The 57,671-nt window shown below is 56.1% G+C and carries 46 protein-coding genes and 1 tRNA gene (2 of these 47 cut by a window edge); 30 read left to right on the top strand and 17 right to left on the bottom strand.

Annotation, left to right across the window (positions count from 1 at the left end):
• The 8 genes from nuoG to nuoN form a co-directional block, all read left to right on the top strand.
• Window positions 1-2,135, top strand: partial view of an NADH-quinone oxidoreductase subunit NuoG gene (gene nuoG / locus ABIE11_RS06945; RefSeq protein ID WP_429184191.1) — the 3' portion only. 592 nt of this gene lie to the left of the window's left edge; the window shows 2,135 of its 2,727 coding nt (coding positions 593-2,727); its start codon lies beyond the left edge, outside the window; its stop codon occupies window positions 2,133-2,135.
• Window positions 2,132-3,109 (top strand): NADH-quinone oxidoreductase subunit NuoH, encoded by a 978-nt coding sequence (gene nuoH, locus ABIE11_RS06940; RefSeq protein WP_095282746.1) that lies wholly within the window; start codon window positions 2,132-2,134, stop codon window positions 3,107-3,109. Before nuoG ends, nuoH begins: the two co-directional genes overlap by 4 nt.
• A 13-nt stretch (window positions 3,110-3,122) precedes the next feature.
• The gene (gene nuoI / locus ABIE11_RS06935) at window positions 3,123-3,665 is read left to right on the top strand and encodes an NADH-quinone oxidoreductase subunit NuoI (RefSeq protein ID WP_000172742.1); all 543 of its coding nucleotides are present in this window, start codon (window positions 3,123-3,125) and stop codon (window positions 3,663-3,665) included.
• 10 nt (window positions 3,666-3,675) lie between these two features.
• On the top strand, window positions 3,676-4,230 hold the full coding sequence (nuoJ, locus tag ABIE11_RS06930; protein ID WP_100779454.1) for an NADH-quinone oxidoreductase subunit J: 555 nt from the start codon (window positions 3,676-3,678) through the stop codon (window positions 4,228-4,230).
• On the top strand, window positions 4,227-4,529 hold the full coding sequence (nuoK, locus tag ABIE11_RS06925; protein ID WP_003861496.1) for an NADH-quinone oxidoreductase subunit NuoK: 303 nt from the start codon (window positions 4,227-4,229) through the stop codon (window positions 4,527-4,529). The genes nuoJ and nuoK overlap by 4 nt, the downstream gene beginning before the upstream one ends.
• Window positions 4,526-6,367: an NADH-quinone oxidoreductase subunit L gene (gene nuoL / locus ABIE11_RS06920; RefSeq protein WP_123427202.1), complete on the top strand. Its 1,842-nt coding sequence runs from the start codon at window positions 4,526-4,528 to the stop codon at window positions 6,365-6,367. Before nuoK ends, nuoL begins: the two co-directional genes overlap by 4 nt.
• A 165-nt stretch (window positions 6,368-6,532) precedes the next feature.
• Window positions 6,533-8,062 (top strand): NADH-quinone oxidoreductase subunit M, encoded by a 1,530-nt coding sequence (nuoM, locus tag ABIE11_RS06915; RefSeq protein ID WP_100779456.1) that lies wholly within the window; start codon window positions 6,533-6,535, stop codon window positions 8,060-8,062.
• 6 nt (window positions 8,063-8,068) lie between these two features.
• Entirely contained in the window at window positions 8,069-9,526 is a 1,458-nt protein-coding gene (gene nuoN / locus ABIE11_RS06910; RefSeq protein ID WP_100779457.1) for an NADH-quinone oxidoreductase subunit NuoN, read from the top strand.
• A gap of 81 nt (window positions 9,527-9,607) precedes the next feature.
• Here the strand turns inward: nuoN and ABIE11_RS06905 are convergent, their stop codons facing one another.
• Window positions 9,608-10,612: a chemotaxis protein gene (locus ABIE11_RS06905; protein WP_100779458.1), complete on the bottom strand. Its 1,005-nt coding sequence runs from the start codon at window positions 10,610-10,612 to the stop codon at window positions 9,608-9,610.
• A 64-nt stretch (window positions 10,613-10,676) separates the two neighbouring features.
• The gene (gene rnz, locus ABIE11_RS06900) at window positions 10,677-11,594 is read right to left on the bottom strand and encodes a ribonuclease Z (protein WP_429184190.1); all 918 of its coding nucleotides are present in this window, start codon (window positions 11,592-11,594) and stop codon (window positions 10,677-10,679) included.
• A gap of 71 nt (window positions 11,595-11,665) precedes the next feature.
• On the opposite strand from rnz, the gene ABIE11_RS06895 reads away from it, so the two are divergent.
• The 10 genes from ABIE11_RS06895 (at window position 11,666) to ABIE11_RS06850 (ending at window position 21,581) form a co-directional block, all read left to right on the top strand.
• Entirely contained in the window at window positions 11,666-12,127 is a 462-nt protein-coding gene (locus ABIE11_RS06895; RefSeq protein WP_100779460.1) for a GNAT family N-acetyltransferase, read from the top strand.
• Between the two features lie 52 nt (window positions 12,128-12,179).
• Window positions 12,180-12,485, top strand: coding sequence for a stress response protein ElaB (elaB, locus tag ABIE11_RS06890; protein ID WP_100780844.1), 306 nt, complete (start codon window positions 12,180-12,182; stop codon window positions 12,483-12,485).
• Window positions 12,486-12,581: 96 nt separating this feature from the next.
• Window positions 12,582-13,877: an isochorismate synthase MenF gene (gene menF, locus ABIE11_RS06885; protein WP_100779461.1), complete on the top strand. Its 1,296-nt coding sequence runs from the start codon at window positions 12,582-12,584 to the stop codon at window positions 13,875-13,877.
• A gap of 88 nt (window positions 13,878-13,965) precedes the next feature.
• Window positions 13,966-15,636 carry a 2-succinyl-5-enolpyruvyl-6-hydroxy-3-cyclohexene-1-carboxylic-acid synthase gene (gene menD / locus ABIE11_RS06880; RefSeq protein WP_142503413.1) on the top strand — a complete coding sequence of 557 codons (1,671 nt, stop codon included), beginning with the start codon at window positions 13,966-13,968 and terminating at the stop codon, window positions 15,634-15,636.
• On the top strand, window positions 15,633-16,409 hold the full coding sequence (gene menH, locus ABIE11_RS06875) for a 2-succinyl-6-hydroxy-2,4-cyclohexadiene-1-carboxylate synthase (protein WP_429184189.1): 777 nt from the start codon (window positions 15,633-15,635) through the stop codon (window positions 16,407-16,409). The genes menD and menH overlap by 4 nt, the downstream gene beginning before the upstream one ends.
• The gene (menB, locus tag ABIE11_RS06870) at window positions 16,406-17,263 is read left to right on the top strand and encodes a 1,4-dihydroxy-2-naphthoyl-CoA synthase (protein WP_100779464.1); all 858 of its coding nucleotides are present in this window, start codon (window positions 16,406-16,408) and stop codon (window positions 17,261-17,263) included. The genes menH and menB overlap by 4 nt, the downstream gene beginning before the upstream one ends.
• Window positions 17,263-18,228 carry an o-succinylbenzoate synthase gene (menC, locus tag ABIE11_RS06865; protein WP_429184188.1) on the top strand — a complete coding sequence of 322 codons (966 nt, stop codon included), beginning with the start codon at window positions 17,263-17,265 and terminating at the stop codon, window positions 18,226-18,228. Before menB ends, menC begins: the two co-directional genes overlap by 1 nt.
• Window positions 18,225-19,586, top strand: a complete 1,362-nt coding sequence (gene menE, locus ABIE11_RS06860) for an o-succinylbenzoate--CoA ligase (protein ID WP_429184187.1) — start codon at window positions 18,225-18,227, stop codon at window positions 19,584-19,586. The genes menC and menE overlap by 4 nt, the downstream gene beginning before the upstream one ends.
• A gap of 159 nt (window positions 19,587-19,745) precedes the next feature.
• Window positions 19,746-20,288 (top strand): YfaZ family outer membrane protein, encoded by a 543-nt coding sequence (locus tag ABIE11_RS06855; RefSeq protein WP_100779467.1) that lies wholly within the window; start codon window positions 19,746-19,748, stop codon window positions 20,286-20,288.
• A gap of 93 nt (window positions 20,289-20,381) precedes the next feature.
• Window positions 20,382-21,581, top strand: a complete 1,200-nt coding sequence (locus ABIE11_RS06850; RefSeq protein ID WP_429184186.1) for a nicotinamide mononucleotide deamidase-related protein YfaY — start codon at window positions 20,382-20,384, stop codon at window positions 21,579-21,581.
• Between the two features lie 29 nt (window positions 21,582-21,610).
• Here the strand turns inward: ABIE11_RS06850 and glpC are convergent, their stop codons facing one another.
• The 3 genes from glpC to glpA are packed head-to-tail and all read right to left on the bottom strand — an operon-like array spanning window position 21,611 to window position 25,675.
• Complete coding sequence (glpC, locus tag ABIE11_RS06845) at window positions 21,611-22,801, bottom strand: anaerobic glycerol-3-phosphate dehydrogenase subunit GlpC (protein WP_409255381.1); 1,191 nt, start codon at window positions 22,799-22,801, stop codon at window positions 21,611-21,613.
• A complete protein-coding gene (glpB, locus tag ABIE11_RS06840) occupies window positions 22,798-24,057 on the bottom strand; it encodes a glycerol-3-phosphate dehydrogenase subunit GlpB (protein ID WP_429184185.1) in 1,260 nt (419 codons plus the stop codon). The genes glpC and glpB overlap by 4 nt, the downstream gene beginning before the upstream one ends.
• Entirely contained in the window at window positions 24,047-25,675 is a 1,629-nt protein-coding gene (gene glpA / locus ABIE11_RS06835; RefSeq protein WP_312068759.1) for an anaerobic glycerol-3-phosphate dehydrogenase subunit A, read from the bottom strand. The genes glpB and glpA overlap by 11 nt, the downstream gene beginning before the upstream one ends.
• Window positions 25,676-25,931: 256 nt before the next feature.
• Between glpA and glpT the strand changes: the two genes are divergently transcribed.
• A complete protein-coding gene (gene glpT, locus ABIE11_RS06830; RefSeq protein WP_429184184.1) occupies window positions 25,932-27,284 on the top strand; it encodes a glycerol-3-phosphate transporter in 1,353 nt (450 codons plus the stop codon).
• Between the two features lie 40 nt (window positions 27,285-27,324).
• Here the strand turns inward: glpT and yfaE are convergent, their stop codons facing one another.
• The 4 genes from yfaE to ubiG all read right to left on the bottom strand — a co-directional run bounded on the left by yfaE (window position 27,325) and on the right by ubiG (window position 32,199).
• The gene (yfaE, locus tag ABIE11_RS06825) at window positions 27,325-27,579 is read right to left on the bottom strand and encodes a class I ribonucleotide reductase maintenance protein YfaE (protein ID WP_015959801.1); all 255 of its coding nucleotides are present in this window, start codon (window positions 27,577-27,579) and stop codon (window positions 27,325-27,327) included.
• Entirely contained in the window at window positions 27,579-28,709 is a 1,131-nt protein-coding gene (nrdB, locus tag ABIE11_RS06820) for a class Ia ribonucleoside-diphosphate reductase subunit beta (protein WP_100779473.1), read from the bottom strand. Before nrdB ends, yfaE begins: the two co-directional genes overlap by 1 nt.
• Before the next feature lie 118 nt (window positions 28,710-28,827).
• The gene (gene nrdA / locus ABIE11_RS06815) at window positions 28,828-31,113 is read right to left on the bottom strand and encodes a class 1a ribonucleoside-diphosphate reductase subunit alpha (RefSeq protein ID WP_100779474.1); all 2,286 of its coding nucleotides are present in this window, start codon (window positions 31,111-31,113) and stop codon (window positions 28,828-28,830) included.
• Between the two features lie 357 nt (window positions 31,114-31,470).
• Window positions 31,471-32,199, bottom strand: coding sequence for a bifunctional 2-polyprenyl-6-hydroxyphenol methylase/3-demethylubiquinol 3-O-methyltransferase UbiG (gene ubiG / locus ABIE11_RS06810; RefSeq protein WP_100779475.1), 729 nt, complete (start codon window positions 32,197-32,199; stop codon window positions 31,471-31,473).
• 146 nt (window positions 32,200-32,345) lie between these two features.
• On the opposite strand from ubiG, the gene gyrA reads away from it, so the two are divergent.
• Together gyrA and rcsC are read left to right on the top strand one after the other, a co-directional pair.
• A complete protein-coding gene (gene gyrA, locus ABIE11_RS06805; protein ID WP_102104891.1) occupies window positions 32,346-34,982 on the top strand; it encodes a DNA topoisomerase (ATP-hydrolyzing) subunit A in 2,637 nt (878 codons plus the stop codon).
• A gap of 131 nt (window positions 34,983-35,113) precedes the next feature.
• Window positions 35,114-37,960: a two-component system sensor histidine kinase RcsC gene (rcsC, locus tag ABIE11_RS06800; protein ID WP_100779477.1), complete on the top strand. Its 2,847-nt coding sequence runs from the start codon at window positions 35,114-35,116 to the stop codon at window positions 37,958-37,960.
• Between the two features lie 49 nt (window positions 37,961-38,009).
• Here the strand turns inward: rcsC and rcsB are convergent, their stop codons facing one another.
• Complete coding sequence (rcsB, locus tag ABIE11_RS06795; RefSeq protein ID WP_015959795.1) at window positions 38,010-38,660, bottom strand: response regulator transcription factor RcsB; 651 nt, start codon at window positions 38,658-38,660, stop codon at window positions 38,010-38,012.
• Between the two features lie 16 nt (window positions 38,661-38,676).
• A complete protein-coding gene (rcsD, locus tag ABIE11_RS06790) occupies window positions 38,677-41,349 on the bottom strand; it encodes a phosphotransferase RcsD (protein WP_102104889.1) in 2,673 nt (890 codons plus the stop codon).
• Between the two features lie 753 nt (window positions 41,350-42,102).
• Here rcsD and ABIE11_RS06785 point away from each other — a divergent pair.
• The 6 genes from ABIE11_RS06785 to mgtE all read left to right on the top strand — a co-directional run bounded on the left by ABIE11_RS06785 (window position 42,103) and on the right by mgtE (window position 49,495).
• Window positions 42,103-43,221 carry a porin OmpC gene (locus ABIE11_RS06785; RefSeq protein ID WP_429184183.1) on the top strand — a complete coding sequence of 373 codons (1,119 nt, stop codon included), beginning with the start codon at window positions 42,103-42,105 and terminating at the stop codon, window positions 43,219-43,221.
• Window positions 43,222-43,337: 116 nt separating this feature from the next.
• Entirely contained in the window at window positions 43,338-44,393 is a 1,056-nt protein-coding gene (gene apbE, locus ABIE11_RS06780; protein ID WP_129036037.1) for an FAD:protein FMN transferase ApbE, read from the top strand.
• Between the two features lie 72 nt (window positions 44,394-44,465).
• Entirely contained in the window at window positions 44,466-45,530 is a 1,065-nt protein-coding gene (gene ada, locus ABIE11_RS06775; protein ID WP_429184182.1) for a bifunctional DNA-binding transcriptional regulator/O6-methylguanine-DNA methyltransferase Ada, read from the top strand.
• Window positions 45,530-46,180, top strand: coding sequence for a DNA oxidative demethylase AlkB (gene alkB, locus ABIE11_RS06770; RefSeq protein ID WP_429184181.1), 651 nt, complete (start codon window positions 45,530-45,532; stop codon window positions 46,178-46,180). Before ada ends, alkB begins: the two co-directional genes overlap by 1 nt.
• A 75-nt stretch (window positions 46,181-46,255) precedes the next feature.
• Window positions 46,256-47,899 (top strand): multidrug ABC transporter permease/ATP-binding protein, encoded by a 1,644-nt coding sequence (locus tag ABIE11_RS06765; RefSeq protein ID WP_429184180.1) that lies wholly within the window; start codon window positions 46,256-46,258, stop codon window positions 47,897-47,899.
• Window positions 47,900-48,058: 159 nt separating this feature from the next.
• Window positions 48,059-49,495 (top strand): magnesium transporter, encoded by a 1,437-nt coding sequence (gene mgtE, locus ABIE11_RS06760; protein ID WP_102104884.1) that lies wholly within the window; start codon window positions 48,059-48,061, stop codon window positions 49,493-49,495.
• On the opposite strand, the gene ABIE11_RS06755 is transcribed toward mgtE, so the two are convergent.
• Window positions 49,458-50,759: a SulP family inorganic anion transporter gene (locus tag ABIE11_RS06755; RefSeq protein WP_429184281.1), complete on the bottom strand. Its 1,302-nt coding sequence runs from the start codon at window positions 50,757-50,759 to the stop codon at window positions 49,458-49,460. The genes mgtE and ABIE11_RS06755 overlap by 38 nt on opposite strands.
• A gap of 190 nt (window positions 50,760-50,949) precedes the next feature.
• Between ABIE11_RS06755 and mqo the strand changes: the two genes are divergently transcribed.
• Complete coding sequence (gene mqo, locus ABIE11_RS06750) at window positions 50,950-52,605, top strand: malate dehydrogenase (quinone) (RefSeq protein ID WP_102104882.1); 1,656 nt, start codon at window positions 50,950-50,952, stop codon at window positions 52,603-52,605.
• Window positions 52,606-52,651: 46 nt separating this feature from the next.
• Here the strand turns inward: mqo and eco are convergent, their stop codons facing one another.
• Complete coding sequence (gene eco, locus ABIE11_RS06745; RefSeq protein WP_429184179.1) at window positions 52,652-53,161, bottom strand: serine protease inhibitor ecotin; 510 nt, start codon at window positions 53,159-53,161, stop codon at window positions 52,652-52,654.
• Window positions 53,162-53,365: 204 nt separating this feature from the next.
• Between eco and ABIE11_RS06740 the strand changes: the two genes are divergently transcribed.
• Window positions 53,366-53,626, top strand: coding sequence for a DUF2534 family protein (locus ABIE11_RS06740; RefSeq protein WP_100779489.1), 261 nt, complete (start codon window positions 53,366-53,368; stop codon window positions 53,624-53,626).
• A 352-nt stretch (window positions 53,627-53,978) separates the two neighbouring features.
• Window positions 53,979-54,884, top strand: coding sequence for a hypothetical protein (locus ABIE11_RS06735; protein WP_429184178.1), 906 nt, complete (start codon window positions 53,979-53,981; stop codon window positions 54,882-54,884).
• A 70-nt stretch (window positions 54,885-54,954) separates the two neighbouring features.
• Here ABIE11_RS06735 and ABIE11_RS06730 read toward each other — a convergent pair whose 3' ends face one another.
• From ABIE11_RS06730 to yejM, 4 genes are all read right to left on the bottom strand, one after another.
• Window positions 54,955-55,599 carry a helix-turn-helix domain-containing protein gene (locus ABIE11_RS06730; RefSeq protein ID WP_107703206.1) on the bottom strand — a complete coding sequence of 215 codons (645 nt, stop codon included), beginning with the start codon at window positions 55,597-55,599 and terminating at the stop codon, window positions 54,955-54,957.
• 163 nt (window positions 55,600-55,762) lie between these two features.
• Window positions 55,763-56,002, bottom strand: a complete 240-nt coding sequence (locus tag ABIE11_RS06725; protein ID WP_100779492.1) for a DinI family protein — start codon at window positions 56,000-56,002, stop codon at window positions 55,763-55,765.
• 122 nt (window positions 56,003-56,124) lie between these two features.
• Window positions 56,125-56,201: transfer RNA gene (locus ABIE11_RS06720), tRNA-Pro, on the bottom strand.
• 72 nt (window positions 56,202-56,273) lie between these two features.
• Window positions 56,274-57,671, bottom strand: the 3' portion of a protein-coding gene (gene yejM / locus ABIE11_RS06715; protein ID WP_107703207.1) for an LPS biosynthesis-modulating metalloenzyme YejM. It continues 363 nt past the right edge of the window; 1,398 of the gene's 1,761 nt are visible here — the last part of the coding sequence; its start codon lies off the right edge, out of view — the gene reads right to left on this strand; it ends in the stop codon at window positions 56,274-56,276.

The following is a 57,671-nucleotide window of genomic DNA, read 5'->3' as shown; positions in this document are numbered from 1 at the left end:
TAGAAATCTGCCCGACCGGCGTCTTCACCGACAAAACGCACTCCGAGCGTTACAACCGTAAGTGGGACATGCAGTTTGCGCCAAGCATCTGCCAGCAGTGTTCCCTTGGCTGTAACACCAGCCCGGGCGAACGCTATGGTGAACTGCGTCGTATCGAAAACCGTTACAACGGTACCGTAAACCACTACTTCCTCTGCGACCGTGGTCGTTTTGGCTATGGCTATGTGAACCTGAAAGACCGTCCGCGTCAGCCGGTTCAGCGCCGTGGCGATGACCTGATCACCCTCAATGCTGAACAAGCGATGCAGGGTGCGGCAGATATTCTGCGCCAGTCGAAGAAAGTGATCGGTATCGGCTCCCCGCGCGCCAGCGTCGAAAGCAACTTTGCGCTGCGTGAGCTGGTGGGTGCGGATAATTTCTACACTGGTATCGCCAACGGCGAGCAGGAACGTCTGCAGCTGGTGCTGAAAGTGCTGCGTGAAGGCGGTATTCGTACCCCGGCGCTGCGCGAAATCGAATCCTATGACGCAGTGCTGGTACTGGGCGAAGATCTGACTCAGACCGGTGCACGCGTTGCGCTGGCCGTACGTCAGGCGGTGAAAGGTAAAGCACGTGAAATGGCAGCAGCCCAGAAAGTGGCTGACTGGCAGATTGCGGCAATACTGAACATCGGCCAGCGTGCCAAACATCCGCTGTTTGTGACGAACGTCGACAACACCCGTCTGGACGACATCGCGGCGTGGACCTATCGCGCACCGGTGGAAGATCAGGCGCGCCTCGGTTTTGCTATTGCTCACGCGCTGGATAACAGTGCTCCGGCCGTTGAAGGCCTGGATCGTGACCTGCAAAACAAGATCGACGTGATCGTTCAGGCTCTGGCCGGTGCGAAAAAACCACTGATTATTTCCGGCACCAACGCTGGCAGCCCTGATGTGATTCAGGCTGCGGCAAACGTGGCTAAAGCGCTGAAAGGACGTGGGGCAGACGTGGGTGTGACCATGATTGCGCGCGCAGTGAACAGCGTCGGTCTGGGACTGATTGGCGGCGGTTCTCTGGAAGCGGCGTTAAGCGAACTCGAATCGGGTGCGGCTGACGGCGTTATCGTGCTTGAGAACGACTTGCATCGTCATGCTTCTGCGGCTCGCGTGGATGCCGCTCTGTCTAAAGCGCCGTTGGTGATGGTAATCGACCATCAGCGCACCGCGATTATGGACAAAGCGCACCTCGTGCTCTCAGCGGCAAGCTTCGCCGAAAGCGACGGTACGGTTATCAACAACGAAGGCCGCGCACAGCGTTTCTTCCAGGTTTATGACCCGTCTTATTACAACAGCAACACCGTGATGCTGGAAAGCTGGCGCTGGCTGCACTCGCTGCACAGCACCGTGGAAAACCGTCAGGTGGACTGGACGCAGCTCGATGATGTGATCGATGCCGTAGTTGCAAAACTGCCGCAGCTGGCGGGCATTAAAGAAGCCGCGCCGGACGCGAGCTTCCGCATTCGCGGCCAGAAACTGGCCCGTGAACCGCACCGTTACAGTGGTCGTACCGCCATGCGCGCGAACATCAGCGTGCACGAACCGCGTCAGCCGCAGGATAAAGACACGATGTTCGCCTTCTCCATGGAAGGGAACAACCAACCGTCTGCACCGCGCTCTCAGGTTCCGTTCGCATGGGCACCAGGCTGGAACTCCCCGCAGGCATGGAACAAGTTCCAGGCGGAAGTGGGCGGCTCTCTGCGCCACGGTGATCCAGGTGTGCGTCTGATCGAAGCGAGCGAAACAGGTCTGGAGTACTTCACGACCGTTCCGGCAAGTTTCGAAGCGCAGGAAGGCAACTGGCGTATCGCGCCGTACTACCATCTGTTCGGTAGTGACGAGATGTCCCAGCGCTCTCCGGTATTCCAGACGCGCATGCCGCAGCCTTACATCAAGCTCAATCCGGCGGATGCCGCGAAGCTTGGCGTCAACGCGGGCAGCCAGGTCTCCTTTAGCTATGAAGGCCAGACCATCAGTCTGCCGCTGGTTATCGCCGAAGGTCTGACAGCAGGGCAGGTGGGTCTGCCGATGGGTCTGCCGGGCATCGCTCCGGTACTGGCGGGCGCGCGTCTTGATAATCTGCAGGAGGCACAAGCATGAGTTGGTTAACGCCGGATCTCATCGAAATTCTGTTAAGCATTCTCAAGGCGGTGGTCATTCTGCTGGTGGTTGTCACCTGCGGCGCGTTCATGAGCTTTGGTGAACGTCGTCTGCTCGGTCTGTTCCAGAACCGTTACGGACCGAACCGCGTGGGCTGGGGTGGTTCACTCCAGCTGGTCGCGGACATGATCAAGATGTTCTTTAAAGAAGACTGGATCCCGAAATTCTCGGATCGCGTCATCTTTACACTGGCACCGATGATCGCCTTTACCTCACTGCTGCTGGCCTTTGCTATCGTTCCGGTCAGTCCGACCTGGGTGGTTGCTGACCTGAACATCGGGATCCTGTTCTTCCTGATGATGGCGGGTCTTGCGGTGTACGCGGTGCTGTTTGCGGGCTGGTCCAGTAACAACAAATACTCGCTGCTGGGTGCGATGCGTGCGTCTGCGCAGACCCTGAGCTACGAAGTGTTCCTGGGTCTTTCCCTGATGGGCGTAGTGGCGCAGGCCGGTTCATTCAACATGACCGACATCGTCAACAACCAGGCCGACATCTGGAACGTCATTCCGCAGTTCTTTGGTTTTGTCACCTTTGCTATCGCGGGCGTGGCGGTGTGTCACCGTCACCCGTTTGACCAGCCAGAAGCCGAGCAGGAACTGGCCGACGGTTATCACATTGAATATTCCGGTATGAAATTCGGTCTGTTCTTCGTGGGCGAGTACATCGGTATCGTCACCATTTCCGCGTTGATGGTAACGCTGTTCTTTGGTGGCTGGCATGGCCCGTTCTTACCGCCGTTCATCTGGTTCGCGCTGAAAACCGCGTTCTTCATGATGATGTTCATTTTGATTCGCGCCTCATTACCGCGTCCGCGTTATGACCAGGTAATGTCCTTCGGCTGGAAAGTGTGCCTGCCGCTGACGCTAGTCAACTTGTTGGTAACGGCAGCTGTCATTCTCTGGCAGCAGCCATAAGGGGCAATAGACCATGACCTTAAAAGAATTATTGGTAGGTTTCGGCACCCAGGTACGCAGTATCTGGATGATCGGCCTGCACGCGTTTGCAAAACGCGAAACCCAGATGTATCCGGAAGAGCCGGTCTATCTGCCGCCGCGCTACCGTGGCCGTATCGTGCTGACCCGCGATCCGGACGGCGAAGAGCGCTGCGTTGCCTGTAACCTGTGTGCGGTAGCCTGTCCGGTCGGCTGTATCTCTTTGCAGAAAGCAGAGACCAAAGACGGCCGCTGGTACCCTGAGTTCTTCCGCATTAACTTCTCACGCTGCATCTTCTGCGGTCTGTGTGAAGAAGCGTGCCCAACCACGGCGATTCAGCTGACTCCAGATTTCGAACTGGGTGAGTACAAGCGTCAGGACCTGGTGTACGAGAAAGAGGATCTGCTGATTTCCGGTCCGGGCAAATACCCGGAATATAACTTCTACCGGATGGCGGGTATGGCAATCGACGGCAAAGATAAGGGCGAAGCAGAGAACGAAGCTAAGCCTATCGACGTCAAGAGCCTGTTACCGTAAGGAGAGGGCAATGGAATTCGCTTTTTATATCTGTGGCCTTATCGCCATCCTGGCCACGCTGCGAGTGATTACGCACACCAATCCGGTGCATGCGTTGCTTTACTTAATCATTTCGCTTCTGGCTATTTCTGGCGTGTTCTTCGCGCTGGGCGCCCACTTTGCGGGTGCGCTGGAGATCATCGTCTACGCCGGGGCCATTATGGTTCTGTTCGTGTTCGTCGTCATGATGCTGAACCTGGGCGGCTCTGAAATTGAACAAGAGCGTCAGTGGTTGAAACCGCAGGTATGGATTGGCCCGGCGATTCTGTCGGCCATCATGCTGGCAGTGATCGTTTACGCGATTCTCGGCGTGAACGATCAGGGTATCGACGGTACGCCGATCAGCGCGAAAGCGGTTGGTATCACGCTCTTCGGTCCGTACGTACTGGCCGTTGAACTGGCGTCGATGCTGCTGCTGGCGGGTCTGGTTGTTGCCTTCCACGTTGGCCGCGAAGATCGTGCGGGCGAAGTGCTGAGCAACCGTGCGAATGACAGCGCGAAAAGAAAAACGGAGGAGCGCGCATGATCCCCTTAACACATGGACTGATCCTCGCCGCGATTTTGTTCGTTCTGGGCTTAACCGGTCTGGTTATCCGCCGCAATCTGCTGTTTATGCTGATCGGGCTGGAAATCATGATCAACGCTTCCGCGCTGGCCTTTGTGGTCGCCGGTAGCTACTGGGGCCAGACCGATGGTCAGGTGATGTATATTCTCGCCATCAGCCTTGCGGCTGCCGAAGCGAGTATTGGCCTGGCGCTGTTGCTGCAGCTCCATCGTCGCCGCCAGAACCTGAACATCGATTCAGTAAGTGAGTTGCGTGGATGAACATGCTTGCCTTAACCATTATTTTCCCGTTGATCGGCTTTGTGCTGCTGGCTTTCTCACGCGGTCGCTGGTCGGAAAATCTGTCTGCCACCGTGGGCATCGGCTCTATCGGCCTGGCTGCGCTGGTCACCGCTTACGCGGGTATCGACTTCTTTAACAACGGCAAGCAGGCGTTCAGCCTGCCGCTGTGGACCTGGATGTCGGTCGGCGATTTCAACATCGGTTTCAGCCTGGTACTGGATGGTCTCTCCCTGACCATGCTCTCCGTGGTTACCGGTGTTGGCTTCCTGATCCACATGTTCGCCTCCTGGTATATGCGCGGTGAAGAGGGTTACTCCCGCTTCTTCGCCTACACCAACCTGTTTATCGCCAGCATGGTTGTTCTGGTGCTGGGTGATAACCTGCTGCTGATGTATCTCGGCTGGGAAGGCGTGGGTCTCTGTTCTTACCTGCTGATCGGTTTCTACTACACCGATCCGAAGAATGGCGCAGCGGCCATGAAAGCGTTCGTCGTGACCCGTGTGGGTGACGTGTTCCTCGCTTTCGCGCTGTTCATTCTCTACAACGAACTGGGCACGCTGAACTTCCGCGAAATGGTAGAACTGGCGCCAGCGCACTTCGAAGCAGGCAACAACATGCTGACGTGGGCAACGCTGATGCTGCTGGGTGGTGCCGTGGGTAAATCCGCGCAGCTGCCGTTGCAGACCTGGCTTGCGGACGCGATGGCAGGCCCAACGCCTGTCTCCGCGCTGATCCACGCCGCGACCATGGTGACCGCTGGTGTCTATCTGATTGCACGTACGCATGGTCTGTTCCTGATGACGCCGGAAATTCTGCACCTTGTCGGTATTGTCGGTGCGGTAACTCTGGTGCTGGCGGGCTTTGCCGCGCTGGTTCAGACGGACATCAAACGCGTTCTCGCTTACTCCACCATGAGCCAGATTGGTTACATGTTCCTGGCGCTGGGCGTGCAGGCATGGGACGCAGCGATCTTCCACCTGATGACGCACGCGTTCTTTAAAGCGCTGCTGTTCCTCTCGTCCGGCTCCGTCATTCTGGCGTGCCATCACGAGCAGAACATCTTCAAGATGGGCGGTCTGCGCAAATCGATTCCGCTGGTGTATGTCTGCTTCCTGGTGGGCGGCGCGGCGCTGTCGGCACTGCCGATCATCACTGCGGGCTTCTTCAGTAAGGACGAAATCCTTGCGGGCGCCATGGCAAATGGTCATATCAATCTGATGGTGGCAGGTCTGGTCGGTGCGTTCATGACCTCCCTGTATACCTTCCGTATGATTTTCATCGTCTTCCACGGTAAAGAACAAATTCACGCTCACGCAGGGAAGGGGATTACTCACCACCTGCCGCTGCTGGTTCTGCTGGTGCTCTCTACCTTCGTTGGCGCGATGATTGTGCCACCGTTGCAGGGCGTACTCCCGGATACCACCGAGCTTGAGCACGGTCGCGTTCTGACGCTTGAAATCACCTCCGGTGTGGTCGCTATCGCAGGCATCTTGATTGCTGCATGGCTGTGGCTGGGCAAACGTACTCTGGTGACGGCTGTTGCTAACAGTGCGCCAGGCCGTCTGTTGGGCACCTGGTGGTATAACGCGTGGGGCTTCGACTGGCTGTACGACATGATCTTCGTTAAGCCGTTCCTGGGCGTTGCATGGTTGCTGAAACGCGATCCGATGAACTCCATGATGAACATCCCGGCAGTGCTGTCCCGCTTTGCAGGTAAAGGCCTGCTGTTGAGCGAGAACGGTTATCTGCGCTGGTATGTGGCATCCATGAGCATTGGTGCGGTCGTCGTGCTGGCGCTGCTGATGGTGTTGCGTTGATCTGAGATTGGGTTTGCCCGGTGGTACAAGCCGGGCCTACAAGAGCGTAGGTCGGATAAGCGTGAGTGCCACCCGACATAACAAACCCAGTCCGAAGTGAATGTTCCGTGAGAATTCGTTGAAAATCGGCCCCGGCTGGGGCCTTAAAAAGGAATAAAAATCGCCATGTTACTACCCTGGCTAATATTAATTCCCTTCATTGGTGGGTTCCTGTGCTGGCAGACCGAACGCTTTGGCGTGAAGATGCCGCGCTGGATTGCGCTGATCACCATGGGATTGACGCTCGCGCTTGGTCTGCAACTGTGGTTGCAGGGCGGCTATTCTCTGACCCAGTCTGCGGGTATTCCGCAGTGGCAGTCTGAATTTATCCTGCCGTGGATACCGCGCTTTGGTATCACAATCCACCTCGCCATCGACGGTCTGTCGCTGCTGATGGTGGTGTTGACCGGTCTGCTCGGCGTTCTGGCGGTGCTCTGTTCCTGGAACGAGATTCAAAAATACCAGGGCTTCTTCCACCTGAACCTGATGTGGATCCTGGGCGGCGTTATCGGCGTGTTCCTTGCCATCGACATGTTCCTGTTCTTCTTCTTCTGGGAGATGATGCTGGTGCCGATGTACTTCCTGATCGCGCTGTGGGGCCATAAGGCATCCGACGGTAAAACGCGTATCACGGCGGCCACCAAGTTCTTCATCTACACCCAGGCGAGTGGTCTGGTGATGTTGATTGCTATCCTGGCGCTGGTGTTCGTGCACTACAACGCGACCGGTGTCTGGACCTTCAACTATCAGGACCTGCTGAAAACGCCAATGTCTCACGGCGTCGAATACCTGCTGATGCTGGGCTTCTTCATTGCGTTTGCGGTGAAAATGCCGGTGGTTCCACTGCACGGCTGGCTGCCAGACGCGCACTCCCAGGCACCCACGGCGGGTTCCGTTGACCTGGCGGGGATCTTGCTGAAAACCGCGGCCTACGGTCTGCTGCGCTTTGCGCTGCCGCTGTTCCCGAACGCCTCCGCTGAGTTTGCACCGATTGCGATGTGGCTCGGTGTGATTGGTATCTTCTACGGCGCATGGATGGCTTTCACGCAGTACGACATCAAACGTCTTATCGCGTACACCTCCGTTTCCCACATGGGCTTCGTGCTGATTGCCATCTACACCGGCAGCCAGCTGGCGTACCAGGGGGCGGTGATTCAGATGATTGCACACGGTCTGTCTGCGGCGGGTCTCTTCATCCTCTGTGGTCAGCTGTACGAACGTCTGCATACCCGTGACATGCGCATGATGGGCGGTCTGTGGAGCAAAATTAAGTGGTTGCCAGCCCTGTCGATGTTCTTCGCAGTGGCGACGCTGGGTATGCCGGGTACCGGTAACTTTGTCGGCGAATTCATGATTCTGTTCGGCAGCTTTAAAGTGGTTCCGGTCATTACGGTTATCTCCACTTTCGGCCTGGTCTTCGCGTCCGTTTACTCGCTGGCGATGCTGCATCGCGCTTACTTCGGTAAAGCGAAGAGCCAAATCGCGGCGCAAGAACTGCCGGGAATGTCGCTGCGCGAACTGTTCATCGTTCTGCTGCTGGTCGTACTGCTGGTGCTGCTGGGCTTCTATCCGCAGCCGATTCTGGATACCTCGCATTCCGCGATGGGTAACATCCAGCAGTGGTTTGTTAATTCTGCTTCTAATACAAGGCTGTAAATCGCCATGACAATAACTCCACAACAACTGATCGCGCTGCTACCGCTGCTGATCGTCGGATTGACGGTGGTGGTTGTGATGCTCTCCATTGCGTGGCGACGCAATCACTTCCTGAATGCCACACTGTCGGTTTTAGGTCTGAACGCTGCGTTAGTCTCCCTCTGGTTTGTTGGCCAGGCGGGCGCAATGGATGTCACCCCGCTGATGCGCGTTGACGGTTTTGCGATGCTGTACACCGGGCTGGTCCTGCTGGCGAGCCTGGCGACCTGTACCTTTGCCTACCCTTGGCTCGAAGGCTACAACGACAACAAAGAAGAGTTTTACCTGCTGGTTCTGATTGCCGCCCTCGGCGGGATCCTGCTGGCGAACGCGAACCATCTCGCGGCCCTGTTCCTCGGTATTGAGTTGATCTCACTGCCGCTGTTCGGCCTGATTGGTTATGCGTTCCGTCAGAAGCGCTCTCTGGAAGCGAGTATCAAGTATACGATTCTGTCTGCTGCCGCCTCGTCTTTCCTGCTGTTTGGTATGGCGCTGCTGTACGCACAGTCCGGTAACCTGTCGTTCGTGGCGCTCGGTAAGAGCCTCGGCGACAACATGCTGCACGAACCGCTGCTGCTGGCGGGTCTGGGCATGATGATTGTCGGTCTTGGCTTTAAACTCTCTCTGGTTCCGTTCCACCTGTGGACGCCAGACGTGTATCAGGGCGCTCCGGCTCCTGTCTCCACCTTCCTGGCGACAGCGAGTAAAATCGCGATCTTCGGCGTGGTGATGCGTCTGTTCCTGTACGCTCCAGTGGGTGATAGCGAAGCGGTGCGCGTGGTGCTTGGCATTATCGCCTTCGCCTCCATCATCTTTGGTAACCTGATGGCGCTGAGCCAGACCAACATCAAGCGTCTGCTTGGTTACTCGTCTATCTCCCACCTGGGTTATCTGCTGGTGGCGCTGATTGCCCTGCAGAGCGGCTCCATGTCGATGGAAACCGTCGGTGTTTACCTGGCCGGTTACCTGTTCAGCAGCCTCGGCGCGTTCGGCGTCGTGAGTCTGATGTCCAGCCCGTACCGTGGTCCGGATGCCGATTCACTGTTCTCCTACCGTGGTCTGTTCTGGCACCGTCCGATTCTGTCTGCGGTAATGACGGTGATGATGCTGTCGCTGGCGGGTATCCCGATGACGCTGGGCTTTATCGGTAAGTTCTACGTGCTGGCCGTCGGTGTACAGTCTGGCCTGTGGTGGCTGACGGCTGCGGTGGTTATCGGCTCCGCAATCGGTCTGTACTACTACCTGCGTGTGGCCGTGAGCCTGTATCTGTCGGCGCCACAGCAGCTGAACCGCGATGCACCAACCAACTGGCAGTACAGCGCCGGCGGTATTGTGGTGCTGATCTCCGCGCTGCTGGTACTGATCTTCGGTATCTATCCGCAGCCGCTGATCACCCTGGTGCAGCATGCGATGCCGCTGATGTAATGGTCTCAGACATAAAAAAACCCGCCTCGGCGGGTTTTTTATTGCGGGTGAGCAAAGCGCCACCCGGCAATCAGACTCAAATCAAGCCAGCTGTTTGCGGCTAATCAGCGGCCCATCAATCTTCTTCATCGACCGATCCAGCACTTCCTCAATCACCGATGACAGCTCGTTAAGCTCAAACTTCGCCACGTAGCCATCGGCCTTTACCTTGCGGATATGGTCTTCGTTGGCGTTTCCGGACAGGGAGGAGTGGATCACCACCGGAATATGCTTGAGGATCTCGTCAGATTTGATTTTGCGCGTCAGCGTAAACCCGTCCATCTCCGGCATCTCGAGGTCGGTCAGCACCAGCGCGATTTTATCGGTGATCGGCACGCCTTCGGCCTGCGCCTGTGCAGCCAGCACGCCAATTTTTTCCCACGCTTCTTTGCCGGTAATATGCAGCTGGGCCGGGATGTTCATCGCCTCCAGCCCTTTTTCCAGCATGGAGCGGGCAACCTTAGAATCTTCCGCCACAATTGCCACCGCGCCAGGCTTGATGTTGAATTTGCTGATTTTCAGGTTATTGGCGTGCAGATCGTGGTTCGCCGGGGTGATGTCATACAAAATCTGTTCAACGTCGAGCACCATCGCCAGATCGTTGGTATCCGTCTCTTCATCGAGGCAGGCGATGCTGGTGATGTAGCGTCCGCTGACGGCGGTTTCCGCCGCATGGACCTGCTTCCAGTCCAGACGCATGATGTTTTCTACCGACTCCACGGCAAACGCCTGCACGCTACGGGCGTACTCGGTGATCAGCAGAATGTTCAAACCGGTGGCGGGTTTACAGCCGGCCACCGCCGAAAGATCGATGACCGGGATCACCTGATCGCGGATATTCACCATACCCATCAGCGGCGACTTCATGCCCGCGGGCTTGGTGAATTCCGGCATCGGTACAATTTCACGCAGCTTAAAAACGTTAATGCCAAACAGCTCAGACTTGTTCTCATTCAACGAGGTACCGAGGCGGAACAGCAACAGTTCAAACCGGTTCGACAGGGTCAGATTGGCCCTGTCATCAATATCTTTCTGGAAATTATCCATTTTACCCTCAAGTGAGATGCTTGCCTTTTAATCGTTATCGGCACGCCGAGGGAAAAGTGAAGGGCTAAACGCAAACCTGCATGAAATCGTGGGCCAGCTCGCACTCTTTGAACACTTCCCGGCACTCCGCCAGCAGCGCCGCGCAGCCCTGGGCATCGTAGCGAGAGCTGACGTGGGTGACGATCAGTTTCTGCACGCCCGCGTCTCTGGCAAGAGTTGCCGCCTGACGCGTAGAGCTATGCCCGCGGTTGTTGGCTTTCTCTTCCATCGCCGTCTCAAGGGTCGCCTCGTGGACCAGCAGATCAACGTTGTGCGCCAGAAGCAGCGCTTCAGGGCAGGGCGCCGTATCGCCAAATATCGCCACTTTTTTACCGGAAACCGGAGCCGCGAGATAAGCCTGACCGTTAACAACGCGGCCGTCATCCAGCGTCACGGTTGCGCCATTTTTCAGCTGCTGGAACAGCGGGCCAGGTTTGATGCCGTCGGCAATCAGCGCGGCGGCGTCCAGTGCGCCGGGTTTGTCGTGTTCATCCACACGATAGCCGTAGCACTCCACCGGATGATTCAGCGGCTGCGCGGTCACCGTAAAACGCGCGTCCTGGAATACCTCGCCTTCAGCGATCTCGATCACCTCCAGCGGATAATCGGTCCACGACCCGCTCAGGCGCAGCGTAGTCTCGACAAACGCCTGAATGCCCTTCGGACCGTAGATCGTCAGCGGTCTGGCGTTCCCGGCCATCGAGCGGCTGCATAGCAGCCCTGGCAGGCCAAACAGGTGGTCGCCGTGCAGGTGAGTGATAAAAATTTTATCCAGCTTGCCGGGGTGATACGCGGTGTGTAACAGCTGATGCTGCGTCCCTTCACCACAGTCGAAAAGCCATAAACCCGCGTGCGTCGGGTGCTGTAAATCGAGCAGGATTGCCGTCACATTTCGTGATCGGGTTGGCACACCGGCGGACGTACCGAGAAAAATCAGTTCCATAACATCATCAGACTCTATGACTCACGAGAAGTGTTTAGTATAACGGGATGATACTTAAGAAGGAGCCTGACATGATCCAGTGGCAAGATTTACATCACAGTGAACTGACCGTTTCCGCCCTTTACGCGTTACTCAAATTACGTTGCGAAGTGTTTGTCGTCGAGCAGACCTGCCCCTATCAGGATATCGACGGCGATGACCTGGTCGGTGAGAACCGCCATATCCTCGGCTGGAAAGATGACGCGCTGGTGGCGTATGCGAGGATTCTGAAAAGTGAAGACGATTTCGACCCGGTGGTGATTGGTCGGGTGATCATCAGCAGTAACGCGCGAGGTGAAAAACTCGGCTATAAGCTGATGGAGCAGACGCTCGAATCCTGCAAAAAACAGTGGCCAGACAAGGCGTTATATCTCGGCGCGCAGGCGCATCTGCAGCCATTCTATGCCCACTTTGGGTTCGCCCCGGTAACAGAGGTGTACGACGAAGACGGTATTCCACATATCGGCATGGCGAGAGAAGCGAAACAGGCGTAATAGCCTGTCGTTGTCTATAGTTAGGGACTGAAGCACTCACATGGAGAAAAATATGTCATTTCAATCCTGGGATTCCCGTATCGACGACGACCTGGCGCTGCTTAGTGAAACACTGGAAGAGGTGCTGCGCTCTTCAGGCGACCCGGCAGACCAAAAGTATATTGAGCTGAAAGCGCGTGCTGAACAGGCGCTGGAAGAGGTCAAACACCGCGTCAGCAATGCCTCCGACAACTACTATTACCGCGCCAAAAAAGCGGTCTATCGTGCCGATGATTACGTGCACGAAAAACCGTGGCAGGGCATTGGCGTAGGGGCGGCTGCCGGCCTGGTGCTGGGGCTTCTGCTCTCCCGCCGCTAAGTTTATGCAAAAACGGTGACCCCTCCCTAAACGTGGGTACTGCTTTTTAGGCTAAGTACCCCGTATAATGTGAGGTTTTAACAGGGAGAGGTCAGCGTGCATTCGATTTCAATTGCGATTGAACGTCTTGGTCATTTTCTGGCTCAAGCGTTTCCGCCGACACCCGGCACGCGTCATGTCGACGTCTCTTTCCCGTTAAACGATGCCTTCGATCCCCTGGCCTGGCTGGGTGCTCAGGTGGCCTATCCTCAGTTTTACTGGCAACAGCGTAGTGGTGAGGAAGAGCTGGCCGCCCTCGGCGCGGTGCACCATTTCTCGTCACTCTCGCTCGCCCGCCAGTTTCTCCAGACTCACGAACTTTCCGATGACACCCGCATTTGCGGCCTGAATGCGTTTGCTCCCGAAAAGAGCCACCTGTTTCTGCCGCGCCTGCTCTGGCTGCGTCTGGGGGGCGTGGCGACACTCCGACTGAACCTGTCGAGCGACCATTCGCTTGCGGATGATGCGCAGCAGGCGAGAGCCTTTTTACAGCAGCTCTCACCCGCCAGAACAATCACCCCGCTCGCTCCGCACAAGGTGCGCGAAACGCATCTGCCTGAAAAACCGGAGTGGCTGCGGCTGATTTCGCAGGCCACCGAGACCATTGCCAGCGGTGCATTCGAAAAAGTGGTGCTGGCGCGGGCGACGGATTTGCACTTTGACCGGGGCATCAACGCCATTGCTCTGATGGCAGCCAGCCGTCGGCTGAACTTCAACTGCTACCATTTCTGCATGGTTTTCGATGCTCACAGCGCGTTTATGGGCTCCTCGCCGGAGCGTTTATGGCGCCGACGCGGCAACCACCTTCGCACCGAAGCGCTGGCGGGCACCGTGGCCAGTCATCCTGACGATCGCCAGGCTCAGCATCTGGGCGAATGGCTGCTGGCCGACGACAAAAACCAGCGTGAAAACATGCTGGTGGTGGAAGACATCTGTCAGCGGCTACAGCACCATACCCAGGCGCTGGAAGTGCTTCCGGCGCAAATCGTTCGTCTGCGCAAGGTGCAGCATCTGCGCCGCTGTATCTGGACCGATTTAAAACACCCCGATGACGAGCAGTGCCTCCAGCTATTGCAGCCGACGGCCGCTGTCGCCGGTTTGCCGCGCCTGTCAGCACGCGATTTTATTCAGACACATGAACCGTTCGACCGGGAGTGGTACGCCGGATCGGCCGGATACCTCTCTTTGGCACAAAGTGAGTTTTGCGTGGCGCTTCGCAGCGCGCGCGTCAGTGATTCAGCAGTCAGACTGTATGCCGGGGCAGGGATTGTCAGTGGGTCCGTGCCTGAGGACGAGTGGCAGGAGATAGAAAACAAAGCCGCAGGGCTGAGAACACTGCTCCTTATGGATTAATACTGAGTCGCACATTCCCGATTCATATCAAAATTCAATCACTCTCTATTATTTATACTGTGTCTTAATATTGATACCGGACAATTTCATGTCAGTAAGTTCTTTTAACCGCCGCTGGGCGACGGTCATTCTTGAAGCCCTGACGCGCCATGGCGTCAGGCATGTGTGTATTGCGCCGGGCTCACGTTCTACGCCGCTGACGCTGGCGGCGGCAGAAAACCGGGCGTTTATTCATCACACCCATTTTGATGAACGCGGTCTTGGTCATCTGGCGCTCGGGCTGGCAAAAGTCAGCCAGGCACCCGTGGCGGTGATTGTGACGTCCGGTACGGCGGTGGCAAATCTCTATCCGGCTCTGATTGAAGCCGGGCTGACGGGCGAAAAACTCATTCTCCTCACCGCCGATCGTCCGCCCGAACTGATCGACTGCGGCGCCAACCAGGCGATCCGCCAGCCGGGTATCTTTGCTTCTCATCCATCCCAGTCGATCGCGTTACCGCGCCCGACCCAGGACATTCCCGCCAGCTGGCTGGTCTCGACGCTTGATAACGCGCTCGGCTCCCTGCGCAGTGGCGCACTGCACATCAACTGCCCGTTCGCCGAACCGCTGTACGGCGAAATGGACGACACCGGCGTTGAGTGGCAGCAAGCCCTCGGCAACTGGTGGCGCAGCGATAAACCCTGGCTGCGCGTACAAACGCATCTTGAAAGCGCCAGACAGCGCGACTGGTTTTTCTGGCGACAAAAGCGCGGCGTCGTTCTCGCCGGGCGCATGAGCGCCGCCGAGGGCAAGCTGGTGGCCGAATGGGCGCAAACCCTGGGCTGGCCGCTGATTGGCGATGTGCTTTCGCAAACCGGGCAGCCGCTGCCGTGCGCCGATCTCTGGCTGGGAAATGCCAAAGCGGTAACGGAACTGTCGCAGGCACAAATTGTGGTTCAGCTCGGCTCAAGCCTCACGGGTAAACGCCTGTTACAGTGGCAGGCCACCTGCGAGCCGGAAGAGTACTGGCTGGTGGACCCGCTAGAAGGACGGCTGGATCCGGCGCACCATCGCGGGCGTCGTCTGGTCAGCACCATCGACGAATGGCTGGATGCGCATCCGGCGGAAAAACGCCAGCCGTGGGCGACGGATATTCCGGCCTTGTCGCGTCAGGCCTGGGAGTTAACCTCCCGCCAGTGCGAAGGCTTTGGCGAGGCTGAGCTGGCGCACCGCATCCGCCACTATCTGCCGGAGCAGGGCCAGCTCTTTGTTGGCAACAGCCTGGTGGTGCGTCTGATTGATGCCCTGTCAAAACTGCCGGCCGGGTATCCGGTCTACAGCAACCGTGGCGCCAGCGGGATTGACGGTTTGATCTCTACGGCGGCGGGCGTGCAGCGCGCCAGCGCGAAATCGACCCTGGCGATTGTCGGGGATTTATCGGCGCTGTATGACCTGAACGCGCTGGCACTGCTGCGCCAGGTCTCCGCGCCGTTTGTGCTGATTGTGGTGAACAATAACGGCGGGCAGATTTTCTCCCTGCTGCCGACGCCGCAAAGCGAGCGCGAGCGTTTCTATCTGATGCCGCAAAACGTCCAGTTTGAACACGCTGCGGCGATGTTTAGCCTCAAATACCATCGCCCGGAGAGCTGGGCCGATCTCGACGACGCGCTCAGTCGCGCCTGGCGGCAGCCGGGCACCACGCTGATTGAGCTGGTGGTCAACGATTCCGACGGCGCGCAGACGCTGCAAAGCCTGCTCGCCCAGGTGAGCCATCTATGATTCTGGCCGGTCAAAGACGTGCCGGTAAGCCAGGGTTGCCCTGGCTGGTCTTCCTGCACGGTTTTTCCGGCGACTGTCGCGAATGGCAGACGGTGGGCGCTAAGCTGCCCGATCATCCGCGGCTGTATCTGGATCTCCCAGGGCACGGCGGTTCACAGGATATTGCCGTCTCTGGGTTCAGCGACGTGAGCCAGCTGCTGACTAATACGCTGCTTAGTTACAACATACTTAACTACTGGCTGGTGGGGTACTCCCTTGGCGGCCGCATTGCGATGGTTCATGCCTGTCAGCAGCCGAAAGGGCTGGCGGGGCTGATTGTCGAGGGCGGTCATCCGGGCCTGTGCGACGCGACAGAGCGAGAGGCGCGAGCCGAATCTGACCGCCGCTGGGCGCAACGTTTTCGCGATGAACCGCTGCCGTCAGTGTTTCGTGCCTGGTATCAGCAGCCGGTTTTTGCCTCACTGACTGACGCGCAGCGTGACGAACTCATTGCCCTGCGCAGCCAAAATAATGGCGCGACCCTTGCCGCCATGCTGCAGGCCACCTCCCTGGCGAACCAACCTGATTTACGCGCGGCGCTGAACGCCCGCACGACGCCTTTTCACTATGTGTATGGCGAGCGCGACGAGAAGTTTGCAGCCCTCGCGGCTGAACTTAACGCCGAACGCCATGTGATTCCCAATGCCGGACACAACGCCCACCGGGACAATCCCGCTGCGGTTGCCACGAGTCTGGCGCAGATACTGCGTTTTCGAATAAAGGACATCCCATGATCTACCCTGATGAACAAATGCTGTATGCCCCCGTTGAATGGCAAGACTGCTCCGAAGGCTATACGGATATTCGTTACCACAAATCGACGGACGGTATTGCCAAAATCACCATCAACCGTCCGCAGGTGCGTAACGCGTTTCGTCCCCTGACCGTGAAAGAGATGATGCAGGCGCTGGCCGATGCACGTTACGACGATAACGTCGGCGTGATCGTTCTGACCGGCGAAGGCGACAAAGCTTTCTGCGCGGGCGGCGATCAGAAAGTGCGCGGCGACTACGGCGGGTATCAGGATGACTCCGGCGTACATCACCTGAATGTGCTCGACTTCCAGCGCCAGATCCGCACCTGTCCAAAACCGGTCGTGGCGATGGTTGCTGGCTACTCCATCGGTGGCGGCCACGTGCTGCACATGATGTGTGATCTGACGATTGCCGCGGAGAACGCCATTTTCGGCCAGACCGGTCCGAAAGTCGGCTCCTTCGACGGCGGCTGGGGTGCGTCCTATATGGCGCGCATTGTCGGTCAGAAAAAGGCGCGTGAAATCTGGTTCCTGTGCCGTCAGTACGATGCCAAAGAGGCGCTGGATATGGGCCTCGTCAACACGGTGGTGCCGATTGCCGATCTGGAAAAAGAGACCGTTCGCTGGTGTCGCGAAATGCTGCAAAACAGCCCAATGGCGCTGCGCTGCCTGAAAGCGGCGCTGAACGCCGACTGCGACGGTCAGGCCGGTCTGCAGGAGCTGGCGGGTAACGCCACTATGTTGTTCTACATGACCGAAGAAGGGCAGGAAGGCCGCAACGCGTTTAACGAAAAACGCCAGCCGGACTTCAGCAAATACAAACGGAATCCGTAATGCGTCGCGCGCAGGTTTACCGCTGGCAGATACCCATGGACGCGGGCGTGGTGCTGCGTGAACGGCGGTTAAAAACCCGTGACGGTCTCTTCGTCCATCTGCAGCAGGGTGAAAAGCAGGGCTGGGGCGAAATCTCGCCGCTGCCGGGCTTTAGCCTTGAGTCTCTTGAGGACGCCCAGGCCGCGCTGCTGAGTTGGGTGAATGCCTGGCGCGAAGGGGCTTCTCCGGCACTGCCGGAGGTGCCTTCTGCCGCCTTCGGTATTAGCTGCGCGCTGGCCGAGCTGGACGGCACGCTGCCGGACGCGGCGGATTACCGCGCCGCGCCGCTCTGCTCGGGCGATCCGGACGAACTGTTTGCCGCCCTTAGCGCTATGCCCGGCGAGAAAGTCGCCAAGGTCAAAGTGGGCCTGTACGAAGCGGTACGCGATGGCATGGTGGTCAATTTGCTGCTCGAAGCGATTCCGGATTTGCGTCTGCGTCTGGATGCAAACCGCGCGTGGACGCCGCTCAAGGCGCAGCAGTTCGCGAAGTACGTCAATCCGGCGTATCGCGATCGCATCGCATTTATGGAAGAGCCGTGCAAAACCCGCGACGACTCGCGCGCCTTTGCGCAGGAGACGGGAATTGCCATTGCCTGGGATGAAAGCCTGCGTGAAGCGGATTTCCAGTTTCTCGCCGAGCCGGGCGTGAGTGCGGTGGTGATCAAGCCGACGCTGACGGGCAGCCTGGACAAGGTGCGCAAGCAGGTGGCTGCGGCCCACGCTCTCGGCCTGACGGCGGTGATCAGTTCCTCCATTGAGTCGAGCCTTGGCCTGACGCAACTGGCGCGGATTGCCGCGTGGCTCACCCCGCAGACCATTCCGGGGCTGGACACGCTCAATCTGATGCAGGCCCAGCTGGTGCGTCGCTGGCCGGAGAATACGCTCCCGCTGGTGGACGTTGAGGCGCTGGAGCCACTGCTATGAGCTTTACCGACTGGCCGTGGCGGCACTGGTGTCAGCAAAAAGCCGACAAACCCGCGCTGCGCCTGAACAGTGACACGCTGACCTGGCATCAGCTGTGCCAGCGCGTTGATGCGCTGGCAAGCGGCTTCCGTCAGCAGGGCGTGCAGGATGGCGACGGGGTAATGCTGATGGCGCAAAACCATCCCAGCACTCTGCTGGCCTGGCTGGCATTACTGCAATGCGGCGCGCGGATTTTACCCGTCAACCCGCAGCTTCCACGTCCGCTGCTGAATGTATTAATTCCCCAGATGACGTTGCGTTTTGCGCTGGTGCTGGACGGCGAGTTCGACGGATTGCCAACGGTGTTGATGCGCGAATCAGCAGGTCACTACGCCGCCCCCTGGCAACCTTCGCGGCTGGCGTCCATGACGCTCACCTCCGGGTCCACCGGTCTGCCAAAAGCGGCGGTACATACCTGCGACGCGCATCTTGCCAGCGCGCAGGGGGTGCTCTCTCTGATGCCTTATGGCGACGATGATGACTGGCTGCTTTCCCTGCCTCTTTTTCATGTCTCCGGACAGGGGATTTTGTGGCGTTGGCTGCTGGCCGGCGCGCGATTAACCGTGCGTGAAAAACAGCCCCTGGAGCAGATGCTGGAAGGCTGCACGCATGCCTCGCTGGTGCCGACGCAGCTCTGGCGTTTGCTGAATCACCCTGATCCTGTCGCCCTCCGGGCCGTCCTGCTGGGCGGCGCGGCGATCCCCGTTGAGTTAACCCTTCGGGCGCAAGAGCAGGGGATCAAAACCTGGTGCGGATACGGGCTGACGGAATTCGCCTCGACAGTTTGTGCCAAAGAAGCCGACGGGCAACCGGATGTCGGGAGTGCGCTACCGGGGCGCGAGGTCAAGATTGTTGAAGGTGAGGTCTGGCTCCGGGCCAAAAGTATGGCCAGCGGCTACTGGCGCGACGGTGGATTAGCGCCGCTTGCCAATGCGCAAGGCTGGTTTGCTACCCGCGATCGTGGAGAGTTACATGACGGCCGTCTGACTCTTGTCGGGCGCATGGATAATCTCTTTTTCAGCGGCGGAGAAGGCATTCAGCCGGAAGAGCTGGAGCGCGTCATTAGCGGGCATCCGCTGATTCATCAGGTTTTCATCGTGCCGCTGGACGACGCCGAATTTGGTCAGCGACCGGTGGCGGTGGTCGAATGCGCAGAAAACGCGGATATCACGACCTTCCCGGAGTGGGTGGGCGATAAGCTGGCGCGTTTCCAGCAGCCGCGGCACTGGCTGGTTTTGCCCGCTGAGCTAAAAAGCGGTGGGATCAAAATCTCCCGTCGGGCGCTGCAGCAGTGGGTGAACGCTTTTCTGAAAGGCTAGCATTTTCAGGCAGCTGCTGCGGCGGGCTAACGCCAGAAAGTTTCAAATCGTTACAATCTAAACGTCATACGCACCGATAGCGCATTGATCCCTGGATTTCTCGGGTTAAAATCGCGCGGTTTTGGGATATCTATTTTAAATGAGTGCGGGATCACGACAATGAAAAAAGTGGCATTACTGGGCCTGAGCGGCCTGATGTTTGTATCTGCGGCGGCAAATGCAATCTCTTTTAGCGGCCAGGCGGGTAAGGATTACACCCACCTCGGTTTTGGCATGGGCACAGAGACCTCCGGCCTGGCGATGACCGGCGGCTGGACTCACAACGATGACGACGGCGATGCCGCGAGCCTCGGTCTGGGTCTTAACATCCCGCTGGGTCCATTCCTGGCGACCGTTGGCGGGAAAGGTATCTACACTAACCCGAACGACGGCGACGAAGGCTACGCAGCAGCAGTGGGCGGCGGTTTGCAGTGGAAAATCGGCGACAGCTTCGGTCTGTTTGGTGAGTACTACTACTCTCCGGATTCCCTCTCCAGCGGTATCGACAGCTATGAAGAAGCCAACGCCGGTGCGCGCTGGACGATCATGCGTCCGATCACCATCGAAGCCGGTTATCGCTACCTGAATCTCGCCGGTAAAGACGGCAACCGCGACAATGCGCTGGCCGATGGCCCGTACGTGGGCGTGAGCGCAGGATTCTGATTTTAGGGTGCGGCGTCCTGCCGCACCTGTTTCTCTCTTCCCCCCACATCTGATTGCGCTATAGTGTTTCCACTAAATAAGTGGGAGAACACGATGATAAGCGTGGAAATGTTGTCCACTGGCGACGAAGTGCTGCATGGACAAATTACCGATACCAATGCGGCCTGGCTGGCCAATTTTTTCTTTGAGCAGGGTTTACCGTTAACGCGCCGTAATACCGTCGGCGATAGCCTCGAGTCGCTGGTCAACGTGCTGCGTGAGCGTAGCGAACATGCGGATGTCCTGATCGTCAACGGTGGCCTCGGGCCAACCAGCGACGACCTCAGCGCACTGGCAGCGGCGACGGCCAAAGGCGAAGGGCTAGTGCTGCATAAAGAGTGGCTGGTGCAGATGGAGCGCTTCTTCAGCGAGCGTGGCCGGGTGATGGCGCCCAGCAACCGCAAGCAGGCGGAAATCCCCGCCAGCGCCGAGTTTATTAATAATCCAGTCGGCACGGCCTGCGGTTTTGCGGTCAAGCTGAACCGCTGCCTGATGTTCTTTACCCCCGGCGTTCCCTCTGAATTTAAAGTGATGGTCGAGCAGGAAATTATGCCGCGCCTGCGCGAGCGGTTCACACTGCCGGAGCCACCGATTTGCCTGCGCCTCACCACCTTTGGCCGTTCGGAAAGCGATCTGGCGCAAAGTCTCGATCCCCTTGAGCTGCCGGAAGGGGTATCGATGGGCTACCGCTCCTCAATGCCCATTATCGAGCTGAAACTGACCGGCCCGGCGACGCAAAAAGCGGCGATGCTGGCGGCATGGCCTGAGGTGCAGCGCGTAGCGGGTGAAAATCTGATCTTTGAAGGCACGGAAGGATTACCGGCGCAAATCGCCCGTCATCTTCAGGAGCGTCAATTGAGCCTGACCCTGAGCGAGCAGTTCACCGGTGGTTTGCTGGCGCTGCAACTCTCGCGGGTAAACGCCTCGCTACTGGCGAGCGAAGTGGTGCCATCGCAGGAAGAGACGCTCGCGCAAACCGCCCACTGGACGGCCGATCGTCGGGTCAACCATTTCGCCGGATTGGCGCTGGCGGTGACTGGCCTTGAAGATGAGCATCTCAATTTTGCCCTCGCCACACCGCAGGGCACTCACGCTCTGCGCGTGAAAATGAGCGCCACGCGCTACAGCCTGCAGGTGCGCCAGGAGGTGTGTGCGATGATGGCGTTGAATATGCTGCGCCGCTGGCTGAATGGCAAAGAGGTCGCCAGCGATCATGGCTGGATTGAGGTGGTGGAAACACTGTTTATCGAGTGAAAAAACCGGGGCAAAACGCCCCGGTCTGCTTAGCTGAGCGCTTTCGCCAGCAGGGAGATTGGATGTTCACAGCGCAGGCTCGTGGACATCTCGATCTGCCATTTGCAGGTTTCGCAGTCGGTCACCACCAGGTCCGCGCCGCTCTCTTCGATCTGGCGGAACAGCGGCGCACCAATGGCCTGCGACGTTGGGTAGTTTTCGCTTTTAAAGCCGTAGGTCCCTGCAATCCCACAGCAGCGAGAATCCAGCACCGTCAGTTCCAGCCCCGGAATCAGCCTGAGTAGCTCCAGCGTATAAATCGCCCAGCCCATTTTTTCCATATGACAGGGTGTGTGATACACCACTTTCAGCGGTAATTTCTTCAACGGCAGCGTCTGCCCGCTATCCAGTTTGCGCCAGATAAAACGGGTGGCCAGCTCGATGTGCTCGCGCAAACCGCTGTTATCGACGTCCAGCAGATGCGGATATTCATCCCGCAGCGTAAAGGTGCAGGTGGACGACGTGGCGAGGACCGGGATCCCTTTGTCGACAATCGCTTCGCGCAGGGAGGTCACGTTGTGCCGGGCCTGTTTACGCGCCCGGTCGGTAAAGCCGTTGGCAATCAGCGGCACGCCGCAGCACTTCTCTTTATTCAGCAACTGCACGCCGGTGCCCATTGCATTCAACACGCTGACCAGATCTTTGCCCAGCTGCGGGTGGTTATAGTTCACGTAACAGCCGTGGAAGAACGCGGCCTGGTCGGTGTACTGCGCCTGTCTCTCGGCAACGCTTTTATACCAGCGGCGGAAAGTCCCGTGGGAGTATTTGGGCAGAGTGCGGTGATGATCGATTTTGAGCGCCACGTCGAGGAGCTTTCGCACCGGTTTCAGCGAGGTCGCTGCATTAACAATCGGGGCGAACGGCGTGGAGACGCTGCCCATCAGATCCGTATGGCTTAAAATGGCATCACGAAGGGTCGGTTTTTGCGTGCTGTACTGCGCCCGCGCGCGCTGGATAATATCCCCGATTTTGACATCAGAGGGGCAGGCGACTTCACAGCGTTTGCAGTTGATGCAGTATTTCAGCGCGTCGTCGTACAGTGCGCCATCTTTCAGGCGCAGGCGCTCGCCGTCCGGCCCGGCCTGTTTCGGCCCCGGGTAGCGCGGATTCACGCTACTCACCGGGCAAACGGTGGTGCAGACGGTGCATTTGATGCAGCTTTCAAAACGGGTATCGTTCATGGTTGTTCTCCCGCTCGCTGGCAAATCTGTTCGGCAACGGCCAGCGCCGTGATGGCGCAGACACCGCCGCCGCAGCCCTGGGCTATCGGGTCAAAACCGCCCAGCACCGAGCCAATGGCGTAAAGATTGTCGATCGCCACGCCGGAAAGCTGCGGGCGCAGGTGATCATCGGTGATGACACCAAACTGCTGCCACGGCTGGGGTGTGAAGAAATCGCTCTGATACCAGTCGGCGCGGGAGGCGCTCTGGCGCACGTCCAGCCCCATCACCGCCTCGCGGACCCCTTCGCGGGTGCTGATTAATCCGTTACTGAAGAAACTGCCGCTCGCCAGCACCACAAAACGGGCACGCAGCGGAATATCCTCATGGTTTCGCGTCCAGACGGCGTGGGCGTTACCCGCTTCAAGCGACACTTTTTTGACTTCATCCCCCGCCATCCAGACGCCGCCCTGAGCGATAAACTGACGCTGAAGCTGATTATGCAGACGAATTCCTGGCACAGATGGTGGCAGCGTCGGCAGCAGCCAGAGCGGGCAGGGGAGGCGATCGCTGAGCCAGCGCCACAAACGATTATCCGTCAGGCCAAAACAGGCCGGTATGTACAGGGCATCGACGCCCTGCGCCAGAGGATGTAAGGCGTCAAAAATCATTGGCCAGTGAACGTCGTTGTCCAGCAGCCGGGCAATATTCACGGCGCGAAACTCGCTGGCGTTATCCCGCAGGACATCCAGCTCCGGTAACTCGATCTCCGCCGTGTCCGCGTGAATCCCCTGGTGTCGCAGCGACGCAGCGGCAAGATGGGCCTGAAAATCGAGAAATCCGCTGATGCCAATGACGCAGACGCGCTGGTTCTGGCTGGGGGCGACAGGCACCTCTTCCGGACTGAGCCAGGCGCTGCGCTGCGTGCCAAGCGGCGTGACGCGGGTGTGATTCTGCCCGGCATTGCCCTTTAAGCGCGCGCCGCTGGCGGCGAGGAGGCTTTCGGTTTCTCGCGCGAAGCGGGCAATATTTTCAACTCCCACCCGGCGGTAAGGGTGTTCAGGCGGCAGGGCCGCCGGGTTTTGCACCGCTGTGAGCGGATTCTGGACGGGCGAACCGTCGGCCATCGCGCCGAGCAGGTCCAGGGAGCCGGACGAAAAATGCAGCGCGCTTTGACCGCGACTGATAATGGCGCAGCGCTGGCCGCTTTGCGTCAGCTTCAGGCCGCACAGCAGCCCGGCGAGACCGCCACCAATAATCACCGTATCAAATTTCATCGTGCTGCTCCTTTTCCAGTCCGCACAGCCCCTGGTAGACCCAGCGGGTAAATTCGCTTTCGCGCAGCGCGTCGCCCCAGGCGACAGGCTGCACCCCTTTCCAGCGCTCATTGAGGAACTCGCTGAGTTGCGTCAGTGATTGCGCGGAGGTGGTGACATTGAAACGCTGTAACAGGCCCGCCGCGCGGCAGGCGCACAGCTCGCCCTGACAGGTACCCATCCCAACGCGGGTGCGGCGACGTAAATCGAGCAGGTTGTTAACCGCCAGATTTTCCACCGCATACTGCACTTCGCCCGCAGTGACGGCTTCGCATTCGCACACCAGGCTGCGGCTGAGGCGGCCCTGGCCCAGCCAGACGGGCGTGCGATCGCCGTGGCGGTAGATGGCCGATCCGCGCAGCGGCGCGGGCAGGGAGATGATTTTTTGCAGCGTTTTTTCGGTTGGCTCCTGCGAGCCTGGCAGCGGGCGCTCAGCAGTGGTGCAGGGCTGCGTATTCCCGAGCTTGCGGCATACGGCGTCGGTGGCCCACTGCGCCATCAGCCGGTAGGTCATCAGTTTGCCGCCGGTGATGGTAATGAAACCTTCCAGCCCGTCACGCGCGGCGTGATCGAGCAACACAATGCCACGGCTGACGTTGCGCCCGCTCGGATCGTCGTCGCTGGCGACCAGCGGGCGTACCCCGGCATAGGCGCGCAGAATGCGGGTTTGCGCCATGATCGGCGCCAGTTTTTCCCCTTCGCGCAGCAGGATATCCACCTCTTCGGCGGTCACCCGATTACAGTCGATATCGTTGTAATCAATGTGCGTGGAGGTGGTACCAATCAGGGAGATGGTATCGCCCGGCACCAGGATGTCGGCGTCGGACGGTTTGCGGCAGCGATTGATGACGTGATTATTGATACGGTGATCGAGGATCAGCAGCGAGCCTTTCGCCGGGAACATGCGAACGGACAACTCTGCATACTCCGCAATGTGCTGACCCCAGATCCCGGCAGCGTTGACCACCACCCCTGCGTACAGCTCGCTGTGTTCCCCGTACAGGCGATCATAGACACGCACGCCCCGCACGCTGTCGCCTTCACGGATAAGCCCTGTGACTTCATGCGCGGTCAGAATGGTCGCGCCGTGTTCGCGGGCATCGAGCATATTGGCCGCCGTCAGGCGGAAGGGGTCCACGGTGCCGTCGGGCACTTTCACTGCGCCCAGCAGGGCCGGGTTTACCGCCGGTTCTATGCGCCGGGCAAGCAGAGGATCTATCGCTTCGGCATTGATTCCCGCGTTAGTGCAGGCGGTAATAAAGGTTTTTTGAAACGCCAGATCGTCCTCTGGCAGCGTGATAAACAGGCCGTCCGTGGGTTCAATGCAGTGGCGGGCGATGCGTTTGAGGATCTGGTTTTCGGCGATGCACTCGCGCGCGGATTCGTTGTCGGTCACGGCGTAGCGCGCGCCGCTGTGCAATAAGCCGTGATTACGCCCGGTGGCGCCGGTGGCGATATCGTGACGTTCGAGCAGCGTAACGCTTAAGCCTCGCAGGGCGCAGTCCCGCGCCATCCCGGCGCCCGTTGCGCCGCCGCCAATGATAATCACATCGCTATAACGGGGATCGCGGATTGCCATTGTCTTCCCTCATGTTCGTTTTTTACCATTTAGCCACATCAAAAATGTGGTTTGTTTGATTTCGAACACAAACGAGCGCAATTCGAAAATGAAACGTGATTTCGTGCGCCTTTTTGCGCACTGTGTCATATTTCTGTAACAATTCGTGCGTTGATTCACAGTAACAATCGTCGTGATTATTTAACATCCCCAGCCTCTCTGGAGCTGGGGTGCAGTAAAAGCCCTGGCAATTTACAATATGGCCACGGAGGCTGTTATGCTCAGTATCTTCAAACCTGCTCCGCATCGGGCACGTCTGCCAGAGGCAGAAGTTGACCCGCTTTATCGCCGCCTGCGCTGGCAAATCTTCCTCGGAATTTTCTTCGGCTATGCCGCTTACTATCTGGTGCGCAAAAACTTCGCCCTGGCGATGCCATACCTGGTTGAACAGGGTTTTTCGCGCGGTGACTTAGGTTTCGCGTTGTCCGGCATTTCAATTGCCTACGGTTTTTCGAAATTCATCATGGGGTCGGTCTCGGACCGCTCGAATCCGCGCGTCTTCTTACCGGCGGGCCTGATTCTGGCTGCGGCGGTAATGCTGTTTATGGGCTTTGTGCCCTGGGCGACCTCCAGCATCGCAGTGATGTTCGTGCTGCTGTTTATCTGCGGCTGGTTCCAGGGAATGGGGTGGCCACCGTGCGGACGTACCATGGTCCACTGGTGGTCGCAGAAAGAGCGCGGCGGGATTGTGTCGGTGTGGAACTGCGCCCATAACGTCGGCGGCGGTATTCCGCCACTGCTGTTCCTGTTAGGGATGGCGTGGTTTAACGACTGGAAAGCGGCGCTGTACATGCCTGCATTTGGCGCGATTCTGGTGGCGATGATTGCTTTTGCGCTGATGCGCGATACCCCGCAATCCTGCGGCCTGCCGCCAATTGAAGAGTATAAAAACGACTATCCGGACGACTACAGCGAGCAGCACGAAGAGGAGCTGACGGCGAAGCAAATCTTCATGAAATACGTCCTGCCGAACAAACTGCTGTGGTACATCGCGGTGGCGAACGTGTTTGTCTATCTGCTGCGATACGGCATTCTTGACTGGTCGCCAACCTATCTGAAAGAGGTGAAGCACTTCGCGCTGGATAAGTCATCCTGGGCCTATTTCTTATATGAATACGCCGGGATCCCGGGCACGCTGATTTGCGGCTGGATGTCGGATAAAGTGTTCAAAGGCAACCGCGGTGCAACGGGCGTGTTCTTTATGTCGCTGGTGACCATCGCCACGATCGTTTACTGGCTCAATCCTCCGGGAAATCCGGGCGTGGATATGGCCTGTATGATCGTGATTGGCTTCTTGATTTATGGCCCGGTAATGCTGATCGGCCTGCATGCCCTTGAACTGGCGCCGAAGAAAGCAGCAGGGACCGCCGCAGGCTTTACCGGTCTGTTTGGTTATCTCGGCGGATCGGTCGCCGCCAGCGCTATCGTCGGTTACACGGTCGATTTCTTCGGCTGGGACGGTGGCTTTATGGTGATGATTGGCGGCAGCATAATGGCAGTATTGCTGCTGATTGTGGTGATGTTCGGTGAAAAACGTCATCACGCGGAGATGATGCAGAAACGCGGATAAAAAAATGCCCGCGAAAGCGGGCATTTAGTGCGTGCAGGCATTACATCTCGATTTCGATATCGCCTTTTGCCCGGCAACAGCAGGGCAAAATTTCCCCTTCATTGATGAACGCTAGCGGCTCGGTGAGCCAGTCGACCTGGCCTGCCACTAAACGGCAGCGGCAGGAGCCGCAGTAACCGGCGCGACACTGGTATTCGACTTCCACCTGATGCGACTCAAGCGCGACCAGCAGAGAAGGGTGCTCTTCGCGGCACAGAACTTCTGTGCCGGAAAGGCTTAGCGTGACGCGGCTCATCAGAGCTGGAAATCGCTCAGGTCGTCAGTATTGACTTCGGAATCAATCTGACCGACCAGATAAGAACTCACTTCCACTTCCTGCGGCGCAACCTGGACGTTGTCGGACACCAGCCAGGTGTTGATCCACGGAATCGGGTTAGAGCGCGTTTTAAACGGCAGCTCAAGGCCCACCGCCTGCATGCGGATGTTGGTGATGTACTCCACGTACTGACACAGAATGTCTTTGTTCAGACCGATCATGGAGCCGTCGCGGAACAGGTAATCTGCCCACTCTTTTTCTTGCTGAGCGGCCAGCACAAACAGGTCGTAGCACTCCTGTTTGCACTCTTCGGCAATCTCTGCCATTTCCGGATCGTCTACGCCGCTGCGCAGCAGATTCAGCATGTGCTGAGTGCCGGTCAGGTGCAGGGCTTCGTCGCGAGCGATCAGACGGATAATTTTCGCGTTACCTTCCATCAGCTTGCGCTCGGCGAAGGCGAATGAGCAGGCAAAGCTGACATAGAAGCGAATCGCTTCCAGCGCGTTGACGCTCATCAGGCACAGGTACAGCTGTTTTTTCAGGGCGCGCAGATTCACGGTCACGGTTTTACCGTTGACGTTGTGGGTGCCTTCGCCCAGCAGATGCCAGTAGCTGGTCATTTCGATCAGCTCGTCGTAGTAGTGGGCGATGCCCTCTGCACGTTTCTGGATCTGCTCGTTGGTAACGATATCGTCAAACACCACCGCCGGATCGTTCACGATGTTACGGATGATGTGGGTGTAAGAGCGCGAGTGGATCGTCTCGGAGAACGCCCAGGTTTCGACCCAGGTTTCCAGTTCAGGAATAGAGATCAGCGGCAGCAACGCCACGTTCGGGCTACGACCCTGAATGGAATCCAGCAGCGTCTGATACTTCAGGTTGCTGAGGAAAATGTGCTTTTCATGGTCAGGCAGTGCCTGAAAGTCGATACGATCGCGTGAAACATCCACTTCTTCCGGACGCCAGAAGAAGGAGAGTTGCTTTTCGATCAGCTTTTCGAAGATGTCATATTTTTGCTGATCGTAGCGTGCCACGTTGACCGATTGCCCGAAGAACATGGGCTCTTTGAGCTGGTCGTTTTTCGTCTGTGAAAAGGTGGTATATGCCATTGAAGTGAGTCCTGTAGGAGTGTAATGCCGGACAGCGCTTTGCGTATCCGGCCTACAACACCTCGAAATTATGTAGGCCGGATACGGCGTTTACGCCGCCATCCGGCAAAAGGCAAAACTAGATCTTACATGCGCCGCTTTCGCAGCCATCGTCCTGGATTGAAGGCGCCATATCATCCTGCGCATCTTCTGCACCGTCACGGGTGTTGTGATAGTACAGGGTTTTCACGCCAAATTTGTAGGCGGTCAGCAGATCTTTGAGCAACTGTTGCATCGGCACTTTTCCTGACGGGAAGCGCGTCGGATCGTAGTTGGTATTCGCAGAGATCGACTGGTCGATAAACTTCTGCATGATGCCCACCAGCTGCAGGTAACCGTCGTTATTCGGCATTTCCCACAGCAGCTCGTAGTTATTCCCCAGCGTTTCGTAATCCGGCACGACCTGACGCAGCACGCCATCTTTCGAGGCTTTGATGCTCACGTGACCGCGCGGCGGCTCAATGCCGTTGGTGGCGTTGGAGATCTGCGAGGAGGTCTCGGACGGCATCAGCGCAGAAAGGGTGGAGTTACGCAGACCGTGCGTTTTGATCGATTCACGCAGACCTTCCCAGTCGAGATGCAGCGGCTCGCTGACGATACCGTCCAGATCTTTCTTGTAGGTATCGATCGGCAGAATGCCTTTCGCGTAGGTGGTTTCATTGAACCACGGGCACGCGCCTTGCTCTTTCGCCAGCTCATTCGAGGCTTTCATCAGGTAATACTGAATGGCTTCGAAAGTTTCATGCGTCAGGTTATTGGCGCTGCCGTCGGAGTAACGCTTACCGTTTTTCGCCAGCCAGTAGGCAAAGTTGATCACGCCAATACCCAGCGTACGACGGCCCATGGCACCGCGTTTTGCCGCAGGGATTGGGTAGTCCTGATAATCCAGCAGGGCATCCAGCGCGCGAACCGCCAGCACAGCCAGCTCTTCCAGCTCAGACAGGCTCTTGATTGCGCCCAGGTTGAATGCAGACAGAGTACAGAGCGCGATTTCACCGTTTTCGTCGTTAACGTCGTACAGCGGTTTGGTCGGCAGGGCGATCTCCAGGCACAGGTTAGACTGGCGCACGGGTGCGATGGCCGGATCAAACGGGCTGTGGGTGTTGCAGTGGTCCACGTTCTGAATGTAGATACGGCCAGTTGAGGCACGTTCCTGCATCATCAGAGAGAACAGGTCCACCGCTTTGACGCGCTGTTTGCGGATGCTGTCGTCGTTTTCGTACTGGGTATACAGACGCTCGAACTCATCCTGATCGGCGAAGAACGCATCGTACAGGCCTGGGACGTCGGACGGGCTGAACAGAGTGATGTCCTGGCCTTTCAGCAGGCGGGTATACATCAGTTTGTTGATCTGAACGCCGTAGTCCATGTGACGAACGCGGTTGCCTTCAACGCCACGGTTGTTTTTCAGAACCAGCAGGCTTTCTACTTCCAGATGCCACATTGGGTAGAACAGCGTGGCTGCACCGCCGCGAACGCCGCCCTGAGAGCAGGATTTCACTGCGGTCTGGAAGTGTTTGTAGAACGGGATACAGCCGGTATGGAACGCTTCACCGCCGCGAATTGGGCTACCCAGGGCACGAATACGGCCCGCGTTGATACCGATACCGGCACGCTGGGAGACGTATTTCACAATGGCGCTGGAGGTGGCGTTAATGGAATCCAGGCTGTCGCCGCACTCGATCAGAACGCAAGAGCTGAACTGGCGAGTTGGGGTGCGCACGCCAGACATGATCGGCGTAGGCAGAGAAATTTTAAAGGTAGAAACCGCATCATAGAAACGCTTCACATAGCTCAGGCGGGTTTCACGCGGATAGCCGGAGAACAGGCATGCGGCGACCAGAATGTACAGGAACTGCGCGCTTTCGTAGATTTCACCCGTTACGCGGTTCTGCACCAGGTATTTGCCTTCGAGCTGTTTGACCGCGGCGTAGGAGAAGTTCATGTCACGCCAGTGATCGATAAACCCGTTCATCTGCTCGAACTCTTCTTCCGTATAGTCTTCCAGCAGATGCGTGTCGTATTTGCCCAGCTCAACCATTTTGACCACGTGATCATACAGCGCTGGCGGCTCAAACTGGCCGTAGGCTTTTTTACGCAGATGGAAAATGGCTAGACGTGCTGCGAGATACTGATAATCAGGCGCTTCGCGGGAGATGAGATCGGCCGCCGCCTTGATGATGGTCTCGTGGATGTCAGAGGTTTTGATGCCGTCGTAGAACTGAATGTGAGAACGCAGCTCAACCTGGGAGATAGATACGTTATTCAGTCCTTCTGCTGCCCAGTCGAGAACTCGATGGATTTTGTCGAGATTGATACGCTCAGTGGTACCGTCGCGCTTTGTCACCAGCAGACTCTGATTCATGTGGGTTTTTACCTGTCCGTGAATTACCGTGAAATAGAAATATCCCCCGCTTATCCACAGAATGGTCTTGTGACTAACTCTGTGGATAAATACTACATGTAGGGGTTTTGCGATTAAAAGAACGCTATATGGTGAGTATTCTAGTATCGAATCATTTCAGTACAAGGGTTGATTTTGAGGTTAAATTGAGGTTGTGAAAGGGTAAAAAAGCCTAAGTCCTCGTGCTGTAAGGCCTGGACGACATGTCAATAATTAAGAAAAAAAATTCAAAATTTGATCGAGTGCTGATTTCTTCAACGAGAGGTCAAAATTGCGCAACATGACGCCGCGCAATCTTTATAAGAATAGTTGATGACGTTAGTCGTTTTTTGCGGTTGTGTGCAACATATAGTTAACATCTACACCCGGCGCGAGTTTGAATTTGTCCGTTAGCGGATTGTAGTGCAGACCGGTGATGTGCTGCTCTTTAAGCCAGGTGCCGTCGACCCAGCCTAATAATTCAGCCGGTTTGATAAATTTCTTCACGTCATGGGTGCCTTTTGGCACCATGCGCAGGACATATTCTGCCCCTACGACCGCCATCAGCCACGCCTTGCCGTTACGGTTGATGGTCGAGAAGAAGACCTGTCCACCGGGTTTGACAAGCGCAGCGCAGGCCTTGACCACCGACTGCGGGTCAGGAACGTGCTCTAACATTTCCATGCAGGTGACCACGTCATACTGATGGGCGTGCTTCGCCGCGTGCTCTTCGACCGTCTCTTGAACGTAATCCACCTGAATACCGGTTTCTAACGCATGCAGGCGCGCGACCTGTAACGGCTCAAAGCCCATATCCAGCCCGGTGACCGTGGCCCCTTCGCGCGCCATGCTCTCTGCCAGAATGCCGCCGCCGCAGCCGACATCGAGCACGTTTTTACCGAACAGACCGCCGGAACGCTCCGCAATATAGCCCAGACGCAGCGGGTTAATGCGGTGCAGAGGTTTGAACTCACCTTCGAGATCCCACCAGCGGGATGCCACCGCTTCAAATTTGGCGATCTCTTCGTGGTCGACGTTGTGAGCTACCGGGGATTTTTCGGCATTCATGGGCGCTTTTACTCCTTATTTCGCAAGAGGATCGAGTATATCAGGCTCTCCCCGCGAATAAAGCATACAGGTTTACCTGTCTCATAGCGGTTGTGTTATAATTTGCGACCTTTGAATCCGGGACACAGTAGAGGGATAGCGGTTAGATGAGCGACCTTGCGAGAGAAATTACACCGGTTAACATCGAGGAAGAGCTTAAGAGCTCCTATCTGGACTATGCGATGTCGGTCATTGTTGGCCGTGCGCTGCCAGACGTCCGAGATGGCCTGAAGCCGGTACACCGTCGCGTACTTTACGCCATGAACGTATTGGGCAATGACTGGAATAAAGCCTACAAAAAATCTGCCCGTGTCGTTGGTGACGTAATCGGTAAATACCACCCTCATGGTGATACCGCCGTTTATGACACTATCGTGCGTATGGCGCAGCCATTCTCCTTGCGTTACATGCTGGTAGATGGCCAGGGTAACTTTGGTTCTGTCGATGGCGACTCCGCGGCGGCGATGCGTTATACGGAAATCCGTATGTCGAAAATCGCCCATGAGCTGATGGCCGACCTGGAAAAAGAGACGGTAGATTTCGTCGATAACTACGACGGCACCGAGCGCATCCCAGACGTGATGCCGACCAAGATCCCGAACCTGCTGGTGAACGGTTCTTCCGGTATCGCCGTCGGTATGGCCACCAACATTCCGCCGCACAACATCACGGAAGTGATCAACGGCTGCCTGGCCTTTATCGACGATGAAGAGATCAGCATTGAAGGGCTGATGGAACACATCCCTGGCCCGGACTTCCCGACTGCCGCCATTATCAATGGTCGTCGCGGTATCGAAGAAGCGTACCGTACCGGTCGTGGCAAAATTTATATTCGTGCCCGCGCGGAAGTGGAAGCTGACGCGAAGACGGGTCGCGAAACCATTATCGTCCACGAAATTCCGTATCAGGTGAACAAAGCGCGCCTGATCGAGAAAATTGCGGAACTGGTAAAAGATAAACGCGTTGAAGGTATCAGCGCGCTGCGTGACGAGTCTGATAAAGACGGTATGCGCATCGTGATTGAAATCAAACGCGACGCGGTGGGTGAAGTTGTTCTTAACAACCTTTACTCCCAGACGCAGCTCCAGGTTTCCTTCGGTATCAACATGGTGGCACTGCACCATGGTCAGCCGAAGATCATGAACCTGAAAGAGATTCTGAGCGCGTTCGTGCGTCACCGCCGTGAAGTGGTGACTCGCCGTACTATTTTCGAACTGCGTAAAGCACGCGATCGTGCCCACATCCTCGAAGCGCTGGCTGTTGCGCTGGCGAACATCGACCCGATCATCGAACTGATCCGTCGTGCGCCAACGCCTGCCGAAGCGAAAGCGGGCCTGGTTGCCCGTCCGTGGGAGCTGGGTAACGTCGCGGCCATGCTGGAACGCGCTGGTGATGATGCTGCGCGCCCTGAGTGGCTGGAGCCTGAGTTCGGCGTGCGTGACGGTCAATACTATCTGACCGAACAGCAGGCACAGGCGATTCTGGATCTGCGTCTGCAGAAACTGACTGGCCTTGAGCATGAAAAACTGCTCGACGAGTACAAAGAGCTGCTGGAGCAGATTGCTGAACTGCTGCACATCCTCGGTAGCGCAGATCGTCTGATGGAAGTGATTCGTGAAGAGCTGGAACTGGTCCGCGATCAGTTTGGTGATGAGCGTCGCACTGAGATCACCGCCAACAGCGCGGATATCAACATCGAAGATCTGATCAACCAGGAAGATGTGGTTGTGACCCTGTCTCACCAGGGCTACGTGAAGTATCAGCCGCTGACCGACTACGAAGCACAACGTCGTGGTGGTAAAGGCAAATCAGCTGCACGCATTAAAGAAGAAGACTTTATCGACCGCCTGCTGGTGGCCAACACCCACGATACGATCCTCTGCTTCTCCAGCCGTGGCCGTCTGTACTGGATGAAGGTCTATCAGCTGCCGGAAGCGAGCCGTGGGGCGCGTGGTCGTCCAATCGTCAACCTGCTGCCGCTGGAGCCGAACGAACGCATCACTGCGATTCTGCCGGTCCGCGAGTACGCAGAAGGCGTAAACGTCTTTATGGCGACCGCCAGCGGGACCGTGAAGAAAACCGCGCTGAAAGAGTTCAGCCGTCCGCGTTCTGCCGGCATCATTGCCGTCAACCTGAACGAAGGCGACGAACTGATCGGCGTGGATCTGACCTCCGGTACTGACGATGTCATGTTGTTCTCTGCCGCCGGTAAAGTGGTGCGCTTCAAAGAGAGCGCCGTGCGCGCGATGGGTCGTACCGCGACCGGTGTTCGTGGTATCCGACTGGCTGGCGAAGACAGCGTTGTTTCCCTGATTATTCCACGTGGCGAAGGGGCAATCCTGACCGTGACGCAGAATGGTTACGGTAAACGTACGGCGGAAGGGGAATACCCAACCAAGTCTCGCGGTACGCAGGGCGTTATCTCCATTAAAGTCACCGAACGTAACGGCTCCGTTGTCGGCGCGGTACAGGTTGATGACTGCGATCAGATCATGATGATCACCGACGCAGGCACCCTGGTACGTACCCGCGTGTCTGAGATTAGCGTTGTGGGTCGTAACACCCAGGGCGTGATCCTCATCCGTACTGCGGAAGACGAAAACGTGGTCGGCCTGCAGCGTGTTGCAGAGCCGGTGGATGACGAAGAGCTCGATTCCATCGACGGAAGTGTGGCAGAAGGCGATGACGAAATCGCGCCGGAAGCTGACACCGACGACGATGCGGCAGATGATGCCGAAGAGTAATGTCTCCTGACAGAAAAAAGGGCCGGATTCCGGCCCTTTCTTTTTTGCAGACAAGCGAACATTGCGGCAAGCGGCGTTTACCGCTACCTTAACCACATTCTTTTTGACCCTGATGGCGGAGCTTCGCCCCCTTGAAATACCTCGTCTCCTTTCGTACCACGCTTAAAGTCTCTCGCTATTTATTCCGGGCGCTGGCGTTATTGCTCTGGTTACTGGTCGCGCTGTTTTCGGTGTTTTACATCGTCAACACGCTGCACCAAAAGGAGTCCGAGATCCGTCAGGAGTTCAACCTAAGCTCCGATCAGGCCCAGCGCTATATCCAGCGCACGTCCGACGTGATGAAAGAGCTGAAGTACATTGCGGAGAACCGTCTGACGGCGGAAAACGGGATTATGGCGTCCCGTGGGCGCGACGATAAATCGGAAGTCCCGGACTTTGAGCCGTTGTTCCCGGATTCCGACTGCTCGGCGATGGGCAACTCCTGGCGAGGCTCCCTCGAATCACTGGCCTGGTTTATGCGCTACTGGCGCGATAATTTCTCTGCGGCCTACGATCTTAACCGCGTGTTCCTCATCGGCAGCGAAAACCTCTGCATGGCCGATTTCGGCCTGCGGGATATGCCCGTCGAGCGCGAGGATGCGCTAAAAAAACTGCACGAACGTATTCTCAAATACCATAACGCTCCTCAGGATGAGCGCGGCAACAATATTTTCTGGATTAGCCAGGGTCCGCGTCCAGGCGTGGGCTATTTCTATGGCCTGACGCCGGTCTATCTGGCTAACCGACTGCAGGCGCTGCTGGGCACCGAACAGACGATTCGCATGGAGAACTTCTTCACGCCGGGCAGCCTGCCGATGGGCGTGACCATTCTCGATGAAAATGGCCATAAGCTGATTTCACTCACCGGTCCTGAGGATCGTTTAAAAGTGGATCCGCGCTGGATGCAGGAGCGTTCCTGGTTTGGTTATACCTCGGGGTTCCGCGACCTGGTGCTGAAGAAAAGCCTGCCGCCGTCTTCACTGAGTATTGTCTACTCCGTGCCGGTCGATATGGTGCTGGAACGCATCCGGATGCTGATCCTCAACGCAATCCTGCTGAACGTGCTGGTAGGCATTGCGCTGTTTACCCTGGCGCGGATGTATGAGCGGAAGATTTTCATTCCGGCAGAGAGCGACGCCCAGCGGCTGGAAGAGCACGAGCAGTTTAACCGCAAAATCGTCGCTTCGGCGCCCGTCGGCATCTGTATTCTGCGCACCCAGGACGGAACGAATATCCTCAGTAATGAGCTGGCGCATAACTATCTGAACATGCTGACGCACGAAGACCGGCAGCGGCTGACGCAAATCATCTGCGGGCAGCAGGTCAATTTTGTCGATGTGCTCACCAGCAACCACACGAACCTGCAGATCAGTTTTGTTCATTCGCGCTATCGCAACGAAAACGTGGCGATTTGCGTGCTGGTGGATGTCTCCTCGCGCGTGAAAATGGAAGAGTCCTTGCAGGAGATGGCGCAGGCGGCGGAACAGGCCAGCCAGTCGAAATCTATGTTCCTGGCTACCGTCAGCCATGAGCTGCGCACGCCGCTGTACGGCATTATCGGTAACCTCGATCTGCTGCAAACCAAAGAGCTGCCGAAGGGCGTCGACCGTCTGGTGACGGCGATGAACAACTCGTCGAGCCTGCTGCTGAAAATTATCAGCGACATTCTCGACTTCTCCAAAATTGAGTCTGAGCAGCTGAAAATCGAGCCGAGCGAGTTTTCGCCGCGTGAGGTGATGAACCATATCAGCGCCAACTATATGCCGCTGGTGGTGCGCAAACAGCTGGGACTTTACTGCTTTATCGAGCCGGATGTGCCGGTGACATTGCAGGGCGACCCGATGCGCCTGCAGCAGGTAATTTCCAACCTGCTGAGCAATGCGATTAAGTTTACCGACATCGGCTGTATCGTCCTGCATGTTTCCCGCGCCGGGGATTATTTGAGTATTCGCGTTCGCGACACGGGGACTGGGATCCCGGCCAAAGAGGTGGTCAAACTGTTTGACCCGTTCTTCCAGGTGGGAACCGGCGTACAGCGTAACTTCCAGGGCACAGGCCTTGGGCTTGCGATTTGCGAGCAGCTGATCAGCATGATGGACGGCGATATCTCGGTGGATACCGAGCCGGGTATGGGCAGTCAGTTTACGATTCGTATTCCGCTCTATTCGGCGAAGTATCCGGTGAAAGCCCCAGCGGATGGCTTAAGCGGTAAAACAATCTGGCTGGCGGTGCATAACGCCTCGCTGTATACCTTCCTCGAGTCGATGCTGACCAACCGTGGCCTTCACGTGATGCGCTACGAGGGGCAACCCGCCGATGCCGACGACACGCTGATTACGGACGTGGAGCTGGACCCGTCCTGGAAAGGCAGAGCCGCGATTATCTTCTGTCGTCGTCATATTGGTATTCCGCAGGAGCGTGTGCCGGGAGAGTGGACGCACAGCGTCGCCACGCCGCATGAGCTGATGCATCTGCTGGCGCATATCTATCGCGTTGAAGTGGATGAGCGTGACGGCGTGAGAGCGCTGCCGTCGCCGGACTCTTCCGTCGCAATGAATGACGATATGATGATTCTGGTGGTCGACGATCATCCGATTAACCGGCGTCTGTTGGCCGATCAGCTCGGATCGCTGGGATATCAATGCCTGACGGCCAATGACGGCGTCGATGCGCTTAACGTGCTCAGCAAAAATCATATTGATATTGTGCTTAGCGACGTCAACATGCCGAACATGGATGGCTATCGCCTGACGCAGCGTATCCGCGAGCAGGGGCTGACTCTGCCGGTGATTGGCGTGACGGCGAATGCGCTGGCTGAAGAGAAGCAGCGCTGCCTGGAGTCGGGAATGGACAGTTGTCTGTCGAAACCGGTGACGCTGGATGTGATCAAGCAGACCCTGACGGTCTACGCGGATCGCGTGCGCAAAAACAGGGCGTAAAAAAACCCGGCTAGCGCGAGCGCTGCCGGGTTTTTTAAGCGAAGAGCAATCAGTCTTTGTCGACCGCGCTCAGCGTCACAGAAGAGAGATAGTTCAGCAGGGCGATGTCATTTTCAACACCCAGCTTCATCATCGCCGATTTCTTCTGGCTACTGATGGTTTTAATGCTGCGGTTCAGCTTCTTGGCAATCTCGGTGACCAGGAAACCTTCCGCGAACAGGCGCAACACTTCGCTCTCTTTCGGGGACAAACGCTTGTCACCGTAACCACCGGCGCTGATTTTCTCCAGCAGACGGGAGACGCTTTCCGGGGTAAATTTCTTGCCTTTCTGCAGGGCGGCAAGCGCTTTCGGCAGATCGGTTGGCGCGCCTTGTTTCAGTACGATCCCTTCAATATCGAGTTCCAGCACGGCGCTTAAGATCGCCGGGTTGTTGTTCATGGTCAGAACAATGATCGAAATGCTCGGGAAGTGGCGCTTGATGTATTTGATAAGCGTGATCCCATCTCCGTATTTATCTCCCGGCATGGAGAGATCGGTGATGAGGACATGGGCATCAAGTTTCGGGAGGTTATTGATAAGTGCTGTAGAGTCTTCAAATTCACCGACAACATTCACCCACTCGATCTGTTCAAGTGATTTGCGAATACCGAACAGTACAATCGGGTGGTCATCGGCAATAATTACGTTCATATTGTTCATGTATAAGGCTACCTTGCTACAGCAAGCTTTTGACGTAGGCGTCAATGTCGCTGATGTATTTTTCTGTGCCAGAAGCATCCTTCTCGCGAATAAGATGTTCCAGCGTTTCACATAACTGCTTGCCCGGAACCAGATTAAGCATGGCAAACACCCCTTTAAGCCGGTGTGCTGTCTGCGCCAGCGCCGCGAAATCCTTCGCAGCGGACTCAGTATACAACCGCTTAACATCATCTGGTACTGTATCTACAAAGAGGGAATAGTATCCGCTGGCATGGAGTTCGGCATTTTCATCGCCACCCAACGGGGACTCCAGGATCTCTTCTTGTGCCAGCTGTTCCTCTATTAGTTGTAGTACAGCTTCCTGCATCGCATTGCTCATATTAAAGTTGACGCGCATCTGGCCGGGGCCGATTTTGCGCACGCCAGACTCATCATCGCTTAAAAGCAAGCCCGAGGCAGTAAGATTAGACGGATTATCAGTTAAAAACAGATCATATTCTTGACTTGTAAGCCTGTCGTCCGGGGTGATGCAGGACGCGCCCCAGTTTTCCAGCTGACGAACCACAATGTTGCGGATCTCGTTCGAGGTCACATCCACCATGATCACCACATCATCCAGCAGACGCTCTTCGTCCTCTTCCTCTGGGGTCGCGGCCATTTTGACGTGCAGGGAATAGCGCGTACCAAGGGACTCGCGGGCTTTGATATTCAGGTGCCCGCCCAGTTTACGCGCCAGCTGATCGCACAGCCAGAAGGTGAGGGGATTGGCTTTGCCGTAGTTGTCGCTCTGAGTATCGTTGAGGAACGGGAAGTGCAGGTTATCGACTTCGCTCAGCGTCACGCCTTCGCCCGTATCCAGGATACGGATCGTCAGGCGGTCTTGAGCGGATTCGTCTGCGCTGACTTCCAGCGTAATTTTGCCAATTTGAGTGGTGGTGACGGAGTACTGAATCAGCATCAGCACGATGCGGCGCAGGGCATCGCGGTCGCCGTGACGTTTATCGTTGGCGGGCAGATGGTTGTTAATCAGCAGCTGCAGCCCTTTACGCTTAATCACCGGCAGGACTTCAGGTACCACTTCGTTGATTAGATCCTGAATCGAGAACAGGGTAGGGTTCCCTCTCCAGGAGTCGTTTTCCAGCATATTAGCCAGCTGAATTTCATCCACCATCCGCACGAGCGTATCCGCCTGAGTGGCAAGCTGATGGCTTTCTGGCGTGCTGATGTTTGCGGCCTGGCTCGCCAGCGCTTTCAGCGGACGCTTAAACGCATCGCTGATGTTTTGCATAAAGACCGCGCGGCCCTGCTGGTTCTTCTCATACAGCCGCTGGGCCTGCTTGAGTTTCTTGTTGACCAGCACTTCACGGTCCTGATCGCGGATGATGAAGATTTGGGTGCGGGAAGCAACCTGGCTGCGGAACTGACGAATCTCATACAGTTCATTATTAATGGTGGCCTGAATGACGCCCTGGTGCTGATCGGCCATCGCCGTGATGTTCTGCAAATTCAGGTGCGGCAGCAGATGATCGGCAATCTTGTTGCTCATAATGGTGCGATTGGCTTCCTGGTCATGCACCAGCAGCCCGAGCGGGAGGATGGAGACAATCTCCTCATTCAGCGCCCGCAGGACGCGCAGTTCGTTGCCTGAGCCGGATGACGACACGCTTTCGCTTTGACGGCCAGGCTGGAAGCGGAAGGTGCTGTAGCCAAACAGCGCCAGCGCCAGCAGGCCGATATTCAGCAGCAGCGGCAGGAGAATATTTTGCAGGGTATCCAGCAGTAAGGTACCAAACGGCACCTGCCACACCAGGCGCATCCCGGTGGAGTTCAGCGCAGAGGCGATCTCAATCTTCGAGCCATTGAACGTAATGGTGGCGCTCTCCGGGCCCTCTTTCTTATCGGCTGATGCGCGCAGGTTTTGTGCGGAGCTGTCTGGCTCCAGACGGAAACTGTCCAGCGGCATGTCAGGCGGGATCAGATCGTTAATCGGCAAATCAAAGGCCACGACGGTCGCCAGATGGCCCGGCTGGTTAAAGGTGGTGCGCAGGGTAAAGTAATGCCCGTTCTGCCACGCCAGGCGGCGCAGCGAGGAGAAACTTTCGCGCTCATCCAGGGCGTTGGCCTGCTGGAGCATTTCGGCGCGACGGGAATCGACGATCGAGCCGATGGTGGACTCTTTAAACCCGGATGAGAGATCTTTCAGCGGCAGCGTGGAGATCAGGATCATGCTGTTATCCTGACCGTTGAGATAATACATCGACCACGGTACTGTTTCTGCGCCCCACAGCGTGTCGAGATAGGTCGACATCCGCTGGGTCATCTCAAGCGTGGCGCTATCGTGCGAACCAAAAATCAGGGCTTCGGTTTTACGGCGCGTTTTTTCGAGGTAATACACGTCCTGTTTAAGACGCGTCTCCTGCAGATTCTCACCCGACGAAGTTCCCGGTGCGGCGGCAATGTTGTCATAAATCTGCCAGGTGGCGTAACGCCAGGTATCAATACGCTTATGCACCGCGTGGGTGATATCAACAATCTGGTAGCTCCTGTCCTTCAGCCAGGTATTGACCGCGCTCTGCACCATCACTCCCATCGTCACCAGCAGCACAATGATTAAGAGAAGGAAGAAGCGGGTGATGCTCCCCGGAAGGAGGGAGAACTTACCTGTTGCTGTGGTTTCAGACTGACTCATTGATATGTTTAACCCGATATGGCCGCACGTAAGGGGGAGTGGGCAGTATAAAGGGTAATACCTGAATTTCCAGCATCGTAGCCAGAGCAGACGGGACTTTTTCGACTTTAAATAGCGCAGGGCGAGGCAGATTTAAAAGTGTACAAACGCGATCGGATTGTACAAATAATTGGCAATGAATGTGAAAAATAGCACTAATTAACAAGAAATTAAAATTTTTTAAAGCGACGGGAAAGGAAATTTAGGGACATAATCGAATTAATTAATAGTTGTTATAATTTCAGTGCGGTAGCACAGATAAATTCAGTTTACGTAAAGAAGCGTAAAAAAAAACCGAATGCAGTGCACTCGGCTGAATTAGGGATAAACAGACATTCAAAACTGAATGACGGTAATAAATAAAGTTAATGATGATAGCGGGAGTTATTTTAGTGATCCCGACGGTTTTTGTTTTGACAATCAGTGCGGTAATGATTACTTTGGCCATCTCTCTGATATATATAAGCTATTTTCAATTTTTGATTTAATGTGCTTTATTTTTTAGCTCTTAGTGCTATCAAAAAGTTCCCCTTTATTTACAAATTGAAACATGTTTGTAGATGAATGAAACATCTTCAAAGTTTTCGTATCATATTCTTATTGGATTATTCTGTAATTTTGCGGAGAATGAAGTTGCCGACTGGTTAAGAGGGTTAATCAGTAAGCAGTGGTAATAATAAGGCATATAAAGGCATATAACAGAGGGTTAATAAAATGAAAGTTAAAGTCCTGTCCCTCCTGGTACCAGCTCTGCTGGTAGCAGGCGCAGCAAATGCGGCTGAAATTTATAACAAAGACGGCAACAAATTAGATCTGTTCGGTAAAGTCGACGGTCTGCACTATTTCTCCGATGACAAAGGCGCTGATGGCGATCAGACCTACATGCGTATCGGCTTCAAAGGCGAAACACAGGTTAACGATCAGCTGACCGGTTACGGCCAGTGGGAATACCAGATTCAGGGTAACACCGACGAGAGCGACAACCAGTCCTGGACTCGTGTGGCCTTCGCGGGTCTGAAATTCGCTGACGCAGGTTCTTTCGACTACGGTCGTAACTACGGCGTTATCTACGATGTCACCTCCTGGACTGACGTACTGCCAGAATTCGGCGGCGACACCTACGGTGCTGACAACTTCCTGCAGTCTCGTGCTAACGGCGTTGCAACCTACCGTAACCAGGACTTCTTCGGTCTGGTTGATGGCCTGAACTTTGCTCTGCAGTATCAGGGTAAAAACGGCAGCGTTGACGGCGAAAACGACACCGGTCGTAGCACCCTGAAACAGAATGGCGACGGCTACGGCGCATCCCTGACCTACAACCTGGGCGAAGGCTTCAGCGTGGGTGGTGCGATGTCTTCCTCTAAACGTACTGCTGATCAGAATAAAGCAGGCGTGTACGGCGAAGGCGATCACGCAGAAGTGTACAGCGGTGGCCTGAAATATGATGCCAACAACATTTACCTGGCAGCACAGTACTCCCAGACTTACAACGCAACCCGTTTCGGCGACTCCCAGAGCAGCAGCGACATCTACGGTTTTGCTAACAAAGCACAGAACTTCGAAGTGGTTGCTCAGTACCAGTTCGACTTCGGTCTGCGTCCATCCGTGGCTTACCTGCAGTCTAAAGGTAAGGACGTAAGCAACAACACCACCAACTTCGGCGATCAGGATCTGCTGAAATATGTTGATGTTGGCGCGACTTACTACTTCAACAAAAACATGTCCACCTACGTGGATTACAAAATCAACCTGCTGGATGAAAACAACTTCACCCGTCAGGCTGGTATCGGTACTGATGATATCGTCGCTCTGGGTCTGGTTTACCAGTTCTAAGACACGCTCAGTAACACAAAGGGGCCTTATGGCCCCTTTTTCTATTCTCTTTTTAGGGCCTTACCTGCGACCGGGTTTGATATACTCTTGCCGCCCAGGCATGAGGATGATAACGAATGGACATGACTTTTTGGCGCGCTGGCATTCTGGCGAGCTTTTTCTTACTGGCGGCATGCGACTCTTCCACCCCTTCGGTGAAACCCGCTGCGCCTGCAGCCACGGTGCTGGAAGGGAAAACCATGGGAACCTTCTGGCGCGTCAGCATCATGAATGTTGACGCCAGACGCGCGGACGAACTGCGCGGTAAAATTCAGTCTCAGCTCGACGCTGACGATCAGCTGCTCTCGACCTATAAAAATGACTCTGCGCTGATGCGCTTCAATCTGTCCAATAGCACCTCCCTGTGGCCCGTAAGCGAGGCGATGGCCGACATCGTCACCGAGGCGCTGCATATTGGCTATAAAACCAACGGGGCGATGGATATTACCGTCGGGCCGCTGGTGAATTTATGGGGCTTTGGCCCGACGAAACAGCCGGAGAAAATCCCCGATCAGGCGCAAATCGACGATGCCCGCGCCCGCACCGGCTTGCAACATCTGACGGTGATCAACCAATACGGTCAGCAATATCTGCAAAAAGACATTCCCGATCTGTTTGTAGATCTTTCAACGGTCGGGGAGGGCTACGCGGCGGATCATCTGGCCGCGCTGATGACCCAGGAAGGGATCTCACGCTATCTGGTCTCCGTCGGTGGCGCGCTGGTCAGCCGTGGACTGAATGCCAGCGAAAAGCCCTGGCGCGTGGCGATCCAAAAACCGACCGACACCCAGAACGCAGTCCAGGCGGTGGTGGATATTAACGGCCACGGCATCAGTACCTCCGGAAGCTATCGGAATTATTACGAGCTGGACGGGAAACGCCTCTCTCACGTCATCGATCCGCAGACCGGTCGCCCGATCGAACATAACCTGGTCTCCGTTACCGTCATCGCTCCCACTGCGCTGGAAGCTGATACCTGGGATACGGGGCTGATGGTGTTGGGGCCAGAGAAGGCGAAAGAGGTGGTGCGCCAGGAAGGGCTGGCGGTGTATATGATCACCCGAGAGGGCGAGACGTTTAAAACCTGGATGTCGCCGCAGTTCCAGAGCTTCTTAATTAGCGAACAAAATTAAAAAGCAAGGTTGCGGGTTTTTGTTCAGTGGCACTCCGGCATTGTGTGAGTATGCTTGTAAGAGGAGCCGATGATGAAAAACCTGATCCTGAATACCGATGAGGAACGCTGGCTGGCAGTGCTGGCCCGCGATTCCAGTGCCGATAACCAGTTTGTCTTTGCCGTCCAGACAACCGGCATCTTTTGCCGCCCTTCCTGCCGGGCGCGCCACGCGCTGCGCAAGAATGTCCGTTTCTTCCCCGATGCCTGTCATGCTGAACAGGCCGGGTTTCGCCCCTGTAAACGCTGCGCGCCGGACAAAGCCGATCCTCAGGCCGCAAAAATGGCCAAAATCGAAAAAGCCTGCCGCCTGCTGGAAGAGGACTCCGCGCTGACCCTGACTGCGCTGGCAGAAGCGGTGGCGATGAGTCCGTTCCATTTTCACAGGCTGTTTAAATCCCACACCGGGATGACGCCGAAATCCTGGCAGCAGGCGGCGCGCGCGCGACGTTTACGGGCCGCACTGACGCAGGGCGATACCATTACCGATTCCGTACTGGCCGCGGGTTTCCCCGACAGCAGCAGCTACTACCGAAAAGCAGACGACGTGTTGGGCATGACCGCAAAACAGTATCGCAATGGCGGGAGTGATGTGACCGTGCGCTACGCCATTAGCGACTGCGAGCTGGGCCGTTGCCTGGTGGCGGAAAGTGAGCGCGGGATCTGTGCGATTTTACTGGGCGATAATGACGATGCCATGGCAGAAGAAATTCATTCGCTTTTCCCGCACGCACAGCAGGAAACGCCCGAGGGGAACTTTGCGGGCAGGCTGCATCAGGTGATTACGAGTCTGGATAACAGCGGCACGGCGCTGGCGCTGCCGCTGGATATTCGCGGTACCGCGTTTCAGCAGCAGGTCTGGCAGGCACTGCGCGCGATCCCCTGCGGTGAAACAGCGAGCTATCAGCAGGTCGCGAGTGCCATCGGCAAACCTAACGCGGTGCGGGCGGTGGCAAGCGCCTGTGCGGCCAACAAACTGGCGATCGTTATCCCTTGTCACCGCGTCGTGCGAAACGACGGCGCCTTGTCCGGCTATCGCTGGGGAACGGCGCGCAAAGCGCAGTTGCTGCAGCGTGAAGCGAAAAATCAGGAGGAGTAATGCTGGATCTGTTTGCGGATAGCGATCCCTGGCAAGAGCCGCTGGCGCCCGGTGCCACCATTTTGCGCCGCTTCGCCGTAGCGCGCGCCGATGCGCTGTTTCAGGCAATTGCTGAGGTCGCTGCGCTATCGCCGTTCCGCCATATGGTCACGCCGGGCGGATACACCATGTCCGTGGCGATGACGAACTGCGGATCGCTTGGTTGGACGACAAACGATCGCGGGTATCTCTATTCACCTATCGATCCTGTGACGGGCCAGCCCTGGCCGTTAATTCCCGCAGCGTTCAGCACGCTCTGTCATGACGCGGCAGTCGCGGCGGGATATCCGCACTTTCAGCCCGACGCCTGCCTGGTCAACCGCTACGCGCCGGGATCAAAGCTGTCGCTACATCAGGACAAAGACGAGCCGGATCTGCGTGCGCCGATTGTGTCTGTTTCGCTGGGCCTGCCTGCGGTCTTCCAGTTTGGCGGCCTGAAGCGCAGCGATCCGCTTAAGCGGCTGATGCTTGAGCACGGTGACGTGGTGGTGTGGGGCGGGGAATCACGGCTTTTTTATCACGGGATTCAACCCCTTAAACCTGGCATTCATCCACTGGCAGGGGAGTACCGCTACAATCTGACCTTCCGCCAGGCATCGGATAGCGAATAAAAATAAGAATTATTCTTGATGTAACCGTCGGGCAGTTTACACTGCTGGCTGTTTTTCTTGTCCGGATTGCTTTGCATGCAACTACTTCTCCTTGTCTGGCGTCAGTACCGCTGGCCGTTTGTCGCGGTTATGGCGCTCAGCCTTGCCAGCGCCGCGCTGGGCATTGGGCTTATCGCCTTTATTAACGTCCGTCTGATTGAAATGGTCGATACGAAACTGTCGGTATTGCCGGAGTTTCTCGGCCTGCTGCTGCTGCTGATGGCGGTCACGCTGGCCTCGCAGCTGGCGCTGACGGCCCTGGGGCACCATTTCGTCTATCGCCTGCGCGGCGAATTTATCAAACGTATTCTCGATACACAGGTTGAACGCATCGAGCAACTGGGCAGTGCGTCACTGTTGGCGGGGCTGACCAGCGATGTGCGGGCGATTACGATTGCTTTCGTGCGCTTGCCGGAGCTGGTGCAGGGTATCATTCTGACCTTTGGCTCAGCCGCCTATCTGGCGTGGCTATCGACCAAAATGCTGGCGGTGACCGCGATTTGGATTGTGGTCACCATCTGGGGCGGTTACCTGCTGGTGGCACGCGTGTATAAGCACATGGCGGTGCTGCGTGAAACGGAAGATAAGCTCTATGACGACTACCAGACGGTGTTGGAAGGGCGCAAAGAGCTGACCCTCAACCGCGAGCGCGCCGAACACATCTTTAACAACCTCTATATTCCCGATGCACGCGAATATCGCCATCACATCATTCGCGCCGATACCTTCCACCTGAGTGCCGTGAACTGGTCGAATATCATGATGCTGGGCGCGATCGGTCTGGTGTTCTGGATGGCAAACAGCCTCGGCTGGGCCGACACTAACGTGGCGGCGACCTATTCCCTGACGCTGCTGTTCCTGCGTACGCCGCTGCTCTCCGCCGTGGGTGCGCTGCCGACGCTTCTCAGTGCACAGGTGGCCTTCAGAAAACTGAATCAGTTTGCGCTGGCGCCGTTCCGCCCTGAATTTCCTCGCCCGGAAGCCTTCCCGGACTGGAAAACGCTGGAGCTGCGCAACGTCACTTTCCATTATCAGGATAACAACTTTGCCGTCGGCCCGGTCAATCTGACCATCCATCGCGGCGAGCTGCTGTTCCTGATTGGCGGCAACGGGAGCGGAAAATCCACGCTGGCGATGTTGCTGACCGGGCTGTATCAGCCGCAGTCGGGTGAGATCCTGCTGGACGGAAAAGCGCTGTCCGTTGAGAAACCGGAAGATTATCGCAAGCTCTTCTCCGCAGTCTTTACGGATGTCTGGCTGTTCGATCAGCTGTTAGGACCGGAAGGCAAACAGGCAAATCCTGAGCTGGTCGCGAAGTGGCTCGAACAGCTGAAAATGTCGCACAAGCTGCAGCTTCAGGACGGCAAAATCCTTAATCTCAAGCTGTCGAAAGGGCAGAAAAAACGCGTGGCGCTGCTGCTGGCGTTAGCGGAAGAGCGCGACATCATTCTGCTGGATGAATGGGCGGCCGACCAGGACCCTCATTTCCGCCGCGAGTTTTATCAGGTGCTGCTGCCGCTGATGCAGGCGATGGGCAAAACGATTTTCGCCATCAGCCACGACGATCACTACTTCGTTCACGCCGACCGCTTGCTGGAGATGCGTGACGGACAGCTCAGCGAGCTGACCGGCGAGGAGCGCGATGCCGCCTCGCGAGATGCCGTGGCGCGTACCGCGTAAAAGGTAAACATGCCGGGGGGCGGCCACGCCTTACCCGGCTTGTTTTACGACAAAACCTGCTATCCGCTCCTTTTTTATCCATTCCGCCCATTTGTTTATTATCATTTACATTCCCCCACGCTATGCTTGATATCACCTTATTTCATGGATTTATGATTGATGTCGTTGATAAACAAAAACAGCGCAAGGCTGCGCGATCAGGAGCGTGCCCGACTTATCTGGCTTCTGACCACTGATAAAGCGGTCACGTCGGCGTTACTCGGAAAATTAACCCTGGCTGAGCAATATGACGTCGGTACCTTGTCCGACGATATTGCTGAGGTAGGGGCGCTGGTTGCCCATCTGCCACCGCCGGACCTGGCGGATACCCTCGAGTCTCTCCCTTCAGAAGAGCGTCACGCTCTGTGGCGACTGGTGCAGGATCATGAGCGTGGTCAGGTACTCCTCGAGGCCTCGGAGAACGTCTGGGACGATCTCATCGATGATATGAGCGACCGCGAACTGCTTGATGCCGTGCAGACGCTGGATATTGACGAGCAGATCTACCTGGTTCAACACCTGCCGCGTAACCTGACGGGCCGCCTGCTGGCATCGCTGCCGGCGGAAGAGCGTGCTCGCGTACGCCAGGTAATGGACTTCGCTCAGGACAGCGTCGGCGCGATCATGGAGTTCGAGGTGATCATGGTGCGCCCGGACGTTACGCTGGCCACCGTGCAGCGCTATTTGCGCCGCAAAGGGAAAATGCCGGAAAACACCGATAAGCTGTTTGTCACGGCGCGCGACAAAACCCTGCTTGGCGAGCTTTCGCTGCAATCCATCCTGCTCAACGATGCACAGCGTCGGGTGAGTGAGGTGATGAATAACGAGCCAATGGTCTTCTCCCCGGAAGATGACGCTGAAAAGGCGGCGCGTACCTTCGAACGTGACAACCTGATCAGCGCCGCAGTTGTGGATTCCGTTGGCAAACTGATGGGCCGCGTGACGATCGATGAAATCGTTGACGTGGTCTACGAAGAGACCGACAACGATCTGCGCGCGTTAGGCGGTTTGAGCGCCGAAGATGACGTCCATGCCTCCGTCGGCAAAGCGGTCAAAACGCGCTGGGCGTGGCTGGCGATTAACCTCTGCACCGCTTTTATTGCCTCCCGGGTGATCGACGGCTTTGAACACACGATTTCACAGCTGGTGGCGCTGGCCTCTCTGATGCCAATCGTGGCAGGGATTGGCGGTAACACCGGGAATCAAACCATCACCATGATCGTGCGCGCCCTGGCGCTGGAGAAAATCCAGCCCGGCAACTTTACGTTCCTGATCTTCAGGGAGATGGGTGTGGCGCTGATTAACGGCCTGGTATGGGGCGGGATTATGGGCGGCATCACCTGGTGGTTGTATGACGATATGGCGCTGGGTGGCGTGATGATGCTGGCGATGGTGCTCAACCTGCTGGTGGCATCGATGATGGGGGTGATCATTCCGCTGACGATGACCCGCTTCGGGCGCGACCCCGCGGTGGGGTCGAGCGTGATGATCACCGCCATTACCGATACCGGCGGCTTCTTTATTTTCCTTGGTCTGGCGACGATTTTCCTGCTGTAGCCGCGTGCTTGCGCTTCAGTCGGGCCGGGATTATCACCATCACGATGATCCCGCCCAGTACGCCAATCGCCAGATTGCCGGTTGAGACGGTGGCCGCAACGGTCACCACCATGACCAGGGTTTCAGCAATCGGCGCGTCTTTCACGGTTCCCGGCTGAATGCTGTGCCAGTTGAAGGTCTTGAACGCCACAATCGCCATAATCCCGGCCAGCACCGCCATCGGAATCTGCGCCATGACTTCGCTCAAGCCGGTGACCAGAATCAGCAGAACCACACCCGCCGCCAGCGTAGATATGCGGCTGCGTCCTTTCCCCATCTCCACGTTAACGATGGTTTGCCCGATCATTGCGCAACCGGCGATACCGCCGTAAAAGCCGGACATCATATTCGCAACCCCCAGCCCGATGCTCTCCCGGCGTTTACTCGACGGCGTCAGGGTGAGTTCATCCACCAGTTTTGCCGTCAGCAACGATTCCATCAGACCGACAAAGGCGATGCTGAGCGCGCAGGGCCAGATAATGCTCAGGGTGTGCAGGTTCAGCGGCACCAGCAGCTGTGTCAGACCCGGCAGCCCACCGCTCATGGAGCCTTCGTCGCCGACGGTCGGCAGAATCTGCCCGCTGGTCACGGTAAAGAGGGTTAAAACGACAATGGCGATAAGCGGGGAGGGAACGCTTTTGATAAACCGAGGCGCCCACAGGACTATCAGCAGCGTCAGCACAAACAGGCCGACGATCAGCGGGCTTTTGGTCCAGAAATGGGGCACCTGGGCAAAGAAAATCAAAATGCCGAGGGCATTCACAAACCCGGTCATCACCGACTGGGGTATAAAGCGCATCAGACGCGCCATGCCGAGCACGCCAAACAGGATCTGAATGAGACCGGCGAGGATCACGGCAGGCAAAATATACTGAACCCCGTGCAGATGCACCATTGGGCCGATCACCAGGGCGACGGAACCGGCAGCAGCGGTAACCATCGCCGGACGGCCGCCTAAAAAGGACATCGCCAGACAGAGCACCACCGAGGCGATAAGACTCACCTTCGGGTCCACTCCGGCGACCACGGAAAACGAGATCACTTCGGGGATAAGCGCCAGGGCGGTAATCACGCCGGCTAAGGTTTCGCGCATCAACATTTTAGGTGAGCGCAGTACGCTCGAGACGCGACCATCGTCAGGCGTCAGGGCAGAAGTGTGTGGTAATGACATAGCTATTCGCAGGTTAGGGCAGGCTTCCGTGCGCGCGATCACAAAGTGCAGCATAGTAGCCAGAAAAGCCGCGCGGTGCCAGCCAGCAATCCTGATACCCACACAATTATTCAAACATTTAATTTCACAATTACAATAATTTCTTAACCTTTAAACAATGTTTAAAAATTGTTAACGTTCCCCCGCAGCTTATTTCACCTGCAATTTCCACGTAAAAAGCACGACTACAAGTAAGGCATAAATGATGAAAAAAATGACTGCCATGCTCTTTTCTATGGCCGTAGGGCTGAGCGCCATCTCAATGGCGGCGAAAGCAGATACGCCTAAAGAGCAGGAAACGGACGTCCTTTTAATTGGCGGCGGCATTATGAGCGCCACGCTGGGCACCTATTTACAGGAATTACAGCCAGACTGGTCGATGACCATGGTTGAGCGCCTCGACGGCGTGGCGCAGGAGAGTTCGAACGGCTGGAACAACGCCGGTACGGGCCACTCGGCACTCATGGAACTGAACTATACGCCGCAGAAAAAGGACGGTTCCATTAGTATCGAGAAGGCGGTTGAGATCAACGAAGCCTTCCAGATCTCCCGCCAGTTCTGGTCACATCAGGTGAACAGCGGTGTGATGCACGACCCGCACTCCTTTATTAATACCGTTCCGCACATGAGCTTTGTGTGGGGCGACGACAACGTCAACTTCCTGCGCGCGCGCTACGCCGCGTTGCAGCAGAGCAGCCTGTTCCGTGGCATGAAATATTCCGAAGATCATGCGCAGATCAAAGAGTGGGCGCCGCTGGTGATGGAAGGGCGTGACCCGAATCAGAAAGTGGCCGCGACCCGTACTGAAATCGGGACCGACGTGAACTACGGCGAAATCACCCGTCAGCTGGTGGGCGCATTGCAGAAGAAAGACAACTTCAAACTGCAGGTAAGCACCGAAGTGCGCGGCTTTAAGCGTAACGCGGATAACAGCTGGAGCGTGACCGTCGCCGATCTGAAAAACAATGAAGCCGAGCACGTGATCAAGGCGAAGTTCGTCTTTATCGGGGCCGGTGGCGCTGCGCTGAAACTGTTGCAGGAGTCCGGTATTCCGGAAGCCGACGACTACGCGGGCTTCCCGGTTGGCGGCCAGTTCCTGGTCTCTGATAACCCGGAAGTGGTGAACCGTCATCTGGCGAAAGTGTATGGTCAGGCCTCCGTTGGCGCCCCGCCGATGTCTGTTCCGCATATCGACACCCGTATTCTGGACGGCAAACGCGTGGTGCTGTTTGGGCCGTTTGCGACCTTCTCCACGAAATTCCTGAAAAACGGCTCCCTGTGGGATCTGCTGAGTTCCACTACGACCTCGAACTTTATGCCGATGGTGGATGTGGGCCTGGATAACTTTGATCTGGTGAAATACCTGATTAGCCAGGTGATGCTCTCCGATGACGACCGTTTTGCTGCCCTGCAAGAGTACTACCCGCAGGCGAAGAAAGCCGACTGGCGTTTATGGCAGGCGGGTCAGCGCGTGCAGATCATCAAGCGCGATCCGAAAGAGGGCGGCGTTCTGCGTCTGGGTACGGAAGTCGTGAGCGACAAAGACGGGACCATTGCCGCGCTGCTGGGCGCATCGCCGGGAGCATCCACTGCGGCACCGATCATGCTGCATCTGATGGAAAAAGTGTTTAAAGATAAAGTTGCCAGCCCGGAATGGCAGGCGAAGCTGAAAAACATTATTCCGTCTTATGGCACCAAACTGAACGGTAACGTGGCAGCGACGGAACAAGAGCTGGAGTACACCAGCGGTGTTCTGCAGCTCAAATACGAAAAACCGCAGGCAGCAGATGTGGCACCGCAGGCGCAACCGCAGGCAAAACCACAGCCGGAATCTAAACCGGTCGCGGATATCGCGCTGTAAATACTATGAAGGACAAAAAAGCCGGGTATCACTACCCGGCTTTTTTTTAACGCACGACTGCGTTTTCGACATTCTCGTCGGCTTTCCAGACGCGGTATTTCACGTCGATATTCTCGGGCGTGTAAACCACAATCGGTAATTTGCTGTTGTAGCGCAGCAGGCTGTTATCGCCAAGATACGCTGTCACGAACTGCTGCGTTTTTTCCCCGTCCGGGCAGGCCATCATCGTGGAAACCGGCGACGTCACGTTATCGAAGACGTAATAGTCGTAGCCCCAGCCTTCCAGGGTTTTGCTTTCCAGTTTGCCGCCAAGGCGATGACGATTGCAGTCCACTTCCAGGTTCTGTCCAATCAGCAGTTCTACTTTAAACGCAGACTCATCTTCCTGAGCCGGGAGCTGGATAACCTGACGCTTCATGCCTTTTTCCGCCTGCGGGTACGGCGCAATCTTTTCCAGAGGCTGCGCTTTCGGCGTTTCGCTTGCGAAGGCGCTGGTGCTCATGCAGGCAGCAGCCAGAAGGGCGATGGCAAATTTAGGTGTGTTTTTCACAGTCATTCCTTTTATGTCAAACAATCGATGCAAGATTAGCATAGTGCAGACGTCTGCCTGGTGGGATTTACCTATATTTTGATTTCACTCGGTTGATCACACTGCTTTTGTGGTTGTATGGCAGAGATAAATGCTGATATGGAATGAAAGGGGAGATCGTGTTAGGGTTAGCGTTAAATAATGTTATTCATCTGTAAAGGAAAGAGAGACATGGTCCGCGCAAAGCTTAAAACCCCCGAAGGCAGGAAGTTTTTACTGGCGCTGTTTGTGGTGTTTCTGATTGCCGCCGCAGGCGTCGGTCGGGCAACAATCGTCGGTGTGATTGAGCAGTACAATATTCCGCTCTCACAGTGGACGACCAGCATGTACGTCCTGCAGTCGGCGATGATTTTTGTTTACAGCATGGTCTTCACCATTTTACTGGCGATTCCGCTGGGGATCTTTTTCCTCGGTGGCCCTGATAAGCATTGAATAATCGCCCATGATAAATAAGCCAACCTTCGGGTTGGTTTTTTTATGCCTGAATCGTTCTGAAAATGTTAAAACGTTACGTTTGCGTTAACCTCATGCATGTCAAAAATATCATTAATTAACACGTATTATGTATACATTAAATAAAGTCAATCCTATAAAAAACTTTCATTGATTGTATTAGAGTGCATAATTGCTTTCCTTTATTAATATCTATAGCCTTTGTCACACAAATTTAATTCTGTTTCGTAAAAGATTAAATGTAAACATTTCTGGCTTCGAAAATAATCATAAACCCGTAACGCTAATTAAAGGCGGGGTTTACTGTTGAATAAATTTAGTGAGTGATGTGATGAAAAAAACAATTATTTCTCTGGTGGTCCTGTATTCTTTTTCTGTTTCAGCTCATGCGATGACAGTTGATGAGGCGAAGGCTGAAGTCGCTCAAGCTGAGCATGCCGTGGAGTCAGCCCACGATCAGGTTATTCACAATAACCACAGTGTGACTCACACTACAATGCAAGACGATCGTGATCTGATGAATGTTGCGGGCCAAATGCGCGCGGAGGCTTATGCCGATCAGCGCGCAGCAGAGCAAGAAGCGCAGAACCAAAAAGATGCTGCGGAGAAAGCGCAGGCCAATGCTGAACGTGATGCGAAAATCGCTGAAACGCGTTTAAATTCTCCGTCTGCCACTGCCAGCCACAGCAAGGGCTGGGTAATGGCACCGGGCATCATTAAAGAGTCTAATCCTGCGGGTTATCCAACGCATCAGATTGGGCCTGCGACGCATCTGGACAGCAGTGTCGCGGATCAGCAGGCGGCAGCGGTGGCGAAAGCGGAGATGGCACAGCACGAAGCGGAGCTGTCGAATTACGGTGTAAAACGCTCCGGAACGGCCACCTATTCGGAACCAGCGCGTGTAATCAGCTATTCTGGTCCGTCGACGCGCCCAAACACTGGCGCAACCATTACTGGCGCAACCATTAACGTCGCGGCAAATACCCTGAAACCAGATACTCAGGTCCAGATTACGGATACGGCAGGCCATAAAAGTGTGGTTAAGGCTTCGACGCTGACCCCATCCACTCAGGTAAGTATCCCGTTCCACAGTGCTTTCCAGCATGCGAAGAAAGGCGGTAATAACCGTAATACGGCTTCTTCCCAATCCGAACATGGAACCGGAACCGGTGCGGACAATGCGCATGACCACGCCTTTGGCGGGCATGTGGGTGCGGGCGGTGGCTTCCATATGTAACGGGAATCAATGTAAATTAAAAGGCCATCGATTGATGGCCTTTTTAATGACAGAAAACAATAAATAAGGGCTAACGAGGGGTGTCGTTAATAAACGTCAATACACCTCGCTGAATACCGATGATATTTTCGCTTTTCATTTCAGCCAGAATACTCATTACGCCACTGCGGGAAAGCCCTGTTTTTTCCATAATATATTTGCATGAGTTTGTTTTCAGCCGGTATTGCTCACTTTCGTTCATTAAGTCAACCAGACAGTCACGGATAATCTCCCGTGAGCGTAGCCCTATACTGTAATGGCTTAAGGCGGAGTGCAGGCCCATAATGTAGAGAAGATAGTTACTGTAATCTTCCCACATTTTCTGCTCTTTAATGATCGTCATGGCGGTTTTGTAAGGCAAAATAGCGACATTCACCGCGGTGACGCTCATCAATCGGAACGCATTCCCCATATATTCAGGATGTGATATTCCGGCCACAAAGGGCGCTTTCAGCGTTCCTTTTAGCGTTCCGTTATCAATACGAGAAATATCCACCAGCCCTTCGAGGAGAATTAAGCACAGACGCTCACCCTGGCTATCAAGATGCAGGATACGGTGTGCGGAAAATTGTTTAAGCTGTGCGTGAGGAAGAAAGCGATGGATCAATCGGTCAATCTGCGCGTGCGGTTTAAAACGCGTCAGTGTGTGGATTGGCATGGCAGCTTTGGGATTCATGATGGTGCCCGGCGTTTTTAAGTAATTATCGCAGAAGCTGTGAAACGCGCAATCACATGCTCACACTGCGACATAAAACAACTATACGAATGGTGAGCATTGTTTAATGACCCCTGGGATGAGTCGCCAGGGGTCATAGTCGTAAGAAAGAAGTGCAGGGGGGTTACTCAGAAACCATCCACATATCCGCTTCTTCAAACATCTCTTCCAGCATGCGGTTGAGTTTCTCGCGATCGCTTTTGCTGGCATCGCTGTTCAAACCGTTCGCCTGCATAGGTTTCACTTTCACCACTGCCTCCGGGAAGATCCGGTGCACGCGTTTTGTTAATTCATTCAGGATGATGTCACTGGCGCCCGGTAAACCTGCAACGTTGCGCTTGTCATAAACGAGTTCAACAAACATAACTGCCTCATGATAACTGTTTTTATATACAGCATCTTCGCGGTTACGCCCTTAAGAGTCAAGCAGTCCGGATGTTCAGGCATAAAAAAACCAACCGTAAAAGGTTGGTTTTTTTACTATTTTGGTCGGCACGGAGAGATTTGAACTCTCGACCCTCGCCACCCCATGACGATGCGCTACCAGGCTGCGCTACGTGCCGACGTATGAAAAAGATACTACCTGTTTGCATTCTGAATGCAAGAGTGTACCACGCTAACTGATTTAAAATTAATCAGTTAGCGATAAAACGTTTCTCGTCAGTGAGCACCTGTAGCAACAGGCTCAGCTGCGGTTTTTGGTCGTGAATCTTCTCACCCTGCAGGTTATACGTCTGGTAATTGCCGTTGCTGTTGAGCACCAGCGTCAGTGCTGGCGTAGTCACTGCCAAGGTGTTGTTGCTGGCTGCCGTCACCCAGTTATGGCGACGCGTGGCGCTAAACAGATCCTGACCCTGAGAATACTCATTCGCCGGTGTGCTGACGTGCAGCAAACGTTGCATCAGCGTGGTCATCACATCTTTGTGATCTGTCAGCATATTGATGCGCTGCGCCGGTGTGCCCGGCCAGTGTACAACCAGCGGAACGTGCAGGTTAGGGCGCGACCAGTTCATGTCCGTCGCTTCATCGCCCAGCGGCACGCCGTGGCCCGCAGTGATAATCACCACGGTATTGTCCAGCTTGCCGGATTCGCGCAGGGCGTTAATCACGCGCGCAATCTGATCGTCGACATTGCCGGCCGCGCGGCTGTAGCGACGGACAAAGCCTTTTTGATTGCTGTCATCAAGGTTAGTGCCGTTGAAGGCCACCCATGAGAACCAGCGGTTATCTTCTTGCGCGTAGCGATTGAGCCAGTTTACCCACTGGCCGGCAGTCTGTTCGTCAGTCTGATTTTGCGCAGGCGGCAGTGAGAAATCAGACAGCAGTGCCTGGCGATAGAGCGGGCTACTGAAACCGTCAGAGGAGAACAGCCCCAGCTGGTAACCCTGTTGGTTCAGGGAGGTAATCAGCGCCGCAGGCGTTCGGGCGGAAAGCACGCCGTCCATATAGCCTGCGGAGATACCGTAGAACAAACCAAAAATACCGGCGTCGGTGTTATTTCCCGAGCTCATATGTTGGGTGAAGTTGATATTCTGCTCGGCAAACTGTGCAAGCGCAGGCATCTGCTTCTCGTAACGGGAGTAGTTCAGGCCGTCGACGGTAATAAGCAGAACGTTCTGGCCCTGACCCATATCGCGATAACGCAACTCGCTCAGCGGATACTGGACCGACACGGCTTCCGGATTACCTTGTTCCACCAGACGGCGCTGATATTCCTGCGCATCCAGCAGGCCGTGTTTCTCCAGGAAGCGGCGTGCCGTCATCGGATAGGAGAGCGGCAGGTTGGCGCGCTGCATAGTAATCGGGCGATAGAAGTTCGCATCCGCCCAGATGTACATAATATGGGAGCTGATAAACGCGACGAAAAACAGGGCCGCAACGGGCTGGGCATAGTGGCGACGGCGGGTGAGGCTTCGCAGTTTTTGCCAGCTCCAGGTGGCAAACAGCATCTCAATCAGCAGGATAATCGGCACGCTGATAAACATCAGCTGCCAGTCACGCGCGGTTTCGTTCTGGTCGGGATTGATCACCAG

This window comes from Lelliottia sp. 489 (genome assembly GCF_050435885.1).
Taxonomy (GTDB): domain Bacteria; phylum Pseudomonadota; class Gammaproteobacteria; order Enterobacterales; family Enterobacteriaceae; genus Enterobacter; species Enterobacter nimipressuralis.
This window is presented reverse-complemented; position numbering and strand designations above follow the sequence as displayed.

Coding starts and splice junctions, on each gene's coding strand:
- nuoL (WP_123427202.1), top strand. CDS start 4,526: ATGAACATGCTTGCCTTAACCATTATTTTCCCGTTGATCGGCTTTGTG.
- menC (WP_429184188.1), top strand. CDS start 17,263: ATGCGTCGCGCGCAGGTTTACCGCTGGCAGATACCCATGGACGCGGGC.
- nuoK (WP_003861496.1), top strand. CDS start 4,227: ATGATCCCCTTAACACATGGACTGATCCTCGCCGCGATTTTGTTCGTT.
- menE (WP_429184187.1), top strand. CDS start 18,225: ATGAGCTTTACCGACTGGCCGTGGCGGCACTGGTGTCAGCAAAAAGCC.
- ABIE11_RS06740 (WP_100779489.1), top strand. CDS start 53,366: ATGGTCCGCGCAAAGCTTAAAACCCCCGAAGGCAGGAAGTTTTTACTG.
- gyrA (WP_102104891.1), top strand. CDS start 32,346: ATGAGCGACCTTGCGAGAGAAATTACACCGGTTAACATCGAGGAAGAG.
- ABIE11_RS06755 (WP_429184281.1), bottom strand. CDS start 50,759: ATGCTGCACTTTGTGATCGCGCGCACGGAAGCCTGCCCTAACCTGCGA.
- ABIE11_RS06905 (WP_100779458.1), bottom strand. CDS start 10,612: ATGGATAATTTCCAGAAAGATATTGATGACAGGGCCAATCTGACCCTG.
- ada (WP_429184182.1), top strand. CDS start 44,466: ATGAAAAACCTGATCCTGAATACCGATGAGGAACGCTGGCTGGCAGTG.
- nuoJ (WP_100779454.1), top strand. CDS start 3,676: ATGGAATTCGCTTTTTATATCTGTGGCCTTATCGCCATCCTGGCCACG.
- menB (WP_100779464.1), top strand. CDS start 16,406: ATGATCTACCCTGATGAACAAATGCTGTATGCCCCCGTTGAATGGCAA.
- rcsD (WP_102104889.1), bottom strand. CDS start 41,349: ATGAGTCAGTCTGAAACCACAGCAACAGGTAAGTTCTCCCTCCTTCCG.
- menH (WP_429184189.1), top strand. CDS start 15,633: ATGATTCTGGCCGGTCAAAGACGTGCCGGTAAGCCAGGGTTGCCCTGG.
- ABIE11_RS06785 (WP_429184183.1), top strand. CDS start 42,103: ATGAAAGTTAAAGTCCTGTCCCTCCTGGTACCAGCTCTGCTGGTAGCA.
- yfaE (WP_015959801.1), bottom strand. CDS start 27,579: ATGAGCCGCGTCACGCTAAGCCTTTCCGGCACAGAAGTTCTGTGCCGC.
- nuoH (WP_095282746.1), top strand. CDS start 2,132: ATGAGTTGGTTAACGCCGGATCTCATCGAAATTCTGTTAAGCATTCTC.
- glpA (WP_312068759.1), bottom strand. CDS start 25,675: ATGGCAATCCGCGATCCCCGTTATAGCGATGTGATTATCATTGGCGGC.
- ABIE11_RS06855 (WP_100779467.1), top strand. CDS start 19,746: ATGAAAAAAGTGGCATTACTGGGCCTGAGCGGCCTGATGTTTGTATCT.
- glpC (WP_409255381.1), bottom strand. CDS start 22,801: ATGAACGATACCCGTTTTGAAAGCTGCATCAAATGCACCGTCTGCACC.
- ABIE11_RS06895 (WP_100779460.1), top strand. CDS start 11,666: ATGATCCAGTGGCAAGATTTACATCACAGTGAACTGACCGTTTCCGCC.
- ABIE11_RS06730 (WP_107703206.1), bottom strand. CDS start 55,599: ATGAATCCCAAAGCTGCCATGCCAATCCACACACTGACGCGTTTTAAA.
- nuoM (WP_100779456.1), top strand. CDS start 6,533: ATGTTACTACCCTGGCTAATATTAATTCCCTTCATTGGTGGGTTCCTG.
- elaB (WP_100780844.1), top strand. CDS start 12,180: ATGTCATTTCAATCCTGGGATTCCCGTATCGACGACGACCTGGCGCTG.
- alkB (WP_429184181.1), top strand. CDS start 45,530: ATGCTGGATCTGTTTGCGGATAGCGATCCCTGGCAAGAGCCGCTGGCG.
- ABIE11_RS06765 (WP_429184180.1), top strand. CDS start 46,256: ATGCAACTACTTCTCCTTGTCTGGCGTCAGTACCGCTGGCCGTTTGTC.
- nuoI (WP_000172742.1), top strand. CDS start 3,123: ATGACCTTAAAAGAATTATTGGTAGGTTTCGGCACCCAGGTACGCAGT.
- glpB (WP_429184185.1), bottom strand. CDS start 24,057: ATGAAATTTGATACGGTGATTATTGGTGGCGGTCTCGCCGGGCTGCTG.
- rnz (WP_429184190.1), bottom strand. CDS start 11,594: ATGGAACTGATTTTTCTCGGTACGTCCGCCGGTGTGCCAACCCGATCA.
- apbE (WP_129036037.1), top strand. CDS start 43,338: ATGGACATGACTTTTTGGCGCGCTGGCATTCTGGCGAGCTTTTTCTTA.
- mqo (WP_102104882.1), top strand. CDS start 50,950: ATGAAAAAAATGACTGCCATGCTCTTTTCTATGGCCGTAGGGCTGAGC.
- ABIE11_RS06735 (WP_429184178.1), top strand. CDS start 53,979: ATGAAAAAAACAATTATTTCTCTGGTGGTCCTGTATTCTTTTTCTGTT.
- nrdB (WP_100779473.1), bottom strand. CDS start 28,709: ATGGCATATACCACCTTTTCACAGACGAAAAACGACCAGCTCAAAGAG.
- ABIE11_RS06850 (WP_429184186.1), top strand. CDS start 20,382: ATGATAAGCGTGGAAATGTTGTCCACTGGCGACGAAGTGCTGCATGGA.
- ABIE11_RS06725 (WP_100779492.1), bottom strand. CDS start 56,002: ATGTTTGTTGAACTCGTTTATGACAAGCGCAACGTTGCAGGTTTACCG.
- ubiG (WP_100779475.1), bottom strand. CDS start 32,199: ATGAATGCCGAAAAATCCCCGGTAGCTCACAACGTCGACCACGAAGAG.
- mgtE (WP_102104884.1), top strand. CDS start 48,059: ATGTCGTTGATAAACAAAAACAGCGCAAGGCTGCGCGATCAGGAGCGT.
- nuoN (WP_100779457.1), top strand. CDS start 8,069: ATGACAATAACTCCACAACAACTGATCGCGCTGCTACCGCTGCTGATC.
- menD (WP_142503413.1), top strand. CDS start 13,966: ATGTCAGTAAGTTCTTTTAACCGCCGCTGGGCGACGGTCATTCTTGAA.
- glpT (WP_429184184.1), top strand. CDS start 25,932: ATGCTCAGTATCTTCAAACCTGCTCCGCATCGGGCACGTCTGCCAGAG.
- rcsB (WP_015959795.1), bottom strand. CDS start 38,660: ATGAACAATATGAACGTAATTATTGCCGATGACCACCCGATTGTACTG.
- eco (WP_429184179.1), bottom strand. CDS start 53,161: ATGACTGTGAAAAACACACCTAAATTTGCCATCGCCCTTCTGGCTGCT.
- nrdA (WP_100779474.1), bottom strand. CDS start 31,113: ATGAATCAGAGTCTGCTGGTGACAAAGCGCGACGGTACCACTGAGCGT.